This window comes from Variovorax paradoxus (assembly GCF_040544635.1).
Taxonomy (GTDB): Bacteria; Pseudomonadota; Gammaproteobacteria; order Burkholderiales; family Burkholderiaceae_C; genus Variovorax; species Variovorax paradoxus_R.
In genome coordinates this window covers 109,350-166,718 of record NZ_JBEPKJ010000015.1, presented here as the reverse complement: position 1 = coordinate 166,718, position 57,369 = coordinate 109,350, and the positions used below count along the sequence as shown (strand labels likewise).

The following is a 57,369-nucleotide window of genomic DNA, read 5'->3' as shown; positions in this document are numbered from 1 at the left end:
TCAAGATTCCCGCCACGCGCCAGGGCCTCGACGCCGGCGCGCGGCTCGTTGCGCAAGGCGTGCCGGTGACATGGACCGCTGTGTATGCACCCGAGCAGGCGCACTTCGCGGCACAGTTGGGCGCGGCGTACGCGGCTCCCTACCTGGGGCGCCTTGAGGATGCCGGCATCGACGGGTTGGCGCTGATTGCGCAGATGCAGACCCTGGTCGCGCAGCGCCCTTCGTCCGGCACGCGGCTTCTGGTGGCGAGCATTCGCTCGCGCGAGGCGTATCTTTCATTGCTGGGGCTGGGCGTGGGGGCGATCACGATTCCGCCGCGCCTTTTTGCCGAACTGCTCGATCATCCCGCCACGCTGGCCGCCGAGCGCGGCTTCATGGCCGATGCTCGCGCCTTGTCTTGACCGAGAATTAACGCACCATGCGTATTGCACTCACGGGCGAAGCCCTGATCGATTTCACCGCCAGCGAGCCAGGCACCCTCGCATTCCTGGGCCACGAGGGCGGCTCGCCGCTCAACACGGCCGTGGCCTGCGCGCGCCTTGGCCAGCCCACTGGCTTTCTTACGCAGTTGTCGACCGACCTGTTCGGCGAACGGCTGATGGGCTTTCTCGAACGCAACGGCGTCGACACCAGCTTCATTTTGCGCAGCAATGCGCCGTCGACGCTGGCCTTTGTCGAGCGCACGCCGCAGACCAACCGCTATGCCTTCTACACGCGCGGCAGCGCCGACGCCACCTGGGCGCCCGAGCCGCTGCCGCAACTGCCGGCGGACTGCCGCTTTCTTCATTTCGGCTCGATCTCGCTGCTGCAGGAGCCGGCGGCCACGCGTATCGCGGAGCTGGTCACGGCCAACGCCGGGCGCCGCGTGATCGTGTTCGATCCCAATGTGCGGCCGAGCCTGATTCCCGACATGGCCGCCTACCGTGCGCGTGTCATGGAGTGGTTGGCGATGGCCGATCTGGTCAAGCTCAGCGACGAGGATGCCGAACTGCTCGCACCCGGCCGGCCGGTCGATGCACTGGCCGCGGAGTGCCTCCAGGCCGGCGCGCACGCGGTGGTCGTCACGCGCGGCGGCGCCGGTGCCACGCTCTGGCGCACGGGGCATGCTCCGCTCACCGTGGCGGCGCCGCGCGTCCAGGTGGTCGACACCATCGGTGCGGGGGACACCTTCACGGCGGGGCTCTCGGTTTCGCTGCTTGCGCATGGCATCGAACACCCGGCCCAGCTCGGCGAGCTGAGCGACAGCGCCTGGCGCGAAGTTATGCGCTTCGCCGCTACCGCTGCTGCCCTGAACTGCACTCGCGAGGGGGCCGATCCACCCACGCTGGAAGCGGTTCACATGGCCCTCGCGCAGGAAGACAATGGGACCAATCGGGCCGTCGCTTCCCGGTCCTGAGCCATGCTGCCATGACAACGTCCACACGCAAGCGCTCGATTCCCCGCCAGCGCCAACCCGAACTCGAGCGCGACATCGCGCGTTCTCCGTCGCTGGGATACGAGGCCCCTGAAACCGGCCTGGTGCGCTGTCTTGCGCACGGCTTTCCGAGCCCGCTGGTGCGATGGCACTTTCATGAAGACTACGAGCTGCACCTGATCACCGAGACTTCGGGCAAGGCGTTTATCGGAGACTGGATCGGGCCGTTCCAGCCGGGTCATCTCGTGCTTTGCGGACCGCGGCTGCCGCACAACTGGATTTCTCTCGACGTGCCCGAAGGCGGTGCCGAGGGGCGCGACCGGGTGATCCAGTTCCGCCACGAGCCGATCGAAAGCGCCGCCGCCGAAATTCCGGAGTTGCGCGAAGTGATGCAGCTGCTCGAACGCGCGCGCCACGGCATCGAGTTCTTCGGCATGTCGCAGCAGGCGCAAACGCACTGGGACAACATCAAGGCAGCCCGCGGCGTGCGCCGGCTCGGGCTGTTCTTCGAGTTCATGGCCGACCTCGCGCAATGCACCGACTATCGGCTGCTGTCGAGCGTTCAGATGCAGGGCGCGCAAGGCATCGAGGGCGATGCACAGGTCGACCAGATCAACGACATCGTCAACCGCATCACCGCCAACCTGGCGGAATCCATCTCGATGTCGGACGTGGCGGCCGAACTCGGCATGAGCGAGAGCCGCTTCAGCCGTTTCTTCCGGCGCTCCACCGGCAACAGCTTTACCGACTTCGTCAATCGTGTGCGCATCAACAGCGCCTGCCACCTGCTGATGCAGACCGATCACTACGTGACCGACATCTGCTATCAGGTCGGCTTCAACAACGTGGCCAACTTCAACCGGCGGTTTCTCGAAATCAAGGGCATGACGCCGAGCGAGTTCCGGCGCCAGGCCGACACGCGGTTCGGCTGACTTCGAAGCAACAGCCAGCATTCAAGGCGTAATCAGGGAGCACTATCTTGTATCTGGGACTCGACCTCGGCACGTCCGAGCTCAAGGCGCTGCTGCTCGCCGACGATCACCGCATCGTCGGCGTCGCACGCGCGGCACTCACGGTCGAACGGCCGCAACCGCTCTGGTCGGAGCAGGCTCCGGGCCAGTGGTGGCAAGCGCTCGAGCAAGTCATGGCCGAATTGCGGGAGGCGCACCCCGATGCGCTGCGGGCGGTGCGCGCCATCGGCCTGTCGGGTCAGATGCACGGCGCCACCCTCCTCGATGCCGAGGGCGAGGTGCTGCGTCCCGCCATTCTCTGGAACGACGGCCGCAGCGGCGCGCAGTGCGAGGCGCTCACGCGCGCCGTACCGCGGCTGGGCGAAATCGCGGGCAACCTGGCGATGCCCGGCTTTACCGCGCCCAAGCTGCTGTGGGTGCGCGAGCACGAGCCCGAAATCTTCGCTCGCGTGGCGCGCGTGCTGCTGCCGAAAGACTGGCTGCGCTTCATGCTCAGCGGCGAGGCCGTCAGCGAAATGTCCGATGCGGCCGGCACGCTGTGGCTCGATGTCGGTGCGCGCGACTGGTCCGACGAACTGCTCGCGGCCACGGGGCTCACGCGCGACCACATGCCGCGGCTGGTCGAGGGCAGCGAAGTGTCGGCGCAACTCAAGCCCGAGCTGACGGAACGTTGGGGCGTGGGTAGCGGCTCGGTAATCATCGCCGGCGGTGCGGGCGACAACGCCGCCAGTGCGGTGGGCATGGGGCTGGTCGAACCTGGGCAGGGCTTCGTGTCGCTCGGCACCTCGGGCGTGGTGTTCGTTTCGACCGACCGCTTTCTGCCGAACCCCGCGCAGGCGATGCATGCGTTCTGCCATGCGCTGCCGAAGCGCTGGCACCAGATGTCGGTGATGCTCTCGGCCGCAAGCGCGGTGAGCTGGGCTGCCAAGGCATTCAAGTTCGCCGACGAGGCGGCATTGCTCGAAGCGGCCGCATCGGTCGCACCGGCACAGCGCGAGCGTTGCCCGCTGTTCCTGCCGTACCTTTCGGGCGAGCGCTCGCCGCACAACAACCCCAATGCGCAGGGGGCGCTGTTCGGCCTGACGCATGCGCACGGTCCAGCGGAAATCGCCTATGCCGTGGTCGAGGGCGTGAGCTTCGGGCTGCGCGACGGCTTCGACACCTTGCGCCTGCCGGCCGACATGCCGCTGCGCGAAGTGGCGCTGGTGGGCGGCGGCGCGCGCAGCGTGTGGTGGGGCCAGTTGCTGGCCGACATCTTCCAGGTCCCGCTCACGCTCTATGCGGGCAGCGAGACCGGCGGCGCGCTCGGTGCGGCGCGCCTCGCGTGGCTGGCCGACGGCGGCACCGTGGCCGAGGTGTGCACGCTGCCGCCGGTGAAGCAGAAGCTGACGCCGTCGGCCGAAGGGGCCGGCTCGCACAAGACGCGCCATGCACGCTTCCAGGTGCTCTACATGGCGCTGCGCGACCAGTTTCGATAACCAGTCAACGTTCCGAGCGCCCATAAAAAAAGCCCGTCGCAAGACGGGCTTTTTTATTTCGCGGAACACCGCGGAACCGGCTTTGCCGGGCCGCAGGTGTTGCCCCCGGTAGGGGGTTGGCGTAGCGGACACGAAGTGCCGCGCAGCCTGGGGGCGAGCGAAATTTACATGCCCATGCCGCCCATACCACCCATGCCGCCCATGTCAGGCATGCCGCCGCCAGCGCCCGACTCGTCCTTCGGTGCGTCGGCGACCATGGCTTCGGTCGTCAGCAGCAGCGAGGACACCGATGCTGCGTTTTGCAGTGCGGTGCGGGTGACCTTCGTCGGATCCAGGATGCCCAGTTCGAGCATGTCGCCGTAGGTGTCGTTCTGGGCATTGAAGCCGTAGTTGCCCTTGCCGGCCAACACAGCGTTCACCACCACCGAAGCTTCACCGCCGGCGTTGTTCACGATTTCGCGCAGGGGCGCTTCGACAGCCTTCAGCACCAGCTTGATGCCGGCGTCCTGGTCGGCGTTGTCGCCCTTGACCGACTCGCCCACGGCTTGCTTGGCACGCAGCAGAGCCACGCCGCCGCCAGCCACAACGCCTTCTTCCACTGCAGCGCGGGTGGCGTGCAGGGCGTCTTCGACGCGAGCCTTCTTTTCCTTCATTTCGACTTCGGTGGCAGCGCCAACCTTGATCACTGCAACGCCGCCGGCCAGCTTGGCCACGCGCTCTTGCAGCTTTTCACGGTCGTAGTCGCTGGTCGCTTCTTCGATCTGCACGCGCACTTGCTTCACGCGGGCTTCGATGTCGCCGGCAGCGCCAGCACCGTCGATGATGATGGTGTTTTCCTTGCCCACTTCGATGCGCTTGGCTTGGCCCAGGTCGGCCAGCGTCACCTTTTCGAGCGTCAGGCCCACTTCTTCAGCGATGACCTTGCCGCCCGTCAGGATGGCGATGTCTTCCAGCATGGCCTTGCGGCGGTCGCCGAAGCCAGGTGCCTTCACAGCCACGACCTTCAGGATGCCGCGGATCGTGTTCACGACCAAGGTAGCCAGGGCTTCGCCTTCGACTTCTTCGGCAATGATCAAGAGCGGACGGCCAGCCTTGGCGACTTGCTCCAGCACCGGCAGCAGGTCACGGATGTTGCTGATCTTCTTGTCGAACAGCAGCACGAAGGGGTTGTCGAGCAATGCCGATTGCTTCTCGGGATTGTTGATGAAGTAGGGCGACAGGTAGCCGCGGTCGAACTGCATGCCTTCGACGACGTCGAGTTCGCTGTCCAGCGACTTGCCGTCTTCCACGGTGATCACGCCTTCTTTGCCGACCTTGTCCATCGCGTCAGCGATGAGCTTGCCGATGGTTTCGTCGCTGTTGGCCGAAATGGAGCCGACTTGCGCGATTTCCTTCGAGGTGGTGGTGGGCTTGGAAGCCTTCTTCAGCTCGGCGACCAGGGCCGTGACGGCCTTGTCGATGCCGCGCTTCAGGTCCATCGGGTTCATGCCGGCAGCCACCAGCTTGAAACCTTCGCGAACGATGGCTTGGGCCAGCACGGTCGCGGTGGTGGTGCCGTCACCGGCGTTGTCCGAAGTCTTGGAAGCCACTTCCTTCACGAGCTGGGCGCCCATGTTCTGGAGCTTGTCCTTGAGTTCGATTTCCTTGGCGACCGACACACCGTCCTTGGTGACGGTAGGGGCGCCGAACGAGCGCTCGAGCACCACGTTGCGGCCCTTGGGGCCCAGGGTCACTTTGACTGCGTTGGCCAGGATGTTGACACCCTCGACCATGCGCGCGCGGGCTTCTCCGCCGAAGACTACGTCTTTTGCTGCCATGATGAATTAACTCCGAATGGATTGGATTTGAATGGGATCGAAAGGGAGGAGAAGGCTTACTTCTCGACGACTGCGAACAGGTCGTCTTCCTTCATCACGAGCAGTTCGTCGCCATCGACCTTGACGGTCTGGCCGCTGTACTTGCCGAACAGGACACGGTCGCCGACCTTGACGGTCAGTGCGGTCAGGTCGCCCTTGTCGGTGCGCTTGCCCGGGCCCACGGCCAGGACTTCACCCTGATCGGGCTTTTCGGCGGCTGCGTCGGGGATGACGATGCCGGAGGCGGTCTTGGTTTCGCTGTCGATACGCTTGACGATCACGCGATCGGCCAAAGGACGAAGTTTCATTGCATCTCCTGGATAAGAAACGGGGGTTGTGGTCGGGCGCCGGACCGGAGGCCGGCGACCCATCAACTGGAAGCGAGGGCCTGTTAGCACTCGTCATCAGTGAGTGCTAATCATAAGGGCAATCGGCGGAGTTTCAAGGGCCGGGGCGCAGCCCCCCGGCACCCGCCCGCCTATTCCGGCGCGTGCGCAAGCACAAAGGAGAGCGATGCCAGGTGCTCCACCTTGTCGGTCTTGACGGGGTCTTCCGGTGGCGTCGCCAGGACGGCGGTGATGACGTTCAGCCCCTGGTTGCGCACCTTGAGAACGACGCTGCCGTCGGCGCCGCTTTCCATGGGCTTGGCGTCAGGGTCGTTGACGAAGTCACTCAGCACCAGGGCGCCCGCCACGGGCTTTCCCTTGTAGAGCACGCGCAAGCGCAGGTCTTGCCCAAGCTTGTCGGGCAGCGTGGAATCGACCGGGACGATCTGCAGTGTGTGCCCGGGCAGCGGCGGCAAAGCACCGCGGAGCGGGCTGCGCAGATGCACCGCGTATTTGAGGTTGTGGCCGCTGGTGAGCGCGCCCGGAACTTCGTCCTTGCCCTTTTTGAGCCATTTGCCTTCCGGCGTCTTGCTCCAGGTGCCGTTGTCGAGCACGGCCGCGACGATGGCGGGTTTCTCCTTCGTGTCTACAACCAGCAGACGCCCGCTCACCTCCAGTGCCGTTGGCACGGGGTTCGCGGAGGCGTCGTAGGCAGTGACCGCGGTGATCAGCGGCTGCCGCTTGACCGTGTCCAGATCGTCGGCGCCTTCGCCGTAGATCAGCGCGAGTTCGCCCGAGCGCTGGGCAAACCAGATGCCGTGCGCCTGCGCGCCCGCCGAGGAAAGTACGGCCGCCGCTGCGAGGGTGGCCAGGGCTGCGATTCGGTGCAGTTTGTTCATCAGAGGTCCAGCTTCAGACTGGCCACGACGCTGCGTTTCGCGCCTGGAATCACATACAAATTGCCCCACGAGGCGGTATAGAAGTTCCTGTTGAACAGGTTGTGCACGTCGATCGACACGCGCGCGGTCTTGTTGATCTGCCAGAAGCTCACCAGCTTGACGGTGGTGTAGGCCGGCAGGGCGTAGGTGTCGGCGTTGTTGCCCGAGCGGTTGCCGACGTAGTTGATGCCGGCGCCGACGCCATATCGGCTGCCGTCGGCCAGCGCATCTTCGCGAATGGCGAACAGGCCGGCGCTCGTCCTCGGGATGTTCGTGATGCGGGTGCCGGCTGCCAGCGTGGCGTCTTTCGAGATGCGGGCGTCGACGTAGGCGAAATTTCCGCTTACCCGCCAGTTCTTGTCGATCTGGCCGTAGACGTCCGCCTCGAAGCCGCTGCTCTTGACTTCGCCGGCGGCCACGGAAAAGCCGGGCGTGTCGCTTGCCGTCAGCACGTTCGTCTTCTTGATGTCGAACACGGCCAGGTTGGCGCCCAGGCGCTGGTCCGGCGTCTGCAGCTTCACGCCGGCCTCGAGCGCGGTGGAGTACTGCGGATCGAATGCGCGGCCATTCTTGTCGGTACCGCTGTTGCCGCGGAACGACTTGCCGGCCGAGACATACCAGGAGCTCCAGTCGTTCGGCAGGTAGGTCAGGCCGGCGCGCGGCGAAACGGCATCGTGCTGCTGGGCGCTGTTGCGGTTTGCGACGCGGTCCTCGATGCTCTGCCTGTAGTGGTCGTAGCGGGCGCCCACCAGCAGCTTCCACTGCGGCGAAAGGCTGATCTGGTCTTGCACGAAAACGGCGCTCGCACGCTGATGCTCGTCCGAACTGGAGGTGAGCGACGTGAGCGGCGGCTGGGGCTTTCCATACACCGGCTGGTAGATATCGATCGGGTAGTTCCCCGAACGAAGGATCTCGGTGTTCATCCACAGCCTGGATGCTTCCACGCCGATCAGCAGCGTGTGGTCCAGGGCGCCGGTCGTGAACTTTCCTTCGAGTTCCGCCTGGAACGAGGTGTCGCGCGACGGCAGCTGGCGCCAGGTCGCGCGGCGGTTGAGCGTTCGGTTGTCGGCGGCCAGCGATGTTGCTTCGGTGTAGTTGCCGGAAAAGGTGCTTTCCTTGTAGCTCGCGCCCATGCGCGCGCGCCAGTTCTCCGACAATTGGCGGTCCAGCGTGAGCTGGTGCGTATTGCTGGTGAGCGTCATGTTGCCGTCGCCGGGCTCGTTGAGCACGCGGTCGCGGGGCAGGGTGCCGAGCACGCCGCGTACGTTGATCAGCCCGCGGTCCAGCGGCGTTTTCGAACGCAGGAACTCGGACTCGTAGTTGAGCACCGTCTTGTCGTCGATCACCCAGGTCAGCGCCGGCGCCACCAGGGTGCGCCGGTTGCTCAACAGGTCGCTGCGGCTGTCGCCTTCTTCCACCGCCAGATTCAGGCGGTAGGCCACACTGCGGCTCAGCGCGCCGGTGCTGTCCAGGGTGCTGCGGCGCAGCCCCTGGCTGCCGATGCTGAAGTCGGCCGTGTTGCGGCGCGTGAACTCCGGCTTCTTGGTGACGATGTTGATCGTGCCGCCCGGCTCGCTGCTGCCGTAGACGGCCGATGCCGGCCCTTTCAGGAATTCGAAGCGCTCGACGGTGGCGGTGTCGCGCGGCGGGTTGTAGCCGCGCGAGCCGGGAAAACCGTTGACCAGAAACCCCATGTCGGTGCTGCTGAACCCGCGAATACCGAAGTTGTCCCACGTGCCGCCGAAGTCATTGAGGCGCGTGATCCCGCTCACAAAATCGACCGTGTCGGCCAGGCGCGTCGCACCCAGGTCTTCGATCAACTGGCTGGAGACGATGCGTACCGATTGCGGCACCTCCCGCAGCGGCGTGCTGGTGCGCGTGGCGCCGCTGCTGCTTGTGGGGTTGTAGCCGCCGGATTCCGGGTCGGCGACAACATGCACCTCGGGCAGCGATGTGCTCGCGGGGTCGGACTGTCCGCTGCCGGTGCCTTGTGCTGTTGCGAGTGAGGAAAGAGAAGCGAGGGGGAGCAAGGCGAAGGCGATGCGTGACGACCGGATGCGGGAACCCATGGAGAACTTTTTGGTGCGTTTATTGGAGTTGTTGAGAACGAATCTCATTCTCCATTGTAGATGCCGCCGATGGCCGCCTTTGGCGCCCCTGGCCACCTTTGGCGTGCGGCGCTCTACAGCTGGTCTGTCGGCACGAACCAGGAAAACAGCAGCAGCTGCAGGCGTGTGAGCAGGCTGGAGTCCGGCTCGCTGTCGAGCACCTCGTTGTCCACGTCTCCGGTGCCGATCCATTGCACGTTCTCGCCGTCGGGCATGAGCACCACGCGGTAGACGCCTTCGATGTCGTCCAGCTGATAGGCGTACAGCAGCGCCTGGCTCAATTCGAAACTGCGCACGCGAACGCCGAACTCGGTGTTCAGCCGCGCCGAGCGGGGATCGAGGTTCATGGAGCCGAGCAACACCCATTCCCGATCGACCAGGGCAAGCTTGGCGTGAAGGCGCCCGCGCGCTTTCTTGAGCAGCGTGCGGAACTGGCGGTTGCGCTTGAGCTGCTGGGTGCTGACCTCGTACAGGTTCACACCCAGCTTCAGCATGTCGACGCGGTAGCGGTTGTAGTTGATGTTGACCAGCGGTTCGTCGCTATCGGCCAGCGAATTGGTGATGACGCTCATGCGTACGCCGCGCGCCCGGCCTTCCCGGATGCGCGCCATGCCGTCTTCGCCTGGAATGAAGTAGGGCGAAATCACGACCACATCCGAGCGCGCGCTCGCCGTCATTTCATGGAATCGCGCCGCGAGCGATTCGGCCGGCGATGCAAGAGTGCCCAGCGCCTTGTTGGGGCTGTCGGCCGCGGCATGGGCCTCGGCGCGCATCCACTTCGCCCGGCCGATGTCGGCCAGCTGCGTGCCGAGCGGCGCGTCGCCCAGCAGGTCGGTGCCGGTGAGAGGGGCGAGCAGCGGCGCATAAGCCGGCGATGTGGCGGCTTCGAACTCCGCTTTCAGCACCGCCGGGCTGTCGCTGGCGCCGGCAATCCGCTGGAGCGGGTAGACCACGTCGCTGTTCCAGTAGGCGTCGAAGATGCGTGCGGCTTCCGGCACCACGGGGCCGGCCATGATCAGTTCGAAGTCGATGAAGTTGGCGCCTTCGCTGCGCAGGAAATACTCGTCGGCCAAGTTGCGGCCACCGGCAATCGCCATGGCGCCGTCGGCCACGAAGAGCTTGTTGTGCATGCGATGGTTGAGCCGGCGGAAATCGCCAAAGAACTCCAGCCACCGCGTGGCCGAGTGGTCGCGGGCGTTCACGAAGGGGTTGAACAGGCGAACCTCGGCATTGGGCTCCGCGGCAAGGCCGAGCAGCAGGCGGTCCATGCCGGCCGTGTAGAAGTCGTCGAGCAGCAAGCGCACGCGCACCCCGCGCCGGGCGGCATCGCGCAGTTCGCGCAGCAGCAGCCGGCCGGTCTTGTCGTTGCCGAGCTGGTAGGTTTGCACGTCGAGCGAGGCTTGCGCCCGCCGCATCAGCTCGAACCGGGCGTCCAGCGCAAAAGATGCCTCGACCAGCGGGCGGATGCTGGAAAGCCCGTCCTGCGCTGCGCTCAGGCTTGCCGCAGCCCGGCCGAGCGTGGTGGCGGGGGAGGCTGCTATCGACAGCGTGGGCGGTTCGGGTGCGCGAGGGGGAAGACCGGCGCAGCCCGCCAGAACGAGGGCAAATCCGAGAGCAATCAGCCGCAGAGCCGGACCGCGCAGTGCGGGAAACGAAGAGGCAATGAGCTTGAGCATGAAACCTGCCATCGCACAGCGCGTGCGGCCGGGGATCGTAGCTTCTTTGCGCGGTACCGCCGCTGCCTCCGACGCCGGAACGTCCCTTGCCGGTCTCGGGAAATTGAAACAAATGAGACTTTATAACTATTAGAATACGAATCGTTCTTAATAGTGTTTCGGAGTGGAGCAGGAATGACGAGGTTGATGGCGGGGCGCAGAGTCGCATCGGTGCTGGCAGGTTGCATGGCGATTTACATGCACCACCAGGTTTTGGCTCAGACCACAACGCCTGGCGCCTTGCCGGAAGTGAAGGTCGATGCAAGCGCCGAGGTCGAAACCGCGACTTCGCCGGTGATCGGCTACCGCGCCAGGAATGCCGCGACCGCCACCAAGACCGACACGCCGCTGTCCGAAACACCCCAGTCGGTGACCGTGGTCACGCGCGACCAGATGATCGACCAGGGCGCGACCAATCTTCAGGATGCGCTCAACTATGCCGCCGGCGTGCGCTCCGATGCCTATGGCCTCGATTCGCGGACCGATTCCGTGCGCGTGCGGGGCGCCTATCCCGACATCTACCTCGACGGCCTGCGCCAGTCCTATGGCTACTACACCAGCACCACGCGCACCGAGCCGTACACGCTGGAGCGGCTCGAAGTGCTGCGCGGCCCCTCGGGCATGCTGTTCGGCGCGGGCACGGCCGCGGGTGTGGTCAACATGGTCAGCAAGCGTCCGCTGCAGGACGCGCAGCGCGAAGTGGGCGTGCAGTTCGGCAGCTTCGGCCGCAAGCAGATCCAGGCCGACCTGACCGGTCCGCTGAACGCGGACGGCAGCCTGTCTTACCGGCTGATCGCGTTGCAGCGCAAGTCGGACACGCAGGTCGACTACGTGCCTGATGACCGCAGCGTCATTGCGCCGTCCCTGACCTGGCGGCCCAGCGCGGCGACCTCGCTCACATTGCAAGGCCTTTGGCAAAAGGACAAGAGCGGCAGCAGCTCGCAGTTTCTTCCGTGGGAGGGCACATTGCTGCCGAACCCGAACGGGCGTGTTCCCACCAGCCGCTTCATCGGCGAGCCGGGTTTCGACTACTACGACAGCGAGCGAAAGACCTTCGGCTGGCAGTTCGAGCACAAGTTCAACGAGAACTGGACCGTGCGGCAGAACTTCCGCTATGCGCGCAACGAAAACGACAACCGCTACCACTACGGCGCGGCATTCAGCGGGGCCGAAAGCTGGGATGCGAGCGACCCGATCTTCAAGCGCGTGCTGGGCCGCTACTACGACAGCTATCTGACGCGCAACCGCACGCAGACGCTCGACAACCATGTCGAAGGCCATTTCCAGACCGGTGCGCTCAAGCACACGCTGCTTGTGGGCGCGGACTTTTCGCGCCAGCGCGAAAACGTCTGGGGCGGAACGACGTTCGACACCATCGATGTCTACGCGCCTGTCTATGGCCACGTCGACATGCCCGTACGCGATGCGCTGCCGCGCACCCGCCAACGCCAGAACGGCTTCTATCTGCAGGACCAGATCAAGCTCGACAACTGGATCTTCGTGGCGGGCTTGCGCCACGACAAGGCCGTTTCGAGCGCCGAGGGCAGCGACGCCGAGAAGAGCGGCGCAACCACCAAGCGCTTTGGCGTGATGTACGCCATGCCTTCGGGCTGGTCGCCGTACCTGAGCTACAGCGAGTCGTTCACGCCGCAGTCGCCGCGCAACGGGCAGATCTTCACGCCTTTGCGCGGTGAGCAATGGGAAGCCGGCGTGAAGTACGAGCCGAAGGACCGTGCGCTCGCGTTCAGCGCCGCGGTCTACGATCTGCGCGAGAAGAACCAGATCACTTCGCCGTCGATGAATGTGTACGCGCAAGTCGGCAAGACCAAGACCCAGGGCGTGGAGCTCGAAGCCAAGGGTTCGATTGGTTCCAACCTTGACCTGATTGCCCATTACAACTACACCGATGCCGACGAACTGATCGAAGGCTTGCCGAAGCACCAGGCGAGCGTCTGGGCCAAGTACCGCTTTTCGATCGGCGGGCTCAGCGGGTTCTCGGCCGGTGCGGGCGTGCGCATGATGAGCTCGTTCCGCGACCTGCAATCCGGCGTGGGCCCGCGGGTGCCGGGCGTCACGTTGCTCGATGCCGTGTTTGCCTATGAAAATGCCAGCTGGCGCTATGCGCTCAACATCAACAACCTGACTGACAAGACTTACTTCAGTACCTGTCTTTCACGCGGCGACTGCTGGTACGGTTCGCGCCGCAGCGTCGTGGCAAGCGCAACCTATCGCTTTTGATATTTCTCTTTCGACGGGAGCAATGACGACATGATGAACAGCCGGAAGATCAAGGCCTGGGCCTGGGTGCACAAGTGGAGCAGCCTCGTCTGTACCGTGTTCATGCTGCTGCTGTGCATTACCGGCCTGCCGCTGATCTTTCATCACGAGATCGGCCACCTGCTGGGCACCGAGGTCGAGTCGCCCAAGATGCCGGCGAATACGCCGCGCGTGAGCCTGGATCGCGTGCTTGAAACGGCGCGTGCAATGCATCCCGACCGCGTGGTGCAGTTCACTTCGCAGCCGGAGGACGACGACGGCTTCTGGTTCGTCACGCTCACGCCCACGCCTGAACCCACCGAAGACTTCAAGACGGTGGCCATCGATGCGCGCACCGGCGCCGTGCTTGCGCAGCCCAAGTTCGACGAAGGCTTCATGTACGTGATGCTCAAGCTGCACGTCGATCTGTTCGCCGGGCTCGCGGGCAAGCTGTTCCTGGGCTTCATGGGCTTGCTGCTGCTGGTGGCCATCGTCTCCGGCGTGGTGCTCTATGCGCCGTTCATGCGCAAGCTCGACTTCGGCACCGTGCGGCGCGAGAAGCGCCCGCGCCTGAAGTGGCTCGACCTGCATAACCTGCTGGGCATCGTCACGCTGGTGTGGCTGTTCGTGGTGGGCTCCACCGGCATGCTCAACACCTGGGCCGACCTGCTCATCAAGTACTGGCAGTACGACCAGCTCAGCGCGCTGCTCACCCCCTACAAGAACGAACCCACGGTGCCAGTGGCCCAGCGCGCATCCGTGCAGCGTTCGATGGACGTCGCGCTCCAGCAGACGCCCGACATGAAGCTGGCCTTCATCGCGTTCCCCGGTACGTCGTTCTCGAGCCCGCACCACACCACCTTCTTCATGCGCGGCAACGAGCCTTTCACCTCGAAGCTGCTGCAGCCGGTGCTTGTCGACGCCAAGACGGCCCAGGTGACCGCGGCGCCGAAGATGCCCTGGTACCTGACGGCGCTGCTGGTGTCGCAGCCGCTGCACTTCGGCGACTACGGCGGCATGCCGATGCAGATCATCTGGGCGCTGCTCGACATCGCGACGATCATCGTGCTGGGCAGCGGGCTCTACCTGTGGCTCAAGCGCAGCAACACCGTGCCTGCCCCGGCCGCACCGGTGCCGACGGGCCCCGGGCACAGGCCGCAGCATGGCGGGCAGCAGCCTGACCCGGCACCTGCCATGAAGGTGCAGGCATGAAGCATCGCCACAGCTTCTGGCACATGTGGGGCTGGCCGATCGTGCTCGGCGTGCTGACCACCTTCGGGCTGATCTCGGCGCTGTTCAGCGAAGGCGGCCTGGGAGACATGCTGGCCTGGTTCGCGCTGGGCATTCCCGTTGCCGTGTGCGCCTGGTACGGCTGGCGCAGAACCTGATTTCTTCAGCCCGATCGGGTTGTTGCTAGTACGGGCAGTGATACGCGCCGACGCAGAATCGGCGCGATGAAGCCCGCACTCGCCACCCCTACTGCTACTGCCGTTCGTCTGTTGCTGTGGGGCCTTCCGCTCGCCGCGCAGGCGCAGCAGGAGTTGCCGGCCGCGGCCGACCGCGGCCGCTTGCCCGAGGTGACGGTTTCCACGCCGCGCGGCGAGGTCGCTCCCTTCAACGTGCCGGGCTCGGTCGATCGCGTCGACGGCGCGGAAATGCGCGACAACCGGCTGCAGGTCAATCTTTCCGAAAGCCTGGGCGGCGTTCCCGGCCTGCAGGTGCAGAACCGCATGAACTATGCGCAAGACCTGCAGCTGTCGATTCGCGGCTTCGGCGCGCGCTCCACCTTCGGCGTGCGCGGCGTGCGGCTGTATGTCGACGGCATTCCCGCCACATTGCCCGACGGCCAGGGCCAGACCTCGAACATCGACATCGGCTCGCTCGATCGCATCGAGATCCTGCGCGGGCCGTTCTCGGCGCTGTACGGAAATTCCTCGGGCGGCGTGCTGCAAGCCTTTACAGCTTCGGGCGAAGGTGCGCCGCGGCTTTCGTACTCGGCGGCCGGCGGCAGCTTCGGCACCTGGCGCCAGTCGCTTCAAGCCAGCGGATCGCAGGGCGCGGTCGACTACCTGCTGAACGCCAGCCGCTTCCAGACCGACGGCTGGCGCGAGCACAGTGCGGCGCGCCGCGACATCGCCAACGGCAAGCTCGGCATTGCGCTCGACAACGGCGACAAGCTCACGCTGGTGCTCAATAGCGTGCGCATCAGCGCGCAAGATCCGCTGGGCCTCACGGCCGGCCAGTACGCGCTGGCGCCGCGCAGCGCTGCGCTCGCGACCCAGTTCGACACCCGCAAGACGGTCGAGCAGACCCAGGCCGGCTTGCTCTATGAACGGCGCGTGGGTGCGTCGCAGTCGCTCCGGCTGATGGTGTACGGCGGCGAGCGCAAGACGGTGCAGTACCAGTCGATTCCGCCTTCGGCACAGCAGAACCCGCTGCACGCGGGCGGCGTGATCGATCTTTCGCGCCAGTATGGCGGCGTCGACCTGCGTTGGAGCGCCGCATTGCAAATGGCCGACCGGCCGCTCGACCTCGTCGTCGGCCTGGGCTACGACAGCCTGCGCGAGCAGCGTCTCGGCTACGAGAACTACCTCGGCCGCGTGGCCTCGCCCGTGCTGGGCGTGCAAGGCCGCTTGCGGCGCAGCGAGCGCAACGAAGTCTGGAACCTCGACCCCTACGCCCAGGCCACCTGGCGGCTTGCGCAGCAGTGGACCCTCGAGGCCGGCGTGCGCCGAAGCAGTGTGCACTTCGATTCGCAAGACCGCTACATCGTGGGCGCCAACCGCGACGACAGCGGCAGCGCGCGCTACAGCAAGACGCTGCCCGTGGCTTCGCTGCGCTACCAGGCAACGCGGGATCTGGCGCTGTATGCATCGATCGGCCGCGGCTTCGAGACGCCCACGCTCAACGAGCTTTCGTACCGTGCGGGCGGTGCCAGCGGGCTCAACTTCGCCTTGCGGCCCTCGGTCAACGACAGCGTCGAAGTGGGCGCGAAGGCAAGGCTGGGTGCAGGCCTGTTGACGGCCGCGCTGTTCCAGACCCGCACCCGCGACGAGATCGTGACCGACACCAACAGCGGCGGCCGCGCCACTTTCCAGAACGCGGGCCGCACGCGGCGCAACGGCTTCGAACTGGCCTGGCAGCATGAAACGGCCAACCACTGGCGCACGCAGCTTGCCTACACCTGGCTCGACGCGCGCTACCGCGATGCCTTCTGCTCGCCGTCGCCCTGCGCGGCATCGAACACGGTGGCGGCGGGCAACCGCATTCCGGGCATCGCACGGCAGTCGCTCTTTGCCTCCCTGGGCTGGGTGCCGCCCGAAGGCTGGCGGGCCGGCGTCGAGATGCGCGCGCTCGGGCGCATGCAGGCCAACGACGTCAACACCGCCAGCGCGCCGGGCTATGCGGTTGCGGCGCTGTATGCCGGCTACCTCAAGAAGTGGGAGCGCTGGGAGCTCAACGCCTTTGCGCGGGTCGACAACCTGTTCGACCGCCGCTACGTGGGCTCGGTCATCGTCAACGAAGGCAATGCGCGCTATTACGAGCCTGCGCCGGGCCGCAACTGGACAGTGGGCCTGAGCGGCGCCTACCGCTTCTGAGGTTCAGACGCCGCCGTCCGTCATGCGGTACCAGCCGATCACGGCCGACACATACAGGCGGCGCAGACCGTAGAGCGGAAACGGGCGCATGTCCGATGGCTGCACCGGCAGGGCCTTCTTGTCGCCGGTGGCGATGTACTGCGCCATCGCCTGGCCCATGCGCGTCTGCAGGCCGACACCGCGGCCCTGGCAGCCGATGTCGATCAACAACCCCGGCGCGGGTTCGTGCAGATGCGGCAGGTAGTCGCGCGTGATCGCGACGTGGCCGCACCAGCGGTAGGCAATGGGCACGCCGGCCGCCTGCGGGAACAGCTTGCCGACCACGTGTTCGAGGTGCGACCAGTCGCCGGGCTGCGCGGCATCGGGTTCGCGAAAGCTGCCGCGTCCGCCCATCAGCAACCGGCCGGCGTGGTCCAGGCGGTAGTACAGCAGCAGGTTGCGCGCATCGGAAGACACGTGGCCTTCGGGGAGGATGCCTTTGCGCACCGCTTCGGGCAGCGGCTCGGTCGCGACCTGGAACGAGTTCGCGTTGATGATGGTCTTGCGCAGGCCCGGCCACAGGTCGTCGGTGTAGCCGTTGGTGCACATCACCACGCGCTCGGCCGCCACGCGCGGGCCGCGCGCGGTGGCGGCCTGCCACTTGCCGCCGGCCTGCGTGAGCTGCGTCACGGGCGTGTCGGTGTGGATGACCACGCCGGCCGCCTGCGCCGCGCGCGCCATTTCGCGCGCGTAGCTCAGCGGTTGCACGCCGCCGCCGCGCGGATCGAGCCAGCCGCCGAAGTATTTGTCGGTGCCCAGCAGGCGCGCGGTCTCGTTGCGATCGAGCTGGCGCGCCGCGACGCCCTGCGCTTGCCAGTCGCGCGTGCGGCGCTCGGCCAGCTGCAAGGCGGCTGGCGTGTGCGCGCCCTGGATCCAGCCCTGGCGCGCGCGAGGCACGTCCATGCCATGCCTGTCGATCAGCTCGAACACCGCATCGGCCGTGCCCTTGGCAAAGTCGACCAGGCGCTGGCCTTCTTCGGGGCCGAACATGCGCAGCAATTCGCTCGGGTCGTGCTTGAGGCCCGGGATGACCTGGCCACCGTTGCGGCCCGAGCCGCCGAAGCCGATCTCGCGCGCTTCGAGCACCACCACGCGCACACCGCGCTCGGCCAGGTGCAGCGCGGTGCTGAGGCCGCAATAGCCGCCGCCGATGACGATCACGTCGGCTTGCGTGTCGGTGTCGAGCGGCGTGGTGGCCGGCGCGGGCGCGGCCGTGGCGGCCCAGAGCGATGGAGCGAGCGGAAAGAATTCCTGCGATGCGTTCGGCATGAGATTTCTTCAGAGCGGATGGAGCACGCGGCGCAGGAAGTCTTGCGTGCGCGGGTTCTGCGGGTTGTTGAGCAAGCCGGCGGCCGGGCCCTGTTCGACGATCACGCCGCCGTCGATGAAGATCACGCGGTCGGCCACTTCGCGCGCGAACTGCATCTCGTGCGTGACCACCACCATCGTCATGCCGGTGCCGGCCAGCTTGCGCATCACCTGCAGCACGTCGCCGACGAGTTCCGGGTCGAGGGCCGAGGTCGGCTCGTCGAACAGAATGGCCTTGGGACGCATCGCCAGCGCGCGCGCAATCGCCACGCGCTGCTGCTGGCCGCCCGAGAGTTCGGGCGGATGCGCCCCGGCCTTGTCGGCCAGTCCCACGCTCGCGAGCAATTCCTTGGCGTGCACGATGGCGGCGGCGCGGTCTTCGCCCTTCACATACACCGGCCCTTCGATCACGTTCTCGAGCACGGTGCGGTGCGGGAACAGGTTGAAGCGCTGGAACACCATGGCCACTTCGGCGCGAATGGCCTTGATCGACGCATGGCGGTTGTCCACGCGCCGGCCGTCGATGTCGACGCTGCCGCCCGAGTAGCTCTCGAGCCCGTTGATGCAGCGCAGGATGGTCGACTTGCCCGAGCCCGAGGGCCCGACGATGCAGACCACCTCGCCCTGCGAGATGGAAGCGTCGATGCCTTTCAGCACGTGGTGGCTGCCGAAGGATTTCTGCAGGCCGCGGATTTCGATCATTTCTTGCTCCGCTTCTCGAAATGGCGCACCAGCAGGATGAGCGGCACGCACATGATCAGGTAGAGCAGCGCCACCAGCGAGAACACGGTGGCGTTCTGGAAGGTGGAGGTGGCAATCAGCTTGCCCTGCAGCGCGAGCTCGGCCACGGTGATGGTCGAGGCCTGCGACGAGTCCTTGAGCATCATGATCATGATGTTGCCGTAGGAGGGCAGCGTGATGCGGAAGGCCTGCGGCAGCACCACGCGCCGCATCGTCAGGCGCCAGCTCATGCCCATGGCCTGCGCCGCTTCCACCTGGCCGTGGTCCACGGCCTCGATGCCGGCGCGGAAGTTTTCCGACTGGTAGGCCGAGTAGGCGATGCCGAGCCCGAGGATGCCCGCCTGCAGCGCGGTCAGCGAGAGGCCGAAGTCGGGCATCACGAAGTAGATGAAGAACAGCAGCACGATGATCGGAATGCCGCGCAGCAGGTTGATGACGCCTGCGCTGACCTTTGCGAGCAGCGGAATGCCCGACACCCGCATGCCGGCCCAGACCAGGCCGAGCAGCGTGGAGATGACCAGCGAGCCCAGCGTCACCAGCACCGTGAGCTTGGCGCCCTGGAGCAGGATCGGCAGGAACTCCCAGACGTTGTTCAGGAAGGTGCTCATGGGCGGGGTGTCTCAGTGGCCAGCCAAGAAAATGCCGCTCAGCTGTTGAGGCCCCACTTCTTGAGAATGGCGTCGATGCTGCCATCGGCCTTGAGCTTGGTGAGCGCCGCATTCACCTTGCCCATGGTTTCGGCGTCGCCCTTGCGCGTGGCGATGCCGATGCTGTTGACCATCGTCGGCTGGTAGGTCGTCACCAGGCGCAGGTTAGGGAACACATTCTTGGAAATGGCGTAGGCGGCAATCGGCGAATCGAGCACGCCCGCGTCGATGCGGCCGGCATTGGCGTCGCGCATCAGGTCGGCCGTGGTGTCGTAGAGCTTGACCTCGCTGAAGATGCCGAGTTTTTGCAGCGGCTCGACGAAGGCGGTACCCACCTGCACGCCCATGCGCTTGCCCTTGAACTCGGCGAAGCTGCGGTAGGCGGTGGTGTCTTTCACCGGTACCACGATGCCTTCGCCGTAGCTGTAGATCGGCTGCGAGAAGTCCACCACTTCCTGGCGCACCGGCGTGATGAACATCGCGGCCGAGATCAGGTCGATGCGCTTGGAAGTGAGCGAACCGATCAGCGCCGAGAACTGCATCGGCTCGATCTGCACCTCGAAGCCCGCGTTCTTGCCGACGGCCTTGACGATGTCCGCCATGATGCCGTCGATGGTGTTGGTCTTGGTGTCGAGAAAGGTGAACGGGTTGCCGGTGGGCGTGGACCCGACCTTGAGCACGGTCTGGGCCGAGGCCTGGCCGCCGAAGGCCATCGTGAGCGCGGCCAGCACGAAGGCTGCGAGGGAAGAAGCGATTTTCATGGTGAGTTCCTCTTCAGAAAAAAGATCGAATGCCATGCGGCAGCCATGTGGCCTGCCCTGGATGCCTGCTTCAGTCGGACGGCCCCGCAGTCGGGCCCGGGCCTATCCGGGTGAACATGTGATCGCCCAAAGGACGGTGGTGGGGGTGCTTCCGGGATTGCGCCAGCGCCGTGGCGTGCCCCCGTCGTAGCAAAAACTGTCGCCTGCTTTCAGCTTGAGCAGGCGCTCGCGCACGAAGAGTTCGAGCTGCCCCTCGATGACGTAGCCGACCTGTTCGCCCTTGCGCGTGAAGAACAGGTCGTCGCCCGTGGAGCCGCCCGGATCGATCACCGCGCGGTACATCTCGACGCCGCCGGAGGCGGCGGGCGGCGTGAGGTTTTCCTTGTGGATGCCTTTGTCGCCGAGGTCGATGCGCTTGTGCGTGCCGGCGCGCGCCACGGCGCCCTCGGCCTCGCCTTCGCTGTACTGGGTATTGCGCACCAGGGTCTCGATGGGGAGCTGCAGGTCTTGTGCCAGCGCCCCGAGCGTGCGCATGGAGATGGAACGGTGCCCGCGCTCCAGTTGGCTCAGCAGGCTGACCGAAATGCCGCAGGCTTTGGCCACCTGTTGCAGCGGGCGTCCGAGCGCCTGGCGCCTTCTGCGCAGTTGCTCCCCGAGCCAGAGGTCGATGACGGAATGAATGCGCTGCGCCGTGCCGGCGTCAGGCGCCGAAGCAGGAGTCTGGAGCGGTCGAGCTGGCAACTGCGGCACCTTGGTCCTTTTGTGAAACTTTCACAAGATGATCAAGTTTTACACGGAATGCCGCGCACCGCCAGCAAATTTGCATGCGGGTATGCCAGAAGCGCAAATGCCGGCTCGAGGCCGGCATTTGCTTTGGGAAGGGCGAAAAGCCCTGGGGGGATTACAGGCCGGCCGCGGCGCGCAGCGCAGCCGCTTGCGTGGTCGCTTCCCAGGTGAACTCGGGCTCTTCGCGGCCGAAGTGGCCGTAGGCGGCCGTCTTCTGGTAGATCGGACGCAGCAGGTCGAGCATCTGGATGATGCCCTTCGGACGCAGGTCGAAGAACTCGCGCACGAGTTCGGCGATCTTGTCGTCGGGAATCACGCCCGTGCCTTCGGTGTAGACCGTGATGTTCATCGGCTGTGCCACGCCGATGGCGTAAGCCACCTGAATCTGGCACTGGCGCGCCAGGCCGGCGGCCACGATGTTCTTGGCCACGTAGCGCGCGGCGTAGGCGGCCGAGCGGTCGACCTTCGACGGGTCCTTGCCCGAGAACGCGCCGCCGCCGTGCGGGCAGGCACCGCCGTAGGTGTCGACGATGATCTTGCGGCCGGTCAGGCCGCAGTCGCCCTGCGGACCGCCGATGACGAAGCGGCCGGTCGGGTTGATCAGGTAGCGCGTGTTCTGCAGCCATTCCTTCGGCAGCACGGGCTTGATGATCTCTTCGATGATGGCTTCGTTGAACGAGGCCTTCATCCTGGTTGGCGTTTCGCTCTGGTCGGGGCTGTGCTGCGTGGAGAGCACCACGGTGTCGATGCTGTGCGGCTTGCCGTCGACATAGCGCATCGTCACCTGGCTCTTGGCGTCGGGGCGCAGGAAGGGCAGCCGGCCGTCCTTGCGCAGCTGGGCCTGGCGCTCGACGAGGCGGTGTGCGTAGTAGATGGGCGCGGGCATCAGCTCGGGCGTTTCGTCGCAGGCGTAGCCGAACATCAGGCCCTGGTCGCCGGCGCCGGTGTTCAAGTGGTCGTCGCTGGCGTGGTCCACGCCCTGGGCGATGTCGTTGGACTGCTTGTCGTAGCAGACCATCACCGCGCAGCCCTTGTAGTCGATGCCGTAGTCGGTGTTGTCGTAGCCGATGCGCTTGATGGTGTCGCGCGCCACCTGGATGTAGTCGACGTGGGCGTTGGTCGTGATTTCGCCGGCGAGCACCACGAGGCCGGTGTTGGTCAGCGTTTCGGCGGCCACGCGGCTGCGCGGGTCCTGCTCGAAGATCGCGTCCAGGATGGCGTCCGAGATCTGGTCGGCAACCTTGTCGGGGTGGCCTTCGGAAACGGATTCGGAAGTGAAGAGGAAGTCGTTCGCCATTTTGTTCAAAGCTCCTTGAAGTGATTTGGCGCGTTGCCAACTCTGCGGAGCCCTGGCGAACGCTTTAGCAGAATGTCGATTGAATCGACGGGGCACAATCGCATTTGCGCTTGTGTTTGTCGCCCTGCAAGTTGTTCCGTAACTCGGCGACAATTTGCATTCTATTCGAGCCGCGCCAATTCGTGCGCGCGCGTCCTGGTATTCACTCCCTGTTGTCAGCCCATGGTCACCCTGTTCCGCCTGCTTGCCCGCGTACCGATGCCGTTGATGCATCGGCTCGGCGCGTTGCTGGGCTGGATGGTCTGGTGGTGCGCACCCGATTACCGTCGCCGCTTCAAGGCCAATGCCGAAAATGCGGGCTTCACCCCTGACCAGTACCGCCCTGCCATCGCCGCCGCCGGCCACATGGCCGCCGAACTGCCCTGGCTCTGGCTGCGCCCGCAGGGCGAAAGCGTGTTGCGGCGCGTGGTGCGCTGGGAAGGCGTCGAGGCCTTCGAGGCCGCCATGCAGGCAAAAAGGGGCGTGATCCTGGTGGCGCCGCATCTGGGCAGCTGGGAGATGTGCGGCCAGGCCATCGGCGAGCGCTTTCTCCAGGCCTACGGTCCGATCACGGCGCTGTTCCGTCCCGCCCGCAAGAAGTGGATGGCCGAGCTGATCGCCGCGGGCTCGCGCGACCGGCCCGGCCTGCAAACCTTGCCGACCAACAATACCGGCGTGCGCGGCCTCATCCGCACGCTGCGCAGCGGCGGCTACACCGGCATCCTGCCGGACCAGGTGCCGCCGCTGGGCCAGGGCGTCTGGGCCCCCTTTCTTGGGCGGCCGGCCTACACCATGACGCTGCTGCCGCGCCTCGCGCAGCAGACCGGCGCCGCCTGTTTCCTGAGCGTGTGCGAGCGGTTGCCGCGCGGTGCGGGCTATGTGATTCGCTTCGAACCGATCGTGGGCACGGCACTGACCGATCCCAAGGCCCCCATCGAAGACGCGGCCGCGGCGATGAACGACGCCATCGGCCGCCTGATCCACAGCCTGCCCGGCCAGTACGTGTGGGACTACGCGCGCTACAAGGAACCGCGCGGCGATTCTGCTGTGGCGGCCACTGCCGGCGGGGAGCAGGCGCGATGAGTCTCGGCTCCCGTCTTGGTATCGGTTTCATGCGCGCCATTGCGCCGCTGCCGCTTCCGCTGGTGCGCGGCTTCGGCGCGCTCTTGGGGCGCGTGCTACACACCGTCGCCGTGCCGCGGCGGCGCGTGGTCGACACCAATCTGGCGGTGTGCTTTCCGGGCAAATCGGAAGCCGAACGCCGCCGGATCGCGCGCGAGACGTTTGTGTATGTGGCGCAGTCGTGGCTCGACCGCAGCTGGCTCTGGCATGCACCCGAAAAGGTGGTGGCCAGCCGGCTCAAGGTGGTGGGCGCCGCGCAGGAGATCGACGAAATCGCCAACGGCGACGAGCCGATGATCCTGTTCGCGCCGCATTTCTACGGGCTCGATGCTGCGGCCACGGCATTGACCATGCACACGCCGCGGCCTTCTGCCACCATCTACACGACCCAGCGCGATCCGATGGTCGACGAATGGATTCGCGAAGGCCGCACGCGCTTCGGCAACGTGGCGGCGCTCAACCGCGTCGACGGCATCAAGCCGGTGCTCGGCGGCCTGCGCAAGGGCGGCCTCTTGTACCTGCTGCCCGACATGGACTTCGGCCGCGACCAGACCATTTTCGTGCCGTTCTATGGCGTGCAGGCCGCTACCGTGCCGTCGCTCTCGCGCTTTGCGCGGCTGGGCAAGGCCAAGGTGGTGCCGATCGTCTCCAAGCTCACTCCGGGTGGCTACGAGATCGAAGTGCTGCCGGCGTGGCAGAACTTTCCGACGGACGACGTCGAGGCCGACACGGCGCTGATGAACGAGCGGCTGCAGGGCTACATCGACAAGATGCCGTCCCAGTACTACTGGGTGCATCGCCGCTTCAAGACGCGGCCCGAGGGCGCCCCGTCGATCTATTGAAGAAGCGAAGCGGCTTCTTCAATTCCTTTTCAGGAAGGCTTCGATCTCGCGCGCCACCAGCTGCGGCTGCTCGTGCACGATCCAGTGGGTGGCGTTGGGCACCTTCTTGACCTCTAGCTTGGGCACGTAGTCCTCCAGGCCGTCGAGCAGGCCCGGCAGCAGCGCCGCGTCGTCGAGCGCCCAGAAGACGAAGGTCGGCACGTTCACCGTGAGCCGCTCGTGCGGCAGCACCGGAATGGCGTCGATGCTCTGGCCCGGCAGCGGCGGCTTCATCGGCGTGACGCGATAGAGATTGCAGGCGCCCGTGAGGCCGGCATTCCACACCTGGCGGTACTGCTGCTTCACGTCTTCAGTCAGCCATCCGAAGCCGTCGGGGCCGGCCTTCATCAAGGTGAAGAAGGGCCACATGCGCTTGAAGTCGTCGGCCGAGAGCAGGGCTTCGGCATCGGGCCTGGCGAGAAAATTCATGTAGGCGCTGGCTTGCTGCTGCGCCGGGTTGTTGCGCAACTCGCGCGTGAAGGTGCCGGGGTGCGGCGAGTTGATGATGACCAGCCGGCCGACCTGCTCCGGAAACGCGTTGGCATAGCCCCAGCCGAATGCGCCGCCCCAGTCGTGCGCCACCAGCGCGGCCATGGTGCCGTCGGCGCTTTCGGTGGCAACGAGCTGCTGGACGTCCTGGATCAGCAGATGGGCCTTGTAAGCGGCCACGTCGGTCGGCGCGCTCGATTTCTCGAAGCCGCGCAGGTTGGGTGCGAGGCAGCGGTAGCCGCCGTGTTCGGGCTGGGCGAAATATTCGAGCAGCTCGTCCCAGATGAACGCGGCTTCGGGGAAGCCATGAAGGAACACCATCAACGGCCGGCCGGGCGCGCCGGTGGCGCGGCAGCTCAGCGTGGTTCCGTTGGGCAGGCTGCGCTGGAACGTCTCGATCATGCTTTGTCTCCTTCAACTTCCGTTGCTATTGTTTTCATAGTGGATCACGCAGATGGGACGGCAGCGAGCCGGTTTTCCCCTAGGCGTCTTCCGGCACCGGGGGCTGCTCGGCTTCCGCCGGTGCTTCCCCGGGGGGGTGTGCCCAGCGCCACAGCAACTCGGCGGCTTCCCCCACGCCCTGTTTCTTGAGGGCGGAAAACAGTTTGACCTCGCCGCCGCCGGCCTGCAGTCGCGTAATGGACAGCACCTTGGCGCCTTCGCTGCGGGTGAGCTTGTCGGACTTGGTCAGGAGCACGAGGAACTTGAGTCCCTGCTCGACGCGCGGGCGGATCACGTCAAGCAGGATTTCGTCGAGCTCGGTAAGGCCCTGGCGCGGGTCGCACATCAGCACCACGCCGCGCAGGTTTTCGCGCGTCATCAAATAGTTGCCCATGACGCGCTGCCAGCGCAGCTTGGCTTCCTTGGGAACCGCGGCATAGCCGTAGCCGGGCAGGTCGGCCAGCACGGCGTCGTCGGCTTTCTGCTTGCCGACGCCGAACAGGTTGATGTGCTGCGTGCGGCCCGGCGTCTTGGATGCGAAGGCCAGGCGCGTCTGCTGGGTGAGCGTGTTGATGGCGGTCGACTTGCCCGCATTCGAACGGCCGACGAAGGCGATTTCGGGCAGATCGAGCGGAGGCAAATGCTCGAGCTGCGGGGCGCTGGTCAGGAAGTGGGCGGTGTGCAGCCAGCCGAGCGCAATGCGCTCGCGCTCGGCGACGATGGGGTCCACGGCAGGGGTCGCGCGGGAAGGGGGAGCAGCGTGCTTGCGCGACGGGGTAGTCATCAATGAGCTTTCGGAACGGGCTGCCATTGTAGAATCGCGGGGTTTTGCGCCAATAAATCGAGCCCCCGATATGAAGTTGTTTGCCAATTTTCTGCTTGCAGCCCTCATGGGTGTCGCAGCCAGCGCGAGCCTTGCGGCTGACCAGCCTGCTGCCGCAACGGCTGCACCAGCCGCGGCCAAGCCGGCCAAGCCCGATCCCGCCAAGGGCGACACGGTGTTCAATTCCGCCGCCCAAGCCTGCGCCTCCTGCCATAACGCAGACGGCAACTCGGCCATTGCGGCAAACCCGAAGCTGGCACAGCAGCATCCCGAGTACATCCTCAAGCAACTGCAGGACTTCAAGTCCGGCAAGCGCAAGAGCCCCATCATGCAGCCCCTGGCCGCGAAGCTGTCCGACGAAGACATGCGCAACATCGCGTGGTTCGTGGGCTCCAAGAAGATCAAGACCGGCTTCTCCAAGGAGAAGGACACGGTAGCGCTGGGTGAAAAGATCTACCGCGGCGGCATTGCCGACCGCCAGATTCCGGCTTGTGCCGGCTGCCACAGCCCCAACGGCGCCGGCATGCCCGCGCAGTATCCGCGCCTGGGCGGCCAGCACGCCGACTACACGGTGGCACAGCTTGTTGCCTTCCGGGACAACGTGCGCCAGAACAGCGCTCCCATGACCGGCGTGGCCGCAAAGCTCAACGACCGGGAAATCAAGGCTGTTGCAGATTACATCGCCGGCCTGCGCTGATACCACGCGCTTCAGCGTGAACTAACCGCCGATAAAAAACCCAAACAAAGGGCGGGCCGATCCAGCTGGATGGCCCGCCCTTTGCTTTTTCCCTCATTTCTTTCTTCCTCACCGTCCGATGTCTGTCTCCACCCATGGCCTTCGCGTCCATCGCGGCCCGCAAGTGCTTCGCGCTGCGGTGGAGCTGTTCTCGTCGATGCGCTTCGCGATTGCGCTGCTCACCGTCATCTGCATCGCATCGATCATCGGCACCGTGCTCAAGCAGCACGAGTCGATCAACAACTACATCAACCAGTTCGGTCCGTTCTGGGCCGAGTTGTTCCGCGCGGCCAAGCTCGATTCGATCTACAGCGCCTGGTGGTTCCTGCTGATATTGCTGTTCCTGGTGATCAGCACGTCGCTGTGCATTGCGCGCAACACGCCGCGCATTTTTGTGGACCTGAAAACCTTCAAGGAAAACATCCGCGCGCAGAGCCTCAAGGCCTTTGGCCAGCGCGCTGAAAACCAGCTTGCCGAGGAGCCCGCCGCAGCGGCCAATCGCATCGGCCAACTGCTGGTGAGCGGCGGCTGGAAGGTCAAGCTGCAGCAGCGCGAAGCCGTGGCCGGCCAGGCCGGCGCCGGCTGGATGGTTGCGGCGCGTGCGGGCGGTGCCCACAAGCTGGGCTACATCGCCGCCCACAGCGCCATCGTGCTGGTGTGCATCGGCGGCCTGCTCGACGGCGACCTGGTGGTGCGAGCCCAGACCTGGTTCAACGGCAAGAGCGTGTTCACCGGCGGCGGCATGATTGCCGACGTGCCGCCGCAGCACCGGTTGTCGCCGCGCAATCCGACCTTCCGCGGGAACATCCTCGTGCCCGAAGGCGGGCAGGGCAGCGTGGCCATCCTGCAGCAGTCCGACGGCGTGCTGCTGCAGGAGTTGCCGTTCTCGATCGAGCTCAAGAAGTTCATCGTCGACTATTACTCGACCGGCATGCCCAAGCTGTTTGCGAGCGAGGTGGTGCTGCACGACCGCGAGACCGGCGCCCAGGTGCCTGCGCGCATCGAGGTCAACCACCCGGCCAGCTACAAGGGCGTGGAAATCTATCAGTCGAGCTTCGACGACGGCGGCTCCAAGGTGAAGCTCAAGGCGGTGCCCATGGCGGCCGCGGCCAAGCCCTTCGAAGTCGAAGGCGTCATTGGCGGGCCGAGCACCGAAATTACCAACGGCAAGGAAAAGCTCACGCTCGAATATGCCGCGCTGCGCGTGATCAACGTCGAGAATTTTGCCGACGGCGGTGCCATGGGCAGCGGCGCCGACGTGCGCAAGGTCGACCTGCGCCACGACATCGAATCGCGGCTGGGCGCCGCCAACAAGACCAGCAAGCCGAAGGTGCTGCGCAACATCGGCCCGAGCATCGGCTACAAGCTGCGCGACGCCGCGGGGCAGGCGCGCGAGTACCAGAACTACATGGTTCCGGTCGATACCGGCGACGGGCAACCGATGTTCCTGCTCGGCATGCGCGAGAAGCCCGAGGAGCCGTTCCGCTACCTGCGCGTACCGGCCGACGAGCAAGGCACCATGGACAGCTTCGTGCGCATGCGCGTTTCGCTGGCCGATGCCGATACCCGCACCCGTGCGGTCGACCGCTACATTGCCAAGGCCGTGGATCCGAAGCGGCCCGAAATGGCCGAGCAATTGCGCGTTTCGGCGGCGCGTGCACTGGCATTGTTTGCCGGCAGCGAGCGCGCCAAGGCGGATGCCACCACCATGGGTGGCTGGCAGGCCATTGCCGAGTTCATGGAAGCCAACGTGCCCGAAGCCGAGCGCGAACGTGCCGGCGCGGTGCTGGTGCGCATCCTGAACGACGTGCTGTTCGAGGTGCTCAACCTGAGCCGCGAAGGCGCGGGGCTCGCGGCCTTGCCGAGCGACGAGAAGTCGCAGGCTTTTCTTACCCAGGCGGTGCTGGCCATCAGCGACGCGCATTTCTATCCGGCACCGGTCGCCATGATGATGACCGACTTCACCCAGGTGCAGGCCAGCGTGTTCCAGGTGGCGCGCGCGCCCGGCAAGAACGTGGTCTATCTGGGCTGCCTGTTGCTGATAGTCGGGATTTTTGCCATGCTGTACGTGCGTGAGCGCCGACTCTGGGTGTGGCTGACACCGGACGGCGCGAGTGCAGGAGACAACAACACCACGGCTGCCACGATGGCCTTCTCGGTCAACCGCAAGACGATTGACAGCGATCGCGAGTTCGAGCACCTCAAGCACAAGCTGCTTGCCTTGAAAAAAGAAGGACCGGCGTCGCCATGAACACCACCACCCTCACGCTCCACGAAAGCTGGTTTTCGCGCCGCAACCTTTTCGACTGGGTGTTCGCGGCGCTGGTGCTGGCGGGCGGCCTGTTTGCCTTCGCACGGTATGCGGGCGCCATGGACTCCTACGAGAAGCCCATCCTTGCCGCGGCGATGATCTCGGTCATTGCCATCGGCTGGTTCTGGCGTCCGCTGCGGGTACTGGCCATCGTTGTGGCCGCGGCCTCGCTGCTGGCCATCAGCTCCTACCAAGGCGACCTGGCGCGCGCGGACACGGTGTTCTGGCTCAAGTACTTCCTGTCGAGCCAGTCGGCCATTCTCTGGATGAGCGTGCTGTTCTTCATGAGCACGCTGTTCTACTGGTTCGGCTTTTTCGGTGGCAAGCAGGGCGACACCTTCGACCTGATCGGCTCCCGCCTCGCGTGGGCCGCCGTCGCCATGGCGCTGATCGGCACCATGGTGCGCTGGTACGAGAGCCACCTGCTCGGGCCGGACATCGGCCACATTCCCGTCAGCAACCTGTACGAAGTGTTCGTGCTCTTCTGCTGGCTCACGACGGCTTTCTACTTGTACTTCGAATCGCGCTACGGTACGCGCACGCTCGGCGCCTTCGTGATGCTGGTGGTGAGCGCGGCGGTCGGCTTCTTGCTCTGGTACACGCTGGTGCGCAATGCGCATGAAATCCAGCCGCTGGTGCCCGCGCTGCAGAGCTGGTGGATGAAGCTGCATGTGCCGGCCAATTTCATCGGCTACGGCACCTTCGCGCTTGCGGCCATGGTGGCCTTTGCCTATCTCATCAAGGAGCAGGCGCAGGAGACGCGCTGGTACAAGCTCACGCCGATCTGGCTTTTGGGCGTGGCGCTGTGCTTCGTGCCGGTGGCGTTCCGCCAGCGCGTGCAGGAAGCCGGCGGCAGCTACTGGGTGATCTATGCGGGCATTTCCGCGCTCATCGCGGCGGGCATTCTGCTCGGCCGCAAGCGCATTGCCGCACGCCTGCCCGCCAACGAAGTGCTCGACGACGTGATGTACAAGTCGATCACCGTCGGCTTCGCCTTCTTCACCATTGCGACCGTGCTGGGCGCGCTGTGGGCGGCCGATGCCTGGGGCGGCTACTGGAGCTGGGACCCGAAGGAAACCTGGGCCCTGATCGTCTGGCTCAACTACGCGGCCTGGCTGCACATGCGGCTGGTCAAGGGTTTGCGCGGCACGGTGGCGGCATGGTGGGCGCTGGCCGGCCTGGCGGTCACCACCTTTGCCTTCCTGGGCGTGAACATGTTCCTGAGCGGACTGCACAGTTACGGCACCCTGTAGGCGCCGGTGGCCGGCTTTTCGCGAAGAATTGAAACCACGCGCAGCGATTGCGCGTAACCGAATCAGGGAATTGCACGAACTACCCTGAGCACAACGATTCACGCGAAAGGCCATCACCATGTCGTTCCAATCCCGCCCGCAGGGTCGAAGCAGCGGTTTCATTCATCCGCTCTCGAGCGAGATCACGCCGCGCGCCGTCTACGAGGGCCGGCGCGACCTGCTGAAACTGATGGCCGGCGGCGCGGCCGGTGCTGCGCTGGCGAGCTTTGCCGCACGCGAAGCCTTCGCCCAGGCGACCGGCCCGCACAAGCTGGCGCTGCTTCCGGGCGCCAAGTCCGCCGTGCCGGGCGCGCAAACGATGGAAAAGCTCACCGACTACAAGGACGCGACGAGCTACAACAACTTCTACGAATTCGGCACCGACAAGGGCGACCCGGTCAAGAACGCCGGCACGCTCAAGACCCGCCCGTGGACCGTGGAGGTCGAGGGCCTGGTCAAGAAGCCCGGCAAGTACGGCATCGAAGACCTGCTGAAGCTCAGCGCGCAGGAAGAGCGCATTTACCGCCTGCGCTGCGTCGAGGGCTGGTCGATGGTCATTCCGTGGGTGGGCTACTCGCTGGCCGAGCTCATCAAGAAGGTCGAGCCGCAGGGCAATGCCAAGTACGTGGAGTTCGTGACCCTGGCCGATCCCAAGACCATGCCCTTCGTGGGTTCGCGGGTGCTCGAATGGCCCTACACCGAAGGCTTGCGGATGGACGAGGCCATGCATCCGCTCACGCTGCTGGCTTTCGGCATGTACGGTGAAGTGCTGCCCAACCAGAACGGCGCGCCGGTGCGCATCGTGGTGCCGTGGAAATACGGCTTCAAGTCGGCCAAGTCGATCGTCAAGATCCGCTTTGTCGAGAAAGAGCCGAGCACGGCCTGGAACAAGGCCGCGGCACAGGAATACGGCTTCTATTCGAATGTCAATCCGAATGTCGACCATCCGCGCTGGAGCCAGGCCACCGAGCGCCGCATCGGCGACGGCGGCGGGCTCTTCGCCAAGCGCAACAAGACGTTGATGTTCAACGGCTACGAAGCCCAGGTCGGCCAGCTCTATGCGGGCATGGACCTGAAGAAGAACTATTGAGCCCGACCCTGCCTCGCAACCCAGCCTTTGCGCCATGAACAAGCTGCTCATGCATCCGGCGGCCAAGCCGGTGATCTTCCTGCTGTGCCTGCTGCCGTTCGCGTGGCTGACCTACGGTGCGTTCACGGACGGGCTGGGCGCGAATCCGGCCGAGTTCCTGATCCGCGCCACGGGCGACTGGACCTTGCGCTTCATCTGCATCGTGCTGGCGGTGACGCCGCTGCGCGTGATCGCCAAGGCCAATGCGCTTGCGCGCTTTCGCCGCATGCTGGGGCTGTTTGCGTATTTCTATGTGGTGGTGCACTTGCTGTGCTACAGCTGGTTCGACATGGGCTTCGAGTGGGCCGACATCGCCAAGGACATTGCCAAGCGGCCGTTCATCCTGGTGGGGTTCTCGGCTTTCGTGCTGCTCACGCCGTTGGCTGCGACCTCGTTCAACCGCGCGATCAAGGCGCTGGGCGCAAAGCGCTGGCAAATGCTGCACAGGCTGGTCTACCTGATCGCTGGCCTTGGGTTGCTGCACTTCTTCTGGATGCGCGCGGGCAAGAACAACTTCGCCGAAGTGTTCGTCTATGCGGCGATCGTCGCGGTGCTGCTCGGGTGGCGGGTGTGGCACTACGCGAGCAAGCGCAAGTCGAAGCCGACCGCAGGCGTGCGCGGCAGCAGCGGCGAGAAGTCGCTGCGCAGCAGCGCAGGCTGACCTACTCGTCGACCAACGCGCAACACACGACGCGCGACGACGCGGATCAGCCCTCGATCCGCTCGCTGCGCAGCTGGTCTTCCATCGTCTCGCGGCGGCGGATGAGCGTGGCGCTCTGGCCGCTCACCAGCACTTCGGCGGCCCGGCCGCGCGTGTTGTAGTTGCTGGCCATGCTCATGCAATAGGCGCCCGCCGACAGCACTGCGAGCAGATCGCCGGCCACCACGTTGAGCGCGCGGTCGCGGCCGATCCAGTCGCCGCTTTCGCAGACCGGGCCGACCACGTCATAAATCGGCGCGTTGCCGGCTCGGATCCGCAGCGGCACGATCTTCTGGAACGCCTGGTACATCGCGGGGCGGGGCAGGTCATTCATCGCCGCATCGACGATGCAGAAATTCTTGTCTTCGCCCGGCTTGGTGTACAGCACCTCGGTCACGCACACGCCGGCGTTGCCGACCAGCGAACGACCCGGCTCGATGACGAGCTTGCGCCGCCCGAAGCCGCGAGCGTCGAGCCGCGCGAGCAACTGTTGCCAGAGCGCATCGGCCTTGGGCGGCACTTCGCCGTTGTAGTCGATGCCCAGGCCACCGCCGAAGTCCAGGTGATGGATCGGCACGCCCGCCGCCTCGATGGCCTCGACCAGGTCGAGTATCCGGTCGCAGGCATCCAGGTAGGGCGAAGCTTCTGTGATCTGCGAGCCGATGTGGCAGTCGATGCCCACCACCTCGAGCCCCGGCAACCTGGCGGCGTGGCGATAGGCCTCCACGGCCCGGTCGTGTGCAATGCCGAACTTGTTGCCCTTGAGCCCGGTGGAGATGTAGGGGTGCGTCTTGGGATCGACGTTGGGATTGATGCGGATGCTGATGGGCGCGCGGCGCCCCTCGGCCAGCGCCACTTCGTTGAGCACGTCGAGCTCGGCTTCGCTCTCCACGTTGAAGCAGGCAATGCCGGCCGCGAGCGCCTGCCGCATTTCGGCGCGGGTCTTGCCCACGCCCGAGAAGATGATCTTGGCCGGATCGGCGCCCACCGCCAGCACGCGCGCCAGTTCGCCGCCCGAAACAATGTCGAAGCCGCAGCCGGCTTCGGCGAACACGCGCAGAACGCCGAGCGAGGAATTCGCCTTCATCGCATAGCAGATCAAGGCCTCGCGGCCTTCGAAGCCGCGCTGGTAGGCGGCCAGCGCGTCCAGCATCCATTGCTTCGAATAAACGAACAAGGGGGTGCCGTGCTCGCGGGCCAGTGCATCCAGGCTCAGGCCTTCGACATGGAGCGCGTCGTCGCGATGCGCGACATGCGGGTGGCCGGGGAGGAGGGCGTTCGTCACTTCGGCACTCCGGGGCTGGTGGCGCTGTTGCCTGCAGCCGGTGCACTGCTGGCCGCAGCGGGCTTGGGTGCTGCTTCGGCGTCGGAGGCGCGGGGCCCACCCGGCGTGAGCAACTGCGGCAAGGTGGCACGCTGCGCGGCCGCCGGATCGGTCGGAAGATAGAGCGGCCCGCGCTGCCCGCAAGCGACCAAGCCGCCCGCTGCAGCAGCGAGGCAGACCATGAGCGCAGCGCGGCTGGGAGCGCTCACTAGAATTTGACGAACATTCAACATAACGAAATTGTAATGACCGACTCCGAATACATGGACCGCGCCGAAGCCGCGCTCGCCGCCATCGAGCAAGGTTGTGATCGCATCAACGATGCGACCGATGCCGACATCGACAACCAGCGCGTGGGCGGGATGATCACGATTTCATTCAGGAATGGCAGTCAGTTGATCGTGAACCTGCAGAAGCCGCTGCAGGAAATCTGGCTGGCCGCCCGCTCCGGCGGCTATCACTACCGGTTCGACGGCAAAGCCTGGGTCGACACCAAGACGGGCGAAGAATTCTTCGGAAACCTGTCGCGCGAGGCGAGCCTGCAAGCCGGGCAGCCGCTGGAGTTTGCGGCCGCCTGACTCTCTTCACCCTCAATTCCTGAAGAGGTCGAGGATGCGATTGCGTTCCTCGGGCGGTGGGGGCGGGCTCACCGGCACACCGCTCAGGGACTCCGCGGGTGGCGCGGAAGGGGTGTCCACGCCGAGGCTGGAGACACCGCGTCCCGGGGCATAGTCGTCGTAGTACCACTCGCCGCCGACGCTCACGACGCCTGCGGGCGGCGTGGTGGAAAGATCGGTCACGGGCACGCCCTTGATGGCGGTTTCCATGTAGTTGATCCAGATCGGCAGGCTCAGCCCGCCGCCGGTTTCGCGATCGCCCAGGTTGCGCGGGGTGTCGTAGCCGATCCAGGAGATGGCCGTCATCGTGGGCTGGAAGCCGGCGAACCAGGCATCGAGCGAATCGTTGGTGGTGCCGGTCTTGCCGTAGAGGTCGGGCCGCTTGAGCATGGCCTGGGCCTTGGCGGCGGTGCCGGCACGCGTGATGGACTGCAGCAGCGTGTCCATGATGAATGCGTTGCGCTGGGGGATGGCGCGGATCGTCTCGTTGAGCAGCGGCGGCTGCTTGTCGACCAGCACCCGGTCCTTGTGGTCGGTGATGCGGGTCACGAGATAAGGATTGACGCGGTAGCCGCCGTTTGCGAATACCGAGTAGCCCACTGCCATCTGCATCGGCGTGACCGAACCCGCGCCAAGCGCCATCGGCAGGTAGGCCGGGTGCTTGTCCTTGTCGAAGCCGAAGTTGGTGATCCATTCCTGCGCGTAGCGCGTGCCGATGGATTGCAGGATGCGGATCGACACCAGGTTCTTCGACTTCATCAGCGCCGTGCGCATGGACATCGGGCCGTCGTAGCCGCCGCCGTAGTTCTTGGGCTCCCAGGGCTGGCCGCCGGTGGTGCCGGCATCGAAGAAGAGCGGGCCGTCATTGATCACCGTGGAAGGCGTGAAGCCCTTCTCGAGCGCCGCCGAGTAGATGAAGGGCTTGAAGCTCGAACCCGGCTGGCGCCAGGCCTGCGTGACGTGGTTGAACTTGTTCTTGCCGAAGTCGAAGCCGCCCACCAGTGCCTTGATGGCGCCGTCGCGCGGGTCCATGGCGACGAAAGCGCCTTCCACTTCGGGCAACTGGGTGATCTCCCAGGTGTTCTTGGGCGTCTTCACCACGCGAATCACCGCGCCGCGGCGAATCCTGATGTTGGGCGGTGCCTTGTCGGAAAGGCCGGACTGGGCGGGCTTGAGGCCGTCGCCGGTGATCTGCACCGGGTCGCCGTTGCCGCGCACGGCCGAAATTTCCTTGGCGCTGGCCTTGAGCACCACGGCCGCCATCACGTCGCCGTTGTCGGGGTGATCGGTCAGTGCGTCGTCCACCGCTTCGTCGAGATCCCTGGGGTCGTTGGGGAGGTCGACGAATTTCTCGGGACCCCGGTAGATCTGGCGCCGCTCGTAATCCATGATGCCCTTGCGCAGCGCCTTGTAAGCGGCGGCCTGGTCGGCGGCCACCAGCGAGGTGTACACCTTCAGGCCACGGGTGTAGGTGCTGTCGCCGTATTGCGCATACATCAGCTGGCGCACGGTTTCGGCCACGTACTCGGCGTGCAACCGGTTCGGGTCCGCCGCGTCGCGCAGGTGCAGTTCTTCTTTCTTGGCTTGGGCAGCTTGCTCGGCGGTGATGAAGCCGGCGTCCTGCATGCGGTCGATCACGTAGAACTGGCGTCCGCGCGCCCGCTGCGGATTGTTGACCGGGTTGTTGGCGCCCGGTGCCTTCGGCAATCCGGCGAGCATGGCCGCCTCGGCGATGGAGAGCTCCTGCAGCGGTTTGCCGAAATACGCTTCGGAAGCCGCCGCGAAGCCGTAGGCGCGGTTACCCAGATAGATCTGGTTCAGGTAGATCTCGAAGATCTGGTCCTTGGTGAGCAGGTGCTCCAGTTTGAAAGTGAGCAGCACCTCGTAGATCTTGCGGGTCAGTGTTTTCTCGGAGCTCAGGTAGACATTTCGGGCCACCTGCATCGTGATGGTCGATGCGCCCTGGCTCTTCACGCGGTTCATGTTGGCGAGGCCCGCTCGCACCATGCCCTTGTAGTCGACGCCGCCGTGGTCGTAGAAGCGCGTGTCTTCGGCGGCCAATACCGCCTCTTTCACCAGCTTGGGGATGGCTGCGATCGGTGTGAGGTTGCGGCGCTCTTCGCCGAACTCGCCGATCAGGGTGCCTTCGGCCGAGAAGACCCGCAGTGGCAGCTTCGGCCGGTAGTCCGACAGTTCGGAGATGTCCGGCAGATTAGGGTAGGCGACTGCCAATGCCACTGCGATCACGCACAGAACTGCCAGAACTCCGGCTGCGGCGATGCCAAATCCCCAAATCATGAAACGCAGCAACCATTTCAGCCAGGCTGGGCGTGCGGGGGGAGAGGTCTTGGCTGGCCCTTTGGGGCGGGAAGTTTCTTGCATGTGGGCCCGGAGAGTCACCGGACATTATAAAAAGCCGCCCCCTTGTCGTGAGCCGAACTTGGGTGCATCGTTGTGAGCTAAACCAAAAGTTACTGAATGTGGCTTGAACGTCAGCTTTTGACAACGGTCCTCCCGTTTGGAGCCTGCGGTTGCTTGGTGGCCGGTAAGCCTCCTGCTAGCATGCAACCGAACGCACTTATTTCCATTAGTTACAAATGCAGGGGTAAAGGGACCTAACTTGGCTGCTTTCGGATCATTGTTTCGTCGTCAGAACGCCCCCATGCTCGGCTTGGACGTCAGTTCGTCCAGTGTCAAGCTGGTCGAGCTCGGCCGTGAGGCCAGCGGCAAGCTGGTTCTGGAACGCTGCGCGATCGAACCCCTCGAGCGGGGCTGGATCACAGACGGCAACGTCGAAAAGTTCGATGAAGTGGCCGAGGCCGTCCGCCGCGTGGTGCGCAAGAGCGGCACTCGTACGCGCAACGTGGCGCTGGCGCTTCCCCCCTCGGCGGTCATTACCAAGAAGATCATTCTTCCTGGCGGTATGAGCGAGCAGGAACTCGAGCTTCAGGTCGAGTCCGAAGCCAACCAATACATTCCGTTTTCGCTCGACGAAGTCAGCCTCGATTTCTGCGTCACCGGACAGAGCACGGCCTCCGCCGGCGATGTCGAGGTGCTGATTGCCGCGTCGCGGAAAGAAAAGGTCCAGGACCGCGAAGGCCTGGCCGAGGCGGCCGGCCTGAAAGCGATGATTCTCGACGTCGAGTCTTACGCCTCCCGCCTCGCGACCGCTCGCCTGATCGAGCAGCTGCCGGGCAAGGGCGTCGATGCCGTCGTGGCGCTTTTCGAAGTAGGTGCCTTCACCACCAGCATGCAGGTGCTGCGCAACCAGGAAGTGCTGTACGACCGCGACCAGGCTTTCGGCGGCGCCCAATTGACCCAACTCATCGTCCGCCAATACGGTTTCTCCGCCGAAGAGGCCGAAGCCAAGAAGCGCAGCGGAGACCTGCCGGACGACTACGGCTCGAGCGTCCTGAAGCCCTTCGTGGAAAGCATTGCGCAGGAAATTGCCCGTGCATTGCAGTTTTTCTTCACCAGCACGCCGCACAACCGTGTCGACTATGTGCTGCTCGCCGGCGGTTCGGCCTCGCTGCCGAGTCTGACCAGCGCCGTGACGCGCCAGACTTCGTTCGCCTGTTCGCTCGTGAATCCGTTCGACGGCATGGAGATGGGCCCCAACATCCGTGAGAAGAAGGTTCGGCGCGAGGCGCCTTCCTATCTGACCTCCTGCGGTCTGGCCATGCGGAGGTTCGTGCAGTGATTCTCATCAATTTGCTTCCGCATCGCGAAGCCGCGCGCAAGCGGCGGCGCGAGGCGTTCTACGGCACGCTGGGTGCTGCGGCCATCCTTGGCGGCCTGATTGCGGGCCTCGGTTTTCTCTGGTTCGAGGCGCAAATCTCGGCCCAGCAGGCCAAGAACAATTTCCTGAAGACCGAAATCACCAAGCTCGACGCCGAAATCAAGGAGATTTCGACGCTGCAGGCAGAAATTGCGGCCCTGCGGGCACGCCAGCAGGCGGTCGAAGACCTTCAGGGCGACCGCAACCTGCCGGTGCACCTGCTCAACGAACTGGTTCGGCAACTGCCCGACGGCGTCTACCTGACCAGCATGAAGCAGGACAACCAGACCGTCACGCTGCAAGGCATGGCGCAGTCGAACGAGCGGGTGTCGGAGCTGCTGCGCAACCTGGGCAACAACAGCCCATGGCTGGTCAAGCCGGAGCTGGTCGAAATTACTTCTGCAACGGTGAGCCTGAGTCAGCGCGACCAGCGCCGTGTGGCGAACTTCACGATGCGTATCGGTCTCAAGCGGCCGACCGACGCACAGAAGGCCGCGGCCGAGAAGGCCCTGGCTGCATCGACGCCAGTCAAGGGGTAGACGGATCATGGCAAGCAATCGCCCCTCTCAAAAGTTGGACGTCGCCGCGGCAATGCGCGGTTTCGGCGACCAGTTTCGCAACCTGAACCCGAACGACCCGGCCAGCTGGCCGCCGGTGCCCCGCTATGCCTTGTGCCTGGCGGTGACCGCACTGGTGCTGGTCGGCCTGTGGTTCGTGTGGCTCACCAATTCGAACGACGAGCTCGAGAGCGAGCGCGCCAAGGAAGTCACCCTTCGGGCCGACTACCAGAAAAAGGTCGCGCTCGCCGCCAATCTCGAGCTGCTGAAGAAGCAGCGCGAACAGGTGCAGCAGTACGTGACACTGCTCGAGAAGCAGCTGCCCAGCAAGGCGGAAATGGATGCGCTGCTGTCGGACATCAACCAGGCCGGCCTCGGGCGCAGCCTGCAATTCGAGCTGTTCCGGCCAGGACAGGTTTCGGTCAAGGACTACTACGCGGAACTGCCGATCGCCGTGCGCGTGACTGGCCGGTACCACGACATCGGCTCGTTTGCCGCCGACGTCGCGGGGCTGTCGCGCATCGTGACACTGAACAACCTGACGATCACCCCGCAAAAAGACAAGGACGGCGCCCTGACGATGGATGCCACGGCACGCACCTACCGCTATCTCGACGACGAAGAGCGGGCGGCCCAGAAACGCGCCGCGGCGCCGAAGGCCAAGAAATGAGGACGATCGCCAAACTCATGTGGCTGGTGGCGGCCGCTGCGGGCCTGAGCGCCTGCGCCGATTCGGAGCAGGAAGACCTGCGCCGCTGGATGGTCGAGCAGCGCGCCCAGGTCAAGCCCACGGTGCCTCCGATCACGGAGCCCAAGAAATTCACGCCCCAGGCCTACACCGAAGGGTCGGCGTTCGAGCCTTTCAATTTGTTGAAGCTCACGCAGGCGCTGCGCCGCGAATCGAATCAGCCCAGCACATCGGAGCTGATCGCGCCTGAACTGGCGCGCCGCAAGGAAGCGCTCGAAGCCTTCCCGCTCGACACGATGGCCATGGTGGGCAGCATGAACCGCAACGGCCAGCCGGTGGCGCTGGTTCGTGTCGACAAGCTCCTCTACAAGGTGCGTGTCGGCGAGTACCTGGGACTCAACTACGGGCGCATTACCCGTATCAACGAAACCGAAGTCGCCTTGCGTGAAATCGTGCAAGACGCCGCCGGTGAATGGATCGAACGCGTGGCGACATTGCAGCTGCAAGAGAGTGCGAAATGAATCAGAAAAAATCAACAATGGCACAGCGGCTGCGAGCCGCCGGGCTGGGTCTGCTGGCATTTGGCGCGTTCGCGATGGCGTATGCGCAAAACGCCATCGAAGCGGTGACCAGTTCGACGCAATCCGGCGCCGAGGTCATCCGTATCGATCTGGCCCAGCCGCTCACGGCGGTGCCGACCGGCTTTGCCGTGCAGACCCCCGCGCGCATTGCGCTTGATTTCCCGGGCGTCACCAACGCCATCGGGCGCTCCGCCATCGAGGTGAACCAGGGCAACCTGCGTTCCGTCAACGTGGTGCAGGCCGGCGAGCGCAGCCGCGTGGTGCTGAACCTCAAGCAGGCGACTGCCTACAAGGCCGAGATCCAGGGCAAATCGCTGCTGGTGATTCTCGAGCCGGTGGCCGGCACGGCGCTGGCATCGTCCACACCCACCGTCTTTGCCGAGAACCGCAACCGCGACACGCTGCCGCTGCGCGACGTCGACTTCCGCCTCGGTTCCGACAACACCGGCCGCGTGATCGTCGACCTGCCGAACAACCAGGTGGGTGTCGATGTCAAGCAGCAGGGCAAGAACCTCGTGGTGGAATTCACCAAGTCGACGCTGCCTGAAGGCCTGCGCCGCCGCCTCGACGTGGCCGACTTCAATACCCCGGTTCAGCTGATTACCTCGCAACAGTCGGGTGACCGCGTTCGCATGACGATCGAGGCCAAGGGTGACTGGGAGCACAGCGCCTACCAGAGCGAAAACCAGTTCGTCGTCGAGGTTCGTGCCCGCAAGGTCGACCCGACCAAGCTGACGCAAGGCGTGGGCTACAACGGCGAGAAGCTGTCGCTGAACTTCCAGAACATCGAGATCCGCTCGCTGCTGCAGGTGATTGCCGACTTCACGAACTTCAACATCGTGACCTCCGATTCGGTGACCGGCGCGCTGACGCTGCGGCTGAAGGACGTGCCGTGGGACCAGGCCCTCGACATCATCATGCAGGCGAAGAACCTCGGCATGCGCAAGAACGGCAGTGTGCTGTGGATTGCGCCCAAGGATGAAATCAACGCCAAGGAAAAGCTCGAGTTCGAAGCCAAGGCCACGATCGAGAATCTGGAGCCGGTGCGCACCCAGTCGTTCCAGCTCAACTACACCAAGGCAATCGCGATTGCCCAAGGCCTGACCGGAACCGGCGCTTCGTCGGGCGGCGGTGGCGGCTCCGGCACCACCACCCGCATCCTGAGCCCGCGCGGCAGCGTGATCGCGGAGTCGCGCACCAACCAGCTGTTCGTGTCGGACATTCCGTCGCGCCTGGCACAAGTGGCCGACCTGATCCAGAAGCTCGACATCCCGGTTCGCCAGGTGCTGATCGAAGCGCGGATCGTGGAAGCATCCGACACCTTCGGCAAGTCGCTGGGTGTGCGGCTGGGCGGCGGTATCTCCCGCGAGCGCGTCGCGTCGGCCAGCGGCAATCCGGCATACGGCACCTTCGGCGTCATGCCCACCACCACCACTGGCGGCGTCGGCGCCGCCGCAGCCACCTGGACCAACTCCAACTTCATCAACCTGCCCGCAGGCGATGCCGGCGGCACCGGCAATTCGCCAGGTACCTTCGCGATCTCGCTGTTCAACTCGAGCTTGTCGCGCATGTTGAACCTCGAAATCTCGGCGCTCGAAGCCGACGGCAAGGGCAAGCTGGTGTCCAGCCCCCGCGTCATTACCGCCGACCAGACGAAGGCGCTGATCGAGCAGGGCGAAGAAATTCCCTACCAGCAGGCAACCTCCAGCGGTGCTACCTCGATTTCGTTCCGCAAGGCGGTGCTGAAGCTCGAAGTCACGCCGCAGATCACGCCTGAAGGCAACATCATCCTGACCCTGGACGTGAGCAAGGACGCCCGCGGCGTCAACACTTCGGCGGGCCCGGCCATCAATACCAAGCACGTGCAGACCGAAGTGCTGGTCGAGAACGGCGGCACGGTCGTCATCGGTGGTATCTTCGAACTCACCGAAACCAATGACGAATCGCGCGTGCCGGTGCTGGGTGAAGTGCCCTACCTCGGGGCACTGTTCCGCAAGCGCGAACGCGTTGCCAACAAGACCGAAATGCTCGTCTTTATCACTCCGAAGATGATTACCGACCGCAACGCCGCGCGCTGACGCGCGGGCGTAGCAGCCACCGCGTGGCGGTCGCACTCGTCGGGTTGCCCGGCGCCGGCAAGTCCGCAGTGGGCCGGCGCTTGGGTGCGCGCCTGAACCTTCCGTTCGTCGATACCGACCACGTGATCGAGCAGCGCATCGGCTGCTCGATTCGCGATTACTTCGAGCGGGAAGGCGAAACGGCCTTCCGGGACCTCGAGCAGACGGTGATCGCAGACCTGGCCGCGCAGGCCCACGGTGTCCTGGCCACGGGAGGCGGCGCGGTGCTGCGGGAAGTCAACCGCAAGCAGCTGCGGGATCACTTCCACGTGATCTACCTGCGCTCCTCCCCTGAAGACCTGTTCCGGCGCTTGCGCCATGACGTCAAGCGGCCCCTTTTGCAGGTGGCCGACCCGCTCGGGCGGTTGCGCGAACTGCACGATGCGCGCGACCCGTTCTACAGGGAAACGGCCCACGATGTGGTCGACACAGGCCGTCCGTCGATCGCCATGCTGGTGAACATCATCGTCATGCAGCTGGAGCTCGCCGGTATCGTGGCGCCGGGAGCGCATCCGGAAGAGCCCACCGCCTGAGCAACCAGCCCGCAGCGCCTAAACTCGCTGCATGCCATTGCCCGCACCCTCCGCACAGCCAGAACGCGTCGACATCCAGCTCGGCGAACGCAGCTACCCCATCCTGATAGGCGCCGGCCTGCTGGGCGACCCGTCGAGCTTCGCCGCAGTGCCTGATGCCGCCAGCGCGCTGATCGTCAGCAACACCACGGTAGCGCCGCTCTATGCTCAAGCCTTGCGGACCACGCTGGCCGGCCGTTTCCGCACCGTGCACCTTCTCGAGTTGCCTGACGGCGAAGCGCACAAGAACCTGCAGACCCTGAACCTGATCTTCGACGCGCTGCTCGGGCACGGCAGCGACCGAAAAACCGTCCTGTTCGCCCTGGGCGGCGGCGTGGTGGGCGACATGACCGGTTTCGCCGCCGCCAGCTACATGCGCGGCGTGCCGTTCGTGCAGGTGCCGACCACGCTGCTGGCGCAGGTCGATTCGTCGGTGGGAGGCAAGACTGCCATCAATCACCCGCTCGGCAAGAACATGATCGGCGCGTTCTATCAGCCGCAGCTCGTGGTATGCGACCTGGGTACCTTGCAGACGCTGCCGCCGCGAGAGCTGAGCGCAGGCCTGGCCGAAGTCATCAAGTACGGGCCCATCCACGACATGGCGTTCTTCGACTGGATCGAGGCGAACGTCGATGCGCTGGTGGCCCGCGATCCGGCCGCGCTGGCCTATGCCGTCAAGCGCAGCTGCGAAATCAAGGCGCTGGTCGTCGGCCAGGACGAGCGCGAGACCGGCCTGCGCGCCATTCTCAATTTCGGCCATACCTTCGGCCACGCGATCGAATCGGGCCTGGGCTACGGCGAATGGCTGCATGGCGAAGCGGTCGGCTGCGGCATGGTCATGGCGGCGCACCTGTCGCAGCGGCTCGGCGGGGTCGACGCGGCGTTTGTCGAACGGCTCACGCGGTTGATCGAGCGCGCCGGCCTGCCGACGGTCGGCCCGGCGCTGGGAGCCGACCGGTACCTTGAACTGATGCGGGTCGACAAAAAGTCCGAAGCCGGCGAGATCCGCTTCGTGGTCATCGACAAGCCGGGTTCCGCCGCTGTCAGCAGCGCGCCTGATGCGCTGGTGCGCGAAGTGCTCGCGCAGTGCTGCAGCGTGGAATGAGCGCAGCGCCGAGGGTGCGTCGATGAGTCTCGCGGCCCATGCCTGCCACCCCGCGCGCTCGCGCGGGAGGCGCCATGCCGAGCCGCCCGCGCCGACGCGCGACGCTTTCCAGCGCGACCGCGACCGCATCGTACATTCCACCGCGTTTCGGCGGCTGGTCTACAAGACGCAGGTGTTCCTGAATCATGAAGGCGACCTGTTCCGCACCCGGCTCACGCATTCGATCGAGGTTGCACAGCTGGGCCGTTCCATCGCGCGCGCCTTGCGCATCAACGAGGACCTGGTCGAAGCCATTGCCCTCGCGCACGACCTCGGCCACACACCCTTCGGCCACGCCGGGCAAGACGCGCTCAATGCCTGCATGGCAAGCCACGGCGGGTTCGAGCACAACCTGCAGAGCCTGCGCGTGGTCGACGCGCTGGAGCACCGCTATCCGCAATACGACGGCCTGAATCTCAGCTTCGAAACCCGCGAGGGCATTCTCAAGCACTGTTCGCGCGCCAATGCGGAACGCCTGGAGATCGCAGAGCCCGACGGCGTGGCCCGGCGCTTTCTCGACCGCACACAACCGGGCCTGGAGGCGCAGCTCTGCAATCTGGCCGACGCCATTGCCTACAACGCGCACGACATCGACGACGGCGTGCGTTCCGGACTCATCAGCGTCGAGCAGCTCGGCGAGGTGGAGCTGTTCGAGCGCTACCGCCGCGAGGCGCTCGCCGAGTACCCCCAACTGGAAGGGCGGCGCGTGCTCTACGAGACGATCCGGCGCATGCTGAGTGCCCAGGTCTACGACGTGATCGACGCCACCCGTGCGGCTCTCGAAGCGGTGAGGCCGGCCGATGCCGACGGCGTGCGGAACGCACCGCCGCTCGTTGCGTTCAGCGAAACCATGCAGGTGCAGTCCAACGAGCTCAAGGGCTTTCTGTTCCGCAATCTTTACCGGCATCCGCAGGTGACGCAGACCACCGACCAGGCGCAGCAGGTCGTGCGGGAGCTGTTCGATGCCTATCTCGAACGCAGCGCCGAAATGCCCGATTCCTACGCAGGCCGTCGCGACCGGCACCGGGCCGTCGCCGACTACATCGCCGGCATGACCGATCGGTTCGCCATGCGCGAGCATGAGCGGCTCACGGGCCGGCGAGGCATCGCATGAGCGCAGCGCCGGCCCGTCCCAAGCAAGCTCGCACCGGAGCCCGCGAGGGCGAAGGCAGCCCAATGAGCTCGGCGGCCGTCGTGTCCGCGCGCGTTCCCGTCGCTGCATTCGCCGTTCTGCTCGGTGGCGTCAGCGCTGCGCTGCACCTGGGCAAGCTGCCGCCCGCCGTGCCGGCCCTGCAGGCCTCGCTCGGCATCAGTCTGGTCGAGGCAGGTTTCCTGCTGTCGCTGGTGCAGGTGGCCAGCATGACGCTCGGATTGGCGGTCGGGCTCGCGGCCGACACCATCGGTTTGCGGCGCAGCATGTTGACGGGGCTCATGGTGTTGACTGTCGCCAGCCTGCTCGGCGGCGCGGTCGGCATCGGGCTTTTTGGCGACGCGCCTGCTGTGCAGTGGCTGCTGGTTCTGCGCGCCGCCGAAGGCATCGGTTTTCTGCTGGCAGTCATGCCGGGGCCCGGGCTGATCCGCGCGCTCACGCCGCTCGGTGCGGACAAGGCCGCGCTGGGGCTGTGGGGCGCGTACATGCCGCTCGGCGTCGCGCTCGCGCTGCTGCTGGGGCCGGCCTTGATCGCCTGGGGTGGGTGGCCCGACTGGTGGTGGGCGCTGTCCCTTGTTTCGGCCGCTGCGGCGTTCTGGCTGTGGTTGACGGTCCCTGCGGACGGGGCTCGTTCCACTGCGCGGGGCGGCAGCAAGACCGAAGGGTGGTCGTCGCGGCTGCGCGCCACCGTCGGCGCGCGCGCACCCTGGATGATCGCGCTGACCTTTGCGGTGTATTCCGCCCAGTGGATGGCCGTGATCGGTTTCCTGCCGGCCATCTACGCAGGCGTGGGCGTGCCGGCTGGCTGGAACGCGGTGCTCACCGCCGTTGCCGCCGCGATGAACATCGTCGGCAATGTGGCGGGCGGGCGCTGGCTGCAGCGCGGTGTCGCCCCCGAGCGTTTGCTGCAGTTGGGTTTCGCGGCGATGGCGCTGGGCGGCGTCGCCGCCTTCGCGCAGGTGGGGCAGGGCGCCGACGCGGCCGGCCTGCCGCCGGCGCTGCGCTATATCGCGGTCTGCGTCTTCTCGCTGTGCGGCGGCATGGTGCCGGCGACCCTGTTCCTGCTCGGGGTCCGACTGGCGCCCGGGCCCGCCACCGTTTCAACGACAGTCGGGCTCATGCAGCAGGCCTCCTCGCTGGGCCAGTTCCTGGCGCCGCCTGCGGTGGCCTGGGTGGCTCACAGCGTCGGCGGTTGGCATTGGACGTGGACTGCCACGCTGGCATGCTCGCTGGCCGGCATGGCCATGGCGCGGCACCTGGGACGAATACGCCTTGCGGCGGCAGTGGCATGACCGGCGCGGCGACAATCAAAGCCATTCAGGCCGAAGCCGATACGCGGCGCTGGCTCGAGCGCGCGGTGATCGGGCTCAATCTGTGCCCGTTCGCGAAGGCCGTGCATGTGAAGGCGCAAATTCATTACGCCATGTACTTGCCGGCCGACGACGCCACGCTGATCGAAATGCTCCTTGCCGAGGCCAATGAACTCGCTGCGCTCGACGCCTCCGTGCGCGATACCACCTTGCTGATAGCACCCAATACCTTGGCGGATTTTCTGGACTTCAACGATTTCGCGGCACGCGCCGAACGCAAGCTCGCCCGCGCGGGCTTCGACGGCGTGTTCCAGCTCGCGAGCTTTCATCCGCAGTTCCAGTTCGGCGGCACCGAGCTTGACGACATTTCGAATGCAACCAATCGCGCGCCGTACCCCACGCTGCACTTGCTGCGCGAAGACAGCGTGAGCCGCGCAGTCGAGGCGTTTCCCGAAGCCGAAGCCATCTTCGAGCGCAACATCCAGACGCTCGAAGCGCTGGGCGCTGCCGGCTGGGCTGCACTCGACGTGGGCCCGGGGAGTGCCCGATCATGAATGCACAAGCAACCAAGGCCGTGAAGACCGCCAAGATTTCCATAGCCGAGGCCGAGCTGTCGGAGGTGTTGCGGCCGGGCCAGTCCGTAGAGCTCCTGAAGGAGTTGCACATCCTCACGCGCGAGGGCCGGCTCAACCAGGATTCGCGGCGCAAGCTCAAGCAGGTGTACCACCTGTTCCAGTTCATCGAGCAACTGCTGCGCGAACTACCGGATGGCGGCGCCGAGGCCACGCTGGCCGACCATGGCGCCGGCAAGTCGTACCTCGGTTTCATCATCTATGACCTGTTCTTCCGTGCGCGCGAGGGCGGTCATGTCTATGGCATCGAGACGCGAAGCGAACTGGTCGAGAAATCGCGTGCGCTGGCACGGCAACTCGGCTTCGACCGGATGTCGTTCCTGAATCTCACCGTCGCCGAATCGGCCCAGGCGAGCGAACTGCCCGAGCGGATCGACGTGGTCACCGCGCTGCATGCCTGCGACACCGCAACCGACGATGCGATTGCCTTCGGGCTCGCGAAGAAGGCGCGCTGCATGGTGCTGGTGCCGTGCTGCCAGGCCGAGGTGGCGGCCTGCCTGCGCGAAACCAAGGCGTTGGCCTTGTCGCGCACGCCGCTGGCCGAGCTGTGGCGCCATCCGCTGCACACCCGCGAAATCGGCAGCCAGCTCACCAATGTGCTGCGCTGCCTGTATCTGGAGGCCAACGGCTACAGCGTCACCGTGACCGAACTGGTGGGCTGGGAGCACAGCATGAAGAATGAACTGATCCTGGCGCGCCACACCGGGCAGCGCAAGGCCAGCGCCGCCACCCGGCTCGGCGAGCTGCTGTCGCAGTTCGGGCTCGATGCCCTGGGCGATACCCGCTTTCGCCTGTCCTGATTCCGCGAGCGCGCGCCGCTGTCACGCCATGGCCCGTCTGCCCCGTCTCACGCTCGCCGACATGCCGCACCACGTGATCCAGCGCGGCAACAACCGCCAGGCGATTTTTATCGACCGTGCGGACCACGAACGGCTGCTCGGCCTGCTGGCCGACGCCGCACCGCGCTTCGGCATCGCGCTGCATGCCTATGTGCTGATGGACAACCACTTCCATCTGCTGGCAACGCCCGGCACCACGACCGGGCTGCCGCAGTTCATGCAGTCGGTCGGGCGCAGCTATGTGCGCTATTTCAACGACCGCCACGGCCGCAGCGGCACCCTGTGGGAAGGGCGCTACAGGTCCACGCTGATCCAGACCGATCGCTATCTGCTGACCTGCATGGCGTATATCGACCTCAATCCCGTGCGGGCCGGCTTGGTGTCGGACGTGCGCGACTTCCCATGGTCCAGCCACGGGCACTATGCGGGCCTGCGGCACGACAAGCTGCTGACCCCGCATCCGCTGTACTGGGAGCTGGGCAACACGCCTTTTGCCCGTGAGGCCGCGTACGTCGAGCTGGTGCGCGCCGGCGTGCGGCCGGCCGATCAGGGCGTTCTCACCGAAGCCACGCTGCGGGGCTGGGCGGCCGGCGACGCTGATTTTCTTGCTTCGCTTCAGAAGTCGACCGAGCGGCGCGTGGCCAAAGCGAAGGCTGGGCGCCCTCCGGCGACTCCCGGTTCCTGAGCGGGAACGCGCATGCGTCACCGAGCAATCCATGGCTGTTTTGATTCCACTATTAATATGTCCCCAATTTAATTCTGACCAGAAAACTCGGGATTTAATGGGAATCTGACCCCTAATAAAGTATTTGGCATTCTTTGTGCATCGCAATATCCTTCTCTTCCCTGCGAAAAACTGAAGGAGTGCGCCATGACGACGGCTGCCGAGATCGAACATCTCCAACAACACGGTCTGTATTCCGGTGCCGACGAGCACGATGCCTGCGGCGTCGGCTTCGTCGCGCACATCAAGGGCGAGAAGAGCCATGCCATCGTGCTGCAGGGCCTGAAGATCCTCGAAAACCTCGACCATCGCGGCGCAGTGGGCGCTGACAAGCTGATGGGCGATGGCGCAGGCATCCTGATCCAGCTGCCCGACCATCTGTATCGCGAAGAAATGGCCAAGCAGGGCGTCACGCTGCCGCCGCCCGGCGAATATGGCGTCGGCATGATCTTCCTGCCCAAGGAACATGCCTCCCGCGAAGCCTGCGAACAGGAAATGGAACGCGCCATCAAGGCCGAAGGCCAGGTGCTGCTGGGCTGGCGCGACGTGCCGGTGAACCGCGACATGCCGATGTCGCCCACCGTGCGCGCCAAGGAGCCGCTGCTGCGCCAGGTGTTCATCGGCCGCGGCAACGACGTGATCGTGCAGGACGCGCTCGAGCGCAAGCTCTACGTCATCCGCAAGACCGCCAGCGCCAACATCCAGCGCCTGAAGCTCAAGCACAGCAAGGAATACTACGTTCCGAGCATGTCGAGCCGTACCGTGGTCTACAAGGGCCTGCTGCTCGCCGACCAGGTGGGCACCTATTACCTCGACCTGCAGGACAAGCGCTGCATCTCGGCGCTGGGCCTGGTGCACCAGCGCTTCTCGACCAACACTTTCCCCGAGTGGCCGCTGGCCCACCCGTACCGCTATGTCGCCCACAACGGCGAAATCAACACGGTCAAGGGCAACTACAACTGGATGAAGGCGCGCGAAGGCGTGATGTCTTCGCCCGTGCTGGGCGCCGACCTGCAAAAGCTGTATCCCATCAGCTTCGCCGGCCAGTCCGACACTGCCACCTTCGACAACTGCCTCGAGCTGCTGACGATGGCGGGCTACCCCATCAGCCAGGCCGTGATGATGATGATTCCCGAGCCCTGGGAACAGCACGCCACCATGGACCCGCGCCGCCGTGCGTTCTATGAATACCACGCCGCCATGCTCGAGCCGTGGGACGGCCCGGCTTCCATCGTGTTCACCGACGGCCGCCAGATCGGCGCCACGCTCGACCGCAACGGCCTGCGCCCCTCGCGCTACTGCGTGACCGACGACGACCTGGTCATCATGGCTTCGGAATCGGGCGTGCTGCCCGTGCCCGAGCAGAAGATCGTGCGCAAGTGGCGCCTGCAGCCCGGCAAGATGTTCCTGATCGACCTGGAACAGGGCCGCATGATCGACGACGAGGAGGTCAAGGCCACCCTCGCCAACAGCAAGCCCTACAAGCAGTGGATCGAAAACCTGCGCATCAAGCTCGACAGCGTGAAGGCCGAACCGGCCGCATCGACAATCAAGGCGCCGGTGAGCCAGGTCGCGCTGCTCGACCGCCAGCAGGCCTTCGGCTACACCCAGGAAGACATCAAGTTCCTGATGAGCCCGATGGCGCAGGCCGGCGAAGAAGGCATCGGCTCCATGGGCAACGACAGCCCGCTGGCCGTGCTCTCCAGCAAGAACAAGCCGCTCTACAACTACTTCAAGCAGTTGTTCGCGCAAGTGACCAACCCGCCGATCGACCCGATCCGCGAGGCCATCGTGATGTCGCTGGTGTCCTTCATCGGCCCCAAGCCCAACCTGCTGGACATCAACCAGGTCAACCCGCCGATGCGGCTCGAAGTGAGCCAGCCGATTCTCGACTTTGCCGACATGGCGAAGCTGCGCGACATCGGCAAGTACACGCAGGGCAAGTTCAAGAGCTACGTGCTCGACATCACCTATCCGCTCGCCTGGGGCGACGAAGGCGTCGAAGCCAAGCTGGCGTCGCTCTGCGCCGAAGCGGTCGACGCCATCAAGGGCGGCCACAACATCCTGATCGTGAGCGATCGCGGCGTGAGCCCGACGCAAGTCGCGATTCCCGCTGTGCTGGCGCTGTCGGCCGTGCATCAATACCTGGTGCGCGAGGGCCTCCGCACCACGGCGGGCCTGGTGGTGGAAACCGGCTCGGCGCGCGAGGTGCATCACTTCGGCGTGCTCGCGGGCTACGGCGCGGAAGCCGTGCATCCCTACCTCGCCATGGAAACGCTGGCGGCCATGCACGCCGACCTGCCGGGCGACATGAGCGCCGAGAAGGCGGTCTACAACTACGTCAAGGCCATCGGCAAGGGTCTCTCGAAGATCATGTCGAAGATGGGTGTCAGCACCTACATGAGCTACTGCGGCGCGCAACTGTTCGAGGCCATCGGCCTGAACACCGCCACGGTCAACAAGTACTTCACCGGCACGGCCAGCCGCGTCGAGGGCATCGGCGTGTTCGAGATTGCCGAGGAAGCCATCCGCATGCACAAGGCGGCTTTCGGCGACGATCCGATTCTTTCCAACATGCTCGACGCAGGCGGCGAGTACGCCTGGCGCACGCGCGGCGAAGAGCACATGTGGACGCCCGACGCCATCGCCAAGCTGCAGCACAGCACGCGCTCCAACAACTGGAACACGTACAAGGAATACGCGCAGCTCATCAACGACCAGAACCGCCGCCATCTCACGCTGCGTGGCCTGTTCGAATTCAAGCTGGATCCGGCCAAGGCCATTCCGGTCGACGAGGTCGAGTCCGCTGCCGAGATCGTCAAGCGTTTTGCCACGGGCGCGATGTCGCTCGGCTCAATCAGCACCGAGGCGCACGCCACGCTCGCCATTGCCATGAACCGCATCGGCGGCAAGAGCAACACGGGCGAGGGCGGCGAAGACCCGGCGCGCTACCGCAATGAGCTCAAGGGCATCCCGATCAAGCAGGGCGACACGCTCAAGAGCGTGATCGGCGCGGCCAACGTGGAGGTCGATCTGCCGCTGAAAGACGGCGACTCGCTGCGTTCGCGCATCAAGCAGGTGGCTTCGGGCCGCTTCGGCGTCACCGCCGAGTACCTGCATTCGGCCGACCAGATCCAGATCAAGATGGCGCAGGGTGCCAAGCCGGGCGAGGGCGGACAGCTGCCCGGCGGCAAGGTCACCGAGTACATCGGCAAGCAGCGCTATGCGGTGCCGGGCGTGGGCCTGATCTCGCCGCCGCCGCACCACGACATCTACTCGATCGAAGACCTGGCGCAGCTGATTCACGACCTGAAGAACGCCGCGCCGCACGCCAGCATCAGCGTCAAGCTGGTGAGCGAAATCGGCGTGGGCACCATCGCGGCCGGCGTGGCCAAGTGCAAGAGCGACCACGTGGTGATCGCGGGCCACGACGGCGGCACGGGCGCATCGCCGTGGTCGTCCATCAAGCACGCGGGCAGCCCGTGGGAAATCGGCCTCGCCGAAACACAGCAGACGCTGGTGCTCAACCGCCTGCGCAGCCGCATTCGCGTGCAGGCCGACGGCCAGATGAAGACCGGCCGCGACGTTGCCATCGGCGCGCTGCTGGGTGCCGACGAGTTCGGCTTTGCCACCGCGCCGCTGGTGGTCGAAGGCTGCATCATGATGCGCAAGTGCCACCTCAACACCTGCCCGGTGGGCGTGGCGACGCAAGACCCGATCCTGCGCAAGAAGTTCTCGGGCAAGCCCGAGCACGTCGTCAACTACTTCTTCTTCGTGGCCGAGGAAGTGCGCCAGATCATGGCCCAGCTCGGCATCCGCAAGTTCGACGACCTGATCGGCCGCGCCGACCTGCTCGACATGCGCAAGGGCATCGAGCACTGGAAGGCTTCCGGCCTGGACTTCAGCCGCCTGTTCGCACTGCCGATCGTGCCGGCCGATGTGCCGCGCTATCACGTCGAGAACCAGGACCATGGCCTGGAGCGTGCGCTCGACGTCAAGCTCATCGAGAAGTCGCGTCCCGCCATCGATCGCGGCGAGAAGGTGCAGTTCATCGAGGTGGCGCGCAACGTCAACCGCTCGGTGGGCGCCATGCTGTCGGGCGCGCTGACCAAGGTGCATCCGCAGGGATTGCCCGACGATTCGATCCGCATCCAGCTCGAAGGCACGGGCGGCCAGTCGTTCGGCGCCTTCCTGGCGCGCGGCATCACGCTGTACCTGATCGGCGATGCCAACGACTACACCGGCAAGGGCCTCTCGGGCGGCCGCGTGGTGGTGCGCCCCAGCCTCGATTTCCGCGGTGAAGCCATCCGCAACACCATCGTCGGCAACACCGCGCTCTACGGCGCGACCACCGGCGAAGCTTATCTGTGCGGCGTGGCCGGCGAGCGCTTCGCGGTGCGCCTCTCGGGTGCCACGGCGGTCGTCGAAGGCACTGGCGACCACGGCTGCGAATACATGACCGGCGGCACGGTCGCGGTGCTCGGCAAGACCGGCCGCAACTTCGCGGCCGGCATGAGCGGCGGCGTGGCTTTCGTCTATGACGAAGATGGCCAGTTCGCCACGCGCTGCAATCTCTCGATGGTGTCGCTCGACAAGGTGCTGACCTCGGCCGAGCAGACCGCGAGCGTGCATCGCAAGATCTGGCACGCGGGCGAGACCGACGAGGCCCAGCTCAAGAAGCTGCTCGAAGAGCATCATCGCTGGACCGGCAGCAAGCGTGCGCGCGAATTGCTCGACAACTGGGCCGTGGCGCGCACCAAGTTCGTCAAGGTGTTCCCGAACGAATACAAGCGGGCGCTCGCCGAGCTGCACGACCGCAAGGTCGAGCTCACGAGCAGCGGCAACAACGCGCACATCGGCCTCGAGCCGCACGCGCTGGCCGCCGCACCGCAAGCCACGCCGGCCGCGGTCTGACAACCGGCGACACAGAGAACAAAGGAAAGCACGCGATGGGAAAGATCACCGGCTTCATGGAGCATGAGCGCATCGAAGAGGGCTACAAGCCCATTGAAGAGCGCGTCAAGCATTACAAGGAATTCGTCGTCGGCCTGAATACCGAGCAGGCCAAGGTGCAGGGTGCGCGCTGCATGGACTGCGGCACGCCGTTCTGCAACAGCGGCTGCCCGGTCAACAACATCATTCCGGACTTCAACGACCTCGTGTACCGCAACGATTGGCAAAACGCCTTCGCGGTGCTCGACTCGACCAACAACTTCCCGGAATTCACCGGCCGCATCTGCCCTGCGCCTTGCGAGGCCGCCTGTGTGCTCAACGTGAATGACGATCCGGTCGGCATCAAGTCGCTGGAGCACGCGATCATCGACCGCGCCTGGGACGAAGGCTGGGTGGCGCCGCGCGTCGCCAAGCACAAGACGGGCAAGAAGGTGGCCGTGGTGGGTTCGGGCCCGGCCGGCATGGCCGCGGCGCAGCAGCTCGCGCGCGCCGGCCACGACGTGACGCTGTTCGAGAAGAACGATCGTATCGGCGGTCTGCTGCGCTACGGTATTCCCGACTTCAAGATGGAGAAGACCCACATCGACCGCCGCGTCGAGCAGATGAAGGCCGAGGGCGTCACCTTCCGCACCGGCGTGATGGTCGGCGCCGCGAAAGACCCGCTCGGCAAGGGCTCCAAGGTGACCAATCTCGCCAAGGAAATCGTCACGCCCGAGCAGTTGAACAAGGAGTTCGACGCCGTGCTGCTCACGGGCGGCGCCGAGCAATCGCGCGACCTGCCGGTACCGGGCCGCGATCTCGACGGCATTCACTTCGCGATGGAGTTCCTGCCCCAGCAGAACCGCGTCAATGCGGGCGACAAGGTCAAGGGCCAGCTGCGCGCCGACGGCAAGCACGTCATCGTCATCGGCGGCGGCGACACTGGCTCCGACTGCGTGGGCACCAGCAACCGGCATGGCGCAGTCAGCGTCACGCAGTTCGAGCTGATGCCAGAGCCGCCCGAAGAAGAAAACCGTCCGCTGACCTGGCCCTACTGGCCGATCAAGCTGCGCACCAGCTCCAGCCACGAAGAAGGCTGCGAGCGCGAGTTCGCCATTTCCACCAAGGAGTTCATCGGCGAAAAGGGCAAAGTCACCGGCCTCAAGACCGTCCGCGTGGAGTGGAAGGACGGAAAGATGCAGGAAGTGGCCGGCAGCGAGCAGATCCTCAAGGCCGACCTCGTGCTGCTGGCGATGGGCTTCATCAGCCCCGTGGCCACCGTGCTCGATGCCTTCGGTGTCGAGAAGGATGCGCGCGGCAACGCCAAGGCCACGGTCGATTTCATCGGCGGCTACGCCACCAACGTGCCGAAGGTGTTCGCAGCGGGCGACATTCGCCGCGGCCAGTCGCTGGTGGTGTGGGCAATTCGCGAAGGCCGGCAGGCCGCGCGCTCGGTGGATGAATTTTTGATGGGATTTAGCGACTTACCGCGCTGATTTTTGTTTCAGTTTTGCGGGGCCCGTCACGGCCCCGCTATCATTTGCGGAAACCGCATGCCGGGATACCTGTCAAGGTGCCCGGCTTTTTTATTGAGATGGACCCAGCCGCACAGCCACACCCTTTTGTAGAGTTCCGCGACGTTACGTTCGGCTACGGCGCACGTGCGATTCTCGACGGCGTGTCCTTTTCCGTCCCGCGCGGCAAGGTCACCGCGCTCATGGGCGCCTCCGGCGGCGGCAAGACCACCGTGTTGCGGCTCGTGGGCGGGCAGCAGCGGGCGCAGCGCGGCGAAGTGCTCTTCGACGGCCAGGACGTCGGCAAATTCGATGCGGCGGCCCTGTATAAAGCGCGGCGCCGCATGGGCATGCTCTTTCAGTTCGGTGCCTTGTTCACCGACATGAGCGTGTTCGACAACGTCGCTTTTCCCTTGCGCGAGCATACGCAGCTGTCGGAAGCGCTGGTGCGCGACATCGTGCTCATGAAGCTCGACGCAGTGGGTTTGCGCGGCGCGCGCGACCTCATGCCCAGCGAAGTGTCCGGCGGCATGGCGCGGCGCGTGGCGCTGGCGCGTGCCATTGCGCTCGATCCCGATCTCGTGATGTACGACGAGCCTTTTGCCGGCCTGGACCCGATTTCGCTGGGTACGGCGGCGCGGCTGATCCGCCAGCTCAACGACACGCTGGGCCTGACCAGCATCGTCGTGTCGCACGATCTCGAGGAAACATTCCGCATCGCCGATCACGTGATCATTCTGGCCAACGGCGCCATCGCGGCGCAAGGCACGCCCGACGAAGTGCGGCAGAGCATCGATCCGCTGGTTCACCAGTTCGTCAATGCACTGCCCGACGGGCCGGTGCATTTTCACTACCCTGGGGTTGGAATCGAAGAAGATTTCGGCATCGAAGGGGGAAGCTCATGAGCGCAGCGCTGGGCCGCCCCGAGCAAGCGACGGCCCCCTCGGGGGGCAGTGAGGACACGAAGTGCCGAACGTGGGGGCTCATATGACCTGGTGGAAGCCCGCCGATGTCGGCTTTGCGGTGCGCGGCAAGCTCGCCGACCTGGGCTATGGCGCCAAGCTCTTCATTCGCCTGGCGTTTCAAGGCGCGCAAAGCCTGCGGCGCTTCAGCCTGGTGCGCGACCAGATTCATTTCCTCGGCAACTACTCGCTCGCCATCATCGCGGTGTCCGGCCTTTTCGTCGGCTTCGTGCTGGGCCTGCAGATGTATTACGCGCTGCAGCGCTACGGCTCTTCCGAGGCGCTCGGCCTGCTGGTCGCCCTCAGCCTGGTGCGTGAGCTCGGCCCCGTGGTGGCGGCATTGCTCTTCACCGGGCGTGCCGGCACGTCGCTGACCGCGGAAATCGGCCTCATGAAGGCCGGCGAGCAGCTCAGCGCCATGGAAATGATGGCGGTCGACCCCGTGCGGCGCATTCTTGCGCCGCGCTTCTGGGCTGGTGTCATCACGATGCCGCTGCTGGCGGCCGTGTTCAGCGCGGTCGGCATCATGGGCGGTTACGTGGTGGGCGTGCTGATGCTCGGCGTCGACCCGGGTGCGTTCTGGGGCCAGATGCAGGGCGGCGTCGATGTCTGGCGCGACGTCGGCAACGGCGTGATCAAGAGCATCGTCTTCGGTTTTACCGTGACCTTCATCGCACTGCTGCAGGGCTACGAGGCCCAGCCCACGCCTGAAGGCGTGTCGCGCGCGACGACGCGCACGGTGGTCATGGCGTCGCTGTCGGTCCTCGGCCTCGATTTCCTGTTGACCGCCATGATGTTCAGTATTTGAAGGAGCCTCGGCTCCAATCGTTCTAGAGAGTGCAAACCATGCAACGTTCCACTAACGACATCTGGGTCGGCCTGTTCGTCCTGATCGGCGGCGCGGCGCTTCTGTTCCTCGCGCTGCAATCGGCCAACCTGCTGAGCCTGAATTTCCAGAAGACGTACAACGTCACCGCGCGCTTCGACAACATCGGCGGCCTCAAGCCGCAAACCGCGGTCAAGAGCGCGGGCGTGGTGGTCGGCCGTGTGGAATCCATCGCGTTCAACGACAAGGCTTTTCAGGCCGACGTCACGCTGGCATTACAAAACCGTTACAGTTTTCCCAAGGACAGCTCGCTCAAGATCCTGACCAGTGGCCTGCTCGGCGAGCAGTACATCGGAATCGAAGCGGGCGCCGAGGAGAAGAACCTGCAAGCCGGCGACACCATTACTTCGACCCAATCGGCCGTGGTGCTGGAAAACCTGATCAGCCAGTTCCTCTACAGCAAGGCGGCCGAAGGAAATACTTCGACGCCGGGAACAGCCAACAAGAAATGAAAACAAGCCTTTTTCCGTCTATCGCTATTAAAAATGTAGCGAACTCTGCCCGCTGGATGGGTATTACAGCCGCCTTTGCGCTGATTGCAGGATGCGCAAGCGGCCCCCATGCCAATCCCGCGGACCCGTTCGAGCCGCTCAACCGCGGCGTCACTCGCTTCAACGACACGGTCGACGAAGCGGTGCTGGTGCCGGTGGCTACCGCCTATCAGCGCGTGCTGCCTTCCATGGTGCGCACCGGCGTGAGCAATTTCTTCGGCAATCTGGGCGATGTCTGGAGCTTTGCCAACAGCGTGGCCCAGCTCAAGCTGCAGAACAGCGCCGAGACTTTCATGCGGGTCAACGTCAACACCTTCTTCGGGCTCGGCGGCCTTCTCGACATTGCCA

Annotated in this window: 50 protein-coding genes (2 of these 50 running past the window's edge); 34 read left to right on the top strand and 16 right to left on the bottom strand. The window is 65.3% G+C overall.

Translation table 11 applies throughout. From position 1 onward, the window contains the following. The 4 genes in view from ABIC94_RS23600 to xylB are tightly spaced (at most 47 nt apart) and all read left to right on the top strand, a layout consistent with a single transcriptional unit that may run on beyond the window. Positions 1–401 carry the 3' portion of a transaldolase family protein gene (locus tag ABIC94_RS23600; protein ID WP_354375408.1) on the top strand. 271 nt of this gene lie to the left of the window's left edge, so 401 of the gene's 672 nt are visible here — the last part of the coding sequence; its start codon lies beyond the left edge, outside the window; the stop codon is at positions 399–401. 17 nt (positions 402–418) lie between these two features. After that, complete coding sequence (locus ABIC94_RS23595; protein ID WP_354375407.1) at positions 419–1,396, top strand: carbohydrate kinase family protein; 978 nt, start codon at positions 419–421, stop codon at positions 1,394–1,396. An 11-nt stretch (positions 1,397–1,407) separates the two neighbouring features. Beyond that, complete coding sequence (locus ABIC94_RS23590) at positions 1,408–2,346, top strand: AraC family transcriptional regulator (RefSeq protein WP_354375406.1); 939 nt, start codon at positions 1,408–1,410, stop codon at positions 2,344–2,346. A 47-nt stretch (positions 2,347–2,393) separates the two neighbouring features. After that, on the top strand, positions 2,394–3,863 hold the full coding sequence (gene xylB, locus ABIC94_RS23585) for a xylulokinase (RefSeq protein WP_354375405.1): 1,470 nt from the start codon (positions 2,394–2,396) through the stop codon (positions 3,861–3,863). 164 nt (positions 3,864–4,027) lie between these two features. On the opposite strand, the gene groL is transcribed toward xylB, so the two are convergent. The 5 genes from groL to ABIC94_RS23560 form a co-directional block, all read right to left on the bottom strand. After that, positions 4,028–5,680, bottom strand: a complete 1,653-nt coding sequence (groL, locus tag ABIC94_RS23580; protein ID WP_354375404.1) for a chaperonin GroEL — start codon at positions 5,678–5,680, stop codon at positions 4,028–4,030. Between the two features lie 56 nt (positions 5,681–5,736). Continuing rightward, on the bottom strand, positions 5,737–6,027 hold the full coding sequence (locus ABIC94_RS23575; RefSeq protein WP_021005834.1) for a co-chaperone GroES: 291 nt from the start codon (positions 6,025–6,027) through the stop codon (positions 5,737–5,739). A 170-nt stretch (positions 6,028–6,197) separates the two neighbouring features. Further along, complete coding sequence (locus tag ABIC94_RS23570) at positions 6,198–6,944, bottom strand: DUF4198 domain-containing protein (RefSeq protein ID WP_354375403.1); 747 nt, start codon at positions 6,942–6,944, stop codon at positions 6,198–6,200. Continuing rightward, positions 6,944–9,052: a TonB-dependent siderophore receptor gene (locus ABIC94_RS23565; RefSeq protein ID WP_354375402.1), complete on the bottom strand. Its 2,109-nt coding sequence runs from the start codon at positions 9,050–9,052 to the stop codon at positions 6,944–6,946. The genes ABIC94_RS23570 and ABIC94_RS23565 overlap by 1 nt, the downstream gene beginning before the upstream one ends. A 113-nt stretch (positions 9,053–9,165) precedes the next feature. Then, on the bottom strand, positions 9,166–10,767 hold the full coding sequence (locus ABIC94_RS23560) for a phospholipase D family protein (protein WP_354375401.1): 1,602 nt from the start codon (positions 10,765–10,767) through the stop codon (positions 9,166–9,168). Between the two features lie 174 nt (positions 10,768–10,941). Between ABIC94_RS23560 and ABIC94_RS23555 the strand changes: the two genes are divergently transcribed. From ABIC94_RS23555 to ABIC94_RS23540, 4 genes are all read left to right on the top strand, one after another. Then, a complete protein-coding gene (locus tag ABIC94_RS23555; RefSeq protein ID WP_354375400.1) occupies positions 10,942–13,044 on the top strand; it encodes a TonB-dependent siderophore receptor in 2,103 nt (700 codons plus the stop codon). A 33-nt stretch (positions 13,045–13,077) separates the two neighbouring features. Beyond that, complete coding sequence (locus ABIC94_RS23550; protein WP_354375415.1) at positions 13,078–14,274, top strand: PepSY-associated TM helix domain-containing protein; 1,197 nt, start codon at positions 13,078–13,080, stop codon at positions 14,272–14,274. After that, complete coding sequence (locus tag ABIC94_RS23545) at positions 14,271–14,450, top strand: hypothetical protein (RefSeq protein WP_354375399.1); 180 nt, start codon at positions 14,271–14,273, stop codon at positions 14,448–14,450. Before ABIC94_RS23550 ends, ABIC94_RS23545 begins: the two co-directional genes overlap by 4 nt. Positions 14,451–14,516: 66 nt before the next feature. Beyond that, positions 14,517–16,661 (top strand): TonB-dependent receptor, encoded by a 2,145-nt coding sequence (locus ABIC94_RS23540; protein WP_354375398.1) that lies wholly within the window; start codon positions 14,517–14,519, stop codon positions 16,659–16,661. 3 nt (positions 16,662–16,664) lie between these two features. On the opposite strand, the gene ABIC94_RS23535 is transcribed toward ABIC94_RS23540, so the two are convergent. The 6 genes from ABIC94_RS23535 to metK all read right to left on the bottom strand — a co-directional run bounded on the left by ABIC94_RS23535 (position 16,665) and on the right by metK (position 22,240). Continuing rightward, positions 16,665–17,969 carry an NAD(P)/FAD-dependent oxidoreductase gene (locus ABIC94_RS23535; protein ID WP_354375397.1) on the bottom strand — a complete coding sequence of 435 codons (1,305 nt, stop codon included), beginning with the start codon at positions 17,967–17,969 and terminating at the stop codon, positions 16,665–16,667. A 9-nt stretch (positions 17,970–17,978) separates the two neighbouring features. Further along, positions 17,979–18,710, bottom strand: coding sequence for an amino acid ABC transporter ATP-binding protein (locus ABIC94_RS23530; RefSeq protein WP_354375396.1), 732 nt, complete (start codon positions 18,708–18,710; stop codon positions 17,979–17,981). Next, complete coding sequence (locus tag ABIC94_RS23525) at positions 18,707–19,357, bottom strand: amino acid ABC transporter permease (protein ID WP_354375395.1); 651 nt, start codon at positions 19,355–19,357, stop codon at positions 18,707–18,709. Before ABIC94_RS23525 ends, ABIC94_RS23530 begins: the two co-directional genes overlap by 4 nt. Positions 19,358–19,395: 38 nt before the next feature. After that, a complete protein-coding gene (locus ABIC94_RS23520; RefSeq protein ID WP_354375394.1) occupies positions 19,396–20,157 on the bottom strand; it encodes an ABC transporter substrate-binding protein in 762 nt (253 codons plus the stop codon). Between the two features lie 102 nt (positions 20,158–20,259). After that, on the bottom strand, positions 20,260–20,898 hold the full coding sequence (locus ABIC94_RS23515) for a helix-turn-helix domain-containing protein (RefSeq protein WP_354375393.1): 639 nt from the start codon (positions 20,896–20,898) through the stop codon (positions 20,260–20,262). A gap of 160 nt (positions 20,899–21,058) precedes the next feature. Then, positions 21,059–22,240: a methionine adenosyltransferase gene (metK, locus tag ABIC94_RS23510; protein WP_354375391.1), complete on the bottom strand. Its 1,182-nt coding sequence runs from the start codon at positions 22,238–22,240 to the stop codon at positions 21,059–21,061. A 222-nt stretch (positions 22,241–22,462) separates the two neighbouring features. Here metK and ABIC94_RS23505 point away from each other — a divergent pair, with 222 nt between their 5' ends. Beyond that, complete coding sequence (locus ABIC94_RS23505; RefSeq protein ID WP_354375390.1) at positions 22,463–23,362, top strand: lysophospholipid acyltransferase family protein; 900 nt, start codon at positions 22,463–22,465, stop codon at positions 23,360–23,362. Beyond that, a complete protein-coding gene (locus ABIC94_RS23500; protein WP_354375389.1) occupies positions 23,359–24,243 on the top strand; it encodes an LpxL/LpxP family acyltransferase in 885 nt (294 codons plus the stop codon). The genes ABIC94_RS23505 and ABIC94_RS23500 overlap by 4 nt, the downstream gene beginning before the upstream one ends. 18 nt (positions 24,244–24,261) lie before the next feature. Here ABIC94_RS23500 and ABIC94_RS23495 read toward each other — a convergent pair whose 3' ends face one another. After that, positions 24,262–25,173, bottom strand: a complete 912-nt coding sequence (locus ABIC94_RS23495; protein ID WP_354375388.1) for an alpha/beta fold hydrolase — start codon at positions 25,171–25,173, stop codon at positions 24,262–24,264. A gap of 79 nt (positions 25,174–25,252) precedes the next feature. Further along, positions 25,253–25,996 (bottom strand): ribosome biogenesis GTP-binding protein YihA/YsxC, encoded by a 744-nt coding sequence (yihA, locus tag ABIC94_RS23490; protein WP_354375387.1) that lies wholly within the window; start codon positions 25,994–25,996, stop codon positions 25,253–25,255. Between the two features lie 70 nt (positions 25,997–26,066). Here yihA and ABIC94_RS23485 point away from each other — a divergent pair, with 70 nt between their 5' ends. The 5 genes from ABIC94_RS23485 to ABIC94_RS23465 all read left to right on the top strand — a co-directional run bounded on the left by ABIC94_RS23485 (position 26,067) and on the right by ABIC94_RS23465 (position 32,164). After that, positions 26,067–26,732 (top strand): c-type cytochrome, encoded by a 666-nt coding sequence (locus ABIC94_RS23485; RefSeq protein ID WP_354375386.1) that lies wholly within the window; start codon positions 26,067–26,069, stop codon positions 26,730–26,732. 118 nt (positions 26,733–26,850) lie between these two features. Then, complete coding sequence (locus tag ABIC94_RS23480) at positions 26,851–29,022, top strand: cytochrome c biogenesis protein ResB (RefSeq protein ID WP_354375385.1); 2,172 nt, start codon at positions 26,851–26,853, stop codon at positions 29,020–29,022. Beyond that, the gene (ccsB, locus tag ABIC94_RS23475; protein WP_354375384.1) at positions 29,019–30,335 is read left to right on the top strand and encodes a c-type cytochrome biogenesis protein CcsB; all 1,317 of its coding nucleotides are present in this window, start codon (positions 29,019–29,021) and stop codon (positions 30,333–30,335) included. The genes ABIC94_RS23480 and ccsB overlap by 4 nt, the downstream gene beginning before the upstream one ends. A gap of 118 nt (positions 30,336–30,453) precedes the next feature. Continuing rightward, complete coding sequence (msrP, locus tag ABIC94_RS23470; protein WP_354375383.1) at positions 30,454–31,464, top strand: protein-methionine-sulfoxide reductase catalytic subunit MsrP; 1,011 nt, start codon at positions 30,454–30,456, stop codon at positions 31,462–31,464. A gap of 34 nt (positions 31,465–31,498) precedes the next feature. Then, complete coding sequence (locus tag ABIC94_RS23465; protein ID WP_354375382.1) at positions 31,499–32,164, top strand: sulfite oxidase heme-binding subunit YedZ; 666 nt, start codon at positions 31,499–31,501, stop codon at positions 32,162–32,164. Positions 32,165–32,210: 46 nt separating this feature from the next. Here the strand turns inward: ABIC94_RS23465 and lysA are convergent, their stop codons facing one another. Together lysA and lptM are read right to left on the bottom strand one after the other, a co-directional pair. Next, complete coding sequence (lysA, locus tag ABIC94_RS23460; protein ID WP_354375381.1) at positions 32,211–33,488, bottom strand: diaminopimelate decarboxylase; 1,278 nt, start codon at positions 33,486–33,488, stop codon at positions 32,211–32,213. Beyond that, entirely contained in the window at positions 33,485–33,736 is a 252-nt protein-coding gene (gene lptM / locus ABIC94_RS23455) for an LPS translocon maturation chaperone LptM (protein ID WP_436318087.1), read from the bottom strand. The genes lysA and lptM overlap by 4 nt, the downstream gene beginning before the upstream one ends. Before the next feature lie 36 nt (positions 33,737–33,772). Here lptM and cyaY point away from each other — a divergent pair, with 36 nt between their 5' ends. Beyond that, positions 33,773–34,105 carry an iron donor protein CyaY gene (gene cyaY / locus ABIC94_RS23450; protein WP_307702537.1) on the top strand — a complete coding sequence of 111 codons (333 nt, stop codon included), beginning with the start codon at positions 33,773–33,775 and terminating at the stop codon, positions 34,103–34,105. 12 nt (positions 34,106–34,117) lie between these two features. On the opposite strand, the gene ABIC94_RS23445 is transcribed toward cyaY, so the two are convergent. Next, positions 34,118–36,526, bottom strand: coding sequence for a penicillin-binding protein 1A (locus tag ABIC94_RS23445; RefSeq protein WP_354375378.1), 2,409 nt, complete (start codon positions 36,524–36,526; stop codon positions 34,118–34,120). A gap of 238 nt (positions 36,527–36,764) precedes the next feature. On the opposite strand from ABIC94_RS23445, the gene ABIC94_RS23440 reads away from it, so the two are divergent. The 18 genes from ABIC94_RS23440 to ABIC94_RS23355 all read left to right on the top strand — a co-directional run. After that, a complete protein-coding gene (locus tag ABIC94_RS23440; RefSeq protein ID WP_354375376.1) occupies positions 36,765–37,844 on the top strand; it encodes a pilus assembly protein PilM in 1,080 nt (359 codons plus the stop codon). Further along, positions 37,841–38,461, top strand: a complete 621-nt coding sequence (locus ABIC94_RS23435) for a PilN domain-containing protein (RefSeq protein ID WP_354375375.1) — start codon at positions 37,841–37,843, stop codon at positions 38,459–38,461. The genes ABIC94_RS23440 and ABIC94_RS23435 overlap by 4 nt, the downstream gene beginning before the upstream one ends. Before the next feature lie 7 nt (positions 38,462–38,468). Then, positions 38,469–39,149: a type 4a pilus biogenesis protein PilO gene (locus tag ABIC94_RS23430; protein WP_354375374.1), complete on the top strand. Its 681-nt coding sequence runs from the start codon at positions 38,469–38,471 to the stop codon at positions 39,147–39,149. Next, positions 39,146–39,688, top strand: a complete 543-nt coding sequence (locus ABIC94_RS23425) for a pilus assembly protein PilP (protein WP_354375373.1) — start codon at positions 39,146–39,148, stop codon at positions 39,686–39,688. Before ABIC94_RS23430 ends, ABIC94_RS23425 begins: the two co-directional genes overlap by 4 nt. Further along, positions 39,685–41,826 (top strand): type IV pilus secretin PilQ, encoded by a 2,142-nt coding sequence (gene pilQ, locus ABIC94_RS23420; RefSeq protein WP_354375372.1) that lies wholly within the window; start codon positions 39,685–39,687, stop codon positions 41,824–41,826. The genes ABIC94_RS23425 and pilQ overlap by 4 nt, the downstream gene beginning before the upstream one ends. Positions 41,827–41,849: 23 nt before the next feature. Beyond that, positions 41,850–42,398 carry a shikimate kinase gene (locus tag ABIC94_RS23415; protein WP_354375371.1) on the top strand — a complete coding sequence of 183 codons (549 nt, stop codon included), beginning with the start codon at positions 41,850–41,852 and terminating at the stop codon, positions 42,396–42,398. A gap of 31 nt (positions 42,399–42,429) precedes the next feature. Next, positions 42,430–43,542, top strand: a complete 1,113-nt coding sequence (aroB, locus tag ABIC94_RS23410) for a 3-dehydroquinate synthase (RefSeq protein WP_354375370.1) — start codon at positions 42,430–42,432, stop codon at positions 43,540–43,542. Positions 43,543–43,564: 22 nt separating this feature from the next. Continuing rightward, positions 43,565–44,695 (top strand): deoxyguanosinetriphosphate triphosphohydrolase, encoded by a 1,131-nt coding sequence (locus ABIC94_RS23405; RefSeq protein WP_354375369.1) that lies wholly within the window; start codon positions 43,565–43,567, stop codon positions 44,693–44,695. Between the two features lie 62 nt (positions 44,696–44,757). Continuing rightward, entirely contained in the window at positions 44,758–46,023 is a 1,266-nt protein-coding gene (locus ABIC94_RS23400; RefSeq protein WP_354375368.1) for an MFS transporter, read from the top strand. Then, positions 46,020–46,595, top strand: coding sequence for a DUF1415 domain-containing protein (locus ABIC94_RS23395; RefSeq protein ID WP_354375366.1), 576 nt, complete (start codon positions 46,020–46,022; stop codon positions 46,593–46,595). The genes ABIC94_RS23400 and ABIC94_RS23395 overlap by 4 nt, the downstream gene beginning before the upstream one ends. After that, positions 46,592–47,473, top strand: a complete 882-nt coding sequence (locus ABIC94_RS23390; protein ID WP_354375365.1) for a class I SAM-dependent methyltransferase — start codon at positions 46,592–46,594, stop codon at positions 47,471–47,473. The genes ABIC94_RS23395 and ABIC94_RS23390 overlap by 4 nt, the downstream gene beginning before the upstream one ends. A gap of 28 nt (positions 47,474–47,501) precedes the next feature. Next, entirely contained in the window at positions 47,502–48,197 is a 696-nt protein-coding gene (locus ABIC94_RS23385) for a transposase (RefSeq protein ID WP_354375364.1), read from the top strand. Between the two features lie 186 nt (positions 48,198–48,383). Continuing rightward, positions 48,384–53,150, top strand: a complete 4,767-nt coding sequence (locus tag ABIC94_RS23380; RefSeq protein WP_354375363.1) for a glutamate synthase-related protein — start codon at positions 48,384–48,386, stop codon at positions 53,148–53,150. Positions 53,151–53,185: 35 nt separating this feature from the next. Then, positions 53,186–54,664, top strand: a complete 1,479-nt coding sequence (locus ABIC94_RS23375) for a glutamate synthase subunit beta (protein WP_354375362.1) — start codon at positions 53,186–53,188, stop codon at positions 54,662–54,664. A gap of 98 nt (positions 54,665–54,762) precedes the next feature. Next, positions 54,763–55,587 (top strand): ABC transporter ATP-binding protein, encoded by an 825-nt coding sequence (locus ABIC94_RS23370; RefSeq protein WP_436318086.1) that lies wholly within the window; start codon positions 54,763–54,765, stop codon positions 55,585–55,587. Between the two features lie 82 nt (positions 55,588–55,669). Then, positions 55,670–56,452 carry a lipid asymmetry maintenance ABC transporter permease subunit MlaE gene (mlaE, locus tag ABIC94_RS23365; protein ID WP_354375361.1) on the top strand — a complete coding sequence of 261 codons (783 nt, stop codon included), beginning with the start codon at positions 55,670–55,672 and terminating at the stop codon, positions 56,450–56,452. A gap of 38 nt (positions 56,453–56,490) precedes the next feature. After that, positions 56,491–56,982, top strand: coding sequence for an outer membrane lipid asymmetry maintenance protein MlaD (gene mlaD, locus ABIC94_RS23360; protein ID WP_157612495.1), 492 nt, complete (start codon positions 56,491–56,493; stop codon positions 56,980–56,982). Then, on the top strand, positions 56,979–57,369 hold the 5' portion of the coding sequence (locus ABIC94_RS23355; protein WP_354375360.1) for an MlaA family lipoprotein. The gene runs 356 nt beyond the window's last position; only the first 391 of its 747 coding nucleotides appear in the window; its start codon is at positions 56,979–56,981; its stop codon lies off the right edge, out of view. The genes mlaD and ABIC94_RS23355 overlap by 4 nt, the downstream gene beginning before the upstream one ends.

Coding starts and splice junctions, on each gene's coding strand:
- ABIC94_RS23480 (WP_354375385.1), top strand. CDS start 26,851: ATGTCTGTCTCCACCCATGGCCTTCGCGTCCATCGCGGCCCGCAAGTG.
- ABIC94_RS23380 (WP_354375363.1), top strand. CDS start 48,384: ATGACGACGGCTGCCGAGATCGAACATCTCCAACAACACGGTCTGTAT.
- pilQ (WP_354375372.1), top strand. CDS start 39,685: ATGAATCAGAAAAAATCAACAATGGCACAGCGGCTGCGAGCCGCCGGG.
- ABIC94_RS23560 (WP_354375401.1), bottom strand. CDS start 10,767: ATGCTCAAGCTCATTGCCTCTTCGTTTCCCGCACTGCGCGGTCCGGCT.
- ABIC94_RS23535 (WP_354375397.1), bottom strand. CDS start 17,969: ATGCCGAACGCATCGCAGGAATTCTTTCCGCTCGCTCCATCGCTCTGG.
- ABIC94_RS23595 (WP_354375407.1), top strand. CDS start 419: ATGCGTATTGCACTCACGGGCGAAGCCCTGATCGATTTCACCGCCAGC.
- ABIC94_RS23555 (WP_354375400.1), top strand. CDS start 10,942: ATGACGAGGTTGATGGCGGGGCGCAGAGTCGCATCGGTGCTGGCAGGT.
- ABIC94_RS23505 (WP_354375390.1), top strand. CDS start 22,463: ATGGTCACCCTGTTCCGCCTGCTTGCCCGCGTACCGATGCCGTTGATG.
- ccsB (WP_354375384.1), top strand. CDS start 29,019: ATGAACACCACCACCCTCACGCTCCACGAAAGCTGGTTTTCGCGCCGC.
- groL (WP_354375404.1), bottom strand. CDS start 5,680: ATGGCAGCAAAAGACGTAGTCTTCGGCGGAGAAGCCCGCGCGCGCATG.
- ABIC94_RS23375 (WP_354375362.1), top strand. CDS start 53,186: ATGGGAAAGATCACCGGCTTCATGGAGCATGAGCGCATCGAAGAGGGC.
- aroB (WP_354375370.1), top strand. CDS start 42,430: ATGCCATTGCCCGCACCCTCCGCACAGCCAGAACGCGTCGACATCCAG.
- ABIC94_RS23465 (WP_354375382.1), top strand. CDS start 31,499: ATGAACAAGCTGCTCATGCATCCGGCGGCCAAGCCGGTGATCTTCCTG.
- ABIC94_RS23430 (WP_354375374.1), top strand. CDS start 38,469: ATGGCAAGCAATCGCCCCTCTCAAAAGTTGGACGTCGCCGCGGCAATG.
- ABIC94_RS23575 (WP_021005834.1), bottom strand. CDS start 6,027: ATGAAACTTCGTCCTTTGGCCGATCGCGTGATCGTCAAGCGTATCGAC.
- ABIC94_RS23530 (WP_354375396.1), bottom strand. CDS start 18,710: ATGATCGAAATCCGCGGCCTGCAGAAATCCTTCGGCAGCCACCACGTG.
- ABIC94_RS23550 (WP_354375415.1), top strand. CDS start 13,078: ATGAACAGCCGGAAGATCAAGGCCTGGGCCTGGGTGCACAAGTGGAGC.
- ABIC94_RS23565 (WP_354375402.1), bottom strand. CDS start 9,052: ATGGGTTCCCGCATCCGGTCGTCACGCATCGCCTTCGCCTTGCTCCCC.
- ABIC94_RS23395 (WP_354375366.1), top strand. CDS start 46,020: ATGACCGGCGCGGCGACAATCAAAGCCATTCAGGCCGAAGCCGATACG.
- ABIC94_RS23495 (WP_354375388.1), bottom strand. CDS start 25,173: ATGATCGAGACGTTCCAGCGCAGCCTGCCCAACGGAACCACGCTGAGC.
- ABIC94_RS23545 (WP_354375399.1), top strand. CDS start 14,271: ATGAAGCATCGCCACAGCTTCTGGCACATGTGGGGCTGGCCGATCGTG.
- ABIC94_RS23485 (WP_354375386.1), top strand. CDS start 26,067: ATGAAGTTGTTTGCCAATTTTCTGCTTGCAGCCCTCATGGGTGTCGCA.
- ABIC94_RS23390 (WP_354375365.1), top strand. CDS start 46,592: ATGAATGCACAAGCAACCAAGGCCGTGAAGACCGCCAAGATTTCCATA.
- ABIC94_RS23385 (WP_354375364.1), top strand. CDS start 47,502: ATGGCCCGTCTGCCCCGTCTCACGCTCGCCGACATGCCGCACCACGTG.
- ABIC94_RS23425 (WP_354375373.1), top strand. CDS start 39,146: ATGAGGACGATCGCCAAACTCATGTGGCTGGTGGCGGCCGCTGCGGGC.
- ABIC94_RS23445 (WP_354375378.1), bottom strand. CDS start 36,526: ATGCAAGAAACTTCCCGCCCCAAAGGGCCAGCCAAGACCTCTCCCCCC.
- cyaY (WP_307702537.1), top strand. CDS start 33,773: ATGACCGACTCCGAATACATGGACCGCGCCGAAGCCGCGCTCGCCGCC.
- ABIC94_RS23400 (WP_354375368.1), top strand. CDS start 44,758: ATGAGCTCGGCGGCCGTCGTGTCCGCGCGCGTTCCCGTCGCTGCATTC.
- ABIC94_RS23540 (WP_354375398.1), top strand. CDS start 14,517: ATGAAGCCCGCACTCGCCACCCCTACTGCTACTGCCGTTCGTCTGTTG.
- ABIC94_RS23500 (WP_354375389.1), top strand. CDS start 23,359: ATGAGTCTCGGCTCCCGTCTTGGTATCGGTTTCATGCGCGCCATTGCG.
- mlaD (WP_157612495.1), top strand. CDS start 56,491: ATGCAACGTTCCACTAACGACATCTGGGTCGGCCTGTTCGTCCTGATC.
- ABIC94_RS23370 (WP_436318086.1), top strand. CDS start 54,763: ATGGACCCAGCCGCACAGCCACACCCTTTTGTAGAGTTCCGCGACGTT.
- ABIC94_RS23520 (WP_354375394.1), bottom strand. CDS start 20,157: ATGAAAATCGCTTCTTCCCTCGCAGCCTTCGTGCTGGCCGCGCTCACG.
- msrP (WP_354375383.1), top strand. CDS start 30,454: ATGTCGTTCCAATCCCGCCCGCAGGGTCGAAGCAGCGGTTTCATTCAT.
- mlaE (WP_354375361.1), top strand. CDS start 55,670: ATGACCTGGTGGAAGCCCGCCGATGTCGGCTTTGCGGTGCGCGGCAAG.
- metK (WP_354375391.1), bottom strand. CDS start 22,240: ATGGCGAACGACTTCCTCTTCACTTCCGAATCCGTTTCCGAAGGCCAC.
- ABIC94_RS23570 (WP_354375403.1), bottom strand. CDS start 6,944: ATGAACAAACTGCACCGAATCGCAGCCCTGGCCACCCTCGCAGCGGCG.
- ABIC94_RS23590 (WP_354375406.1), top strand. CDS start 1,408: ATGACAACGTCCACACGCAAGCGCTCGATTCCCCGCCAGCGCCAACCC.
- yihA (WP_354375387.1), bottom strand. CDS start 25,996: ATGACTACCCCGTCGCGCAAGCACGCTGCTCCCCCTTCCCGCGCGACC.
- ABIC94_RS23405 (WP_354375369.1), top strand. CDS start 43,565: ATGAGTCTCGCGGCCCATGCCTGCCACCCCGCGCGCTCGCGCGGGAGG.
- ABIC94_RS23525 (WP_354375395.1), bottom strand. CDS start 19,357: ATGAGCACCTTCCTGAACAACGTCTGGGAGTTCCTGCCGATCCTGCTC.